Raw genomic sequence first — 54,784 nt, forward strand, 5'->3', positions numbered from 1 at the left:
CTTCTACAACTGGCACAGGCCACACCACAGCATCGACCTCAAGCCGCCGGTCTCACGTCTCTTGGTTCCCCGAAAGAACCTGTTGACACTTCACAGCTAGGCGCGCCAGCACGGCGTCGGCCACGGCTGCCGGCTGCTCCATCGGCACCAGGTGCGTGCCGACGATCCATTCGATCTGGCCGCGTGTGATCGCGCGTGTGGCGGCCAGGCCGACCTGGCGCACCTCGGCGGACTGCGTGCCGCCGATGAAGGCCACCGGGCAGCGCGGCGGGTGCCGGTGCACCAGCTCGCCCAGGTGGTGCGGCAGCGTGTTGTAGAAGCGCGTCTCGACGTCGCGGTGGAAGGCCAGGCGCACGCCGCCTGCCGGGTCGGGCTCGGTGCCGTGGGCGATGTAGTCGGCGAGCACACGCGGGTCCCAGCGCGCGAACACCGCCTTCTTCGCGAAGTGCTCCAGTGCCGCCTCGGCCGAGGGCCAGTGCTGGCGCCTCGCCTTGGACACCTTGCCCGGCGAGATGCGGCCGATCAGCCGCGTCGCCTTGGCCACCTGCACGCTGTGCGCGCGCCAGCCGGCGAGCACCGGCGAGTCGAGCATCACGACCGAGGCCGCGAGTTCGGGCCGCCGGCAGGCGGCCATCAGGCTCAGGTAGCCGCCCAGCGAATGGCCGACGAAGTGCACGCGCCGGCCCGGCGCCGCCTGGTCGACGAAGTCCAGCAGCTGGCGCGCGATGTGCGGCCAGTTGCCGGTGACGGCGTAGCGCGGGTCGTGGCCGACCTTGGGCAGCGCCAGCACCTCGTGCCCGGCGGCGCGCCAGTGCGCGAACAGCACGCCGTAGGTGCCGGCCGGGAAGCCGTTGGCGTGCGAGAAGACGATAGGGGAATGCTCCGTGGCCATCTGCAGTGTTCGTGGACGGCGAATGATCGTCGACAACCGGGACGCGGAGCACGTCTCCGGCGGGACAGGCGGCCGCGGCGCGGCCGTGGATCAGACGATTCTCTCGCCGGGGTGCGTGATTTTCCGCATCGGCTCGTAGCGCGAGTGGCGCGACAGCAGCGGGTGCGCGGTGTCGCCGCCGTCCCAGCGCGGGTCGTCGATCGACTCGAAGACCTCGCGCAGGCGCTGGCCCCAGGTGCTGCGGATCATGCGGAAGTACGGGTTGTGCTCGTCGATGCAGACGTGGTCGCCCGAGGACAGCGCGCCGGCGCGGTAGACCATCAGGTCCAGCGGCAGGCCGACCGAGAGGTTGGACTTCAGCGTCGAGTCCATCGACACCAGCGCGCACTTGGCGGCTTCGTCCAGCGGCGTGGACGGCGTCAGCACGCGGTCGAGGATGGGCTTGCCGTACTTGCTCTCGCCGATCTGGAAGAAGCAGGTCTCGCGCGTGGCCTCGATGAAGTTGCCGGCCGAATAGACCAGAAACATGCGCATCGCCTCGCCGCGGATCTGGCCGCCGAAGATCATGCTGGTGTTGAAGTCCACGCCGTTGGCTTTCAGCGACGGGCCGTCCTGCTGGTAGACGCGGCGCACCGCGCTGCCCAGCACGCGTGTGGCGTCGAACATGCTGCGTGCGTTCCAGATCGTCAGCGGCTCCTCGTCGCCGTTGTCCAGCTTCTCGACCTGCAGGATCTCGCGCACGCTCTGGCTGATGCCGAGGTTGCCGGCCGACAGCATCACCATGAAGCGGTCGCCGGGGCGCTCGTAGATCATCATCTTGCGATAGGTGCTGATCTGGTCGAGGCCCGCGTTGGTGCGCGAGTCGGAGAGGAAGACGAGCCCGGCTTCGAGCCGGATGCCGACGCAGTAGGTCATGCCTGTGAGCGGGCCATGCGCCCGGGCTGCCGAAGAACGAGGCGCGAAGCGTAACAGCCCGTCGTGGGGCGCGCGCTCCCTCGCCAGCGGGCGCTGCGGCGCGGCGTACCCGGCCGTGACATCGGCACGCGCCGCGTCAGCGCCTGATCCCGCGCCTCAAGCCAGCAGCGACTTCAGCTTGTACAGCGCGTCCAGCGCCTCGCGTGGCGCCAGCCGGTCGGGGTCGATCGCGGCCAGCGCCGCTTCCACCGCAGAAGGCTCGGGAGCCGCCGCGGCCGGCGGTGGCGCGAACAGGTCGACCTGGGCATGGCCGGCCTGGGCCTTGGCTTCCAGCGCCTCCAGCGTCGCACGCGCCTGGCGTATCACCGCCGCCGGCATGCCGGCCAGGCGCGCGACCTGCACGCCGTAACTGCGGCTGGCCGGGCCGGGTTCGATCTGGTGCAGGAAGACGATGTCGTGGCCACTCTCGACCGCGCCGACGTGCAGGTTCAGCGCGCGTTCGTGCTCGGCCGGGAACTCGGTGAGCTCGAAGTAGTGCGTCGCGAACAGCGTGAAGCTGCGGTTGCGGTCGTGCAGCTGGCTGGCGATGGCCGCGGCCAGCGCCAGGCCGTCGAAGGTGCTGGTGCCGCGGCCGATCTCGTCCATCAGCACCAGGCTGTGCTCGGTGGCGGTGTGAACGATGGCCGCGGCCTCGGTCATCTCCAGCATGAAGGTCGACTGCGCGTTGGCCAGGTCGTCGGCGGCGCCGATGCGGGTGTGGATCGCGTCGATGGGCCCCAGCCGGCAGGCGCTGGCCGGCACGTAGGAGCCCATCGCCGCCAGCAGCACGATCAGCGCCACCTGGCGCATGAAGGTGCTCTTGCCGCCCATGTTGGGGCCGGTGATGACCAGCAGCCTGGTCTTCGCGTCGAGCCGGCAGTGGTTGGCGATGAAGGGCCCGGCGCCGGTCTCGCGCAGCCGCGCCTCGACGACCGGGTGGCGGCCGGCCTCGATCTCGATGCAGGGGTAGGGCACGAACTCCGGCCGGCACCAGCCCAGCGCCGCCGCGCGTTCGGCCAGCGTCGCCAGCGCGTCCAGCGAAGCCAGCGCGCGCGCCAGCGCGGTCAGCGGCGGCAGCAGCGGCTGCAGCGCGTCGAGCACCTGCTCGTAGAGCCACTTCTCGCGCGCCAGCGCACGCTCCTGCGCCGACAGCGCCTTGTCCTCGAAGGCCTTGAGCTCGGGCGTGATGTAGCGCTCGGCGTTCTTCAGCGTCTGGCGGCGCTGGTAGTCGGCCGGCACCTTGTCGCGGCCGGAACTCGTGACCTCGATGTAGAAGCCGTGCACCTTGTTGAACTGCACGCGCAGGTTGGCGATGCCGGTGCGCGCACGTTCGCGCGCTTCGAGGTCGAGCAGGAAGGCGTCGCAGTTCTGGCTGATCGCGCGCAGCTCGTCGAGCTCGGCGTCGACGCCGGCGGCGATGACACCGCCGTCGCGCAGCATCACCGCCGGTTCCTCGGCGATCGCCGACAGCACGTTGGCGACCTCGTCGTCGGGCGCCAGCGCGGCGTCGAACTCGGCCAGCAGCGGCGCGCCGGCCGGCACCGCGCTGCGCAGCGCCGGCAGGCCCAGCAGCGTCGCGCGCAGCCCCGACAGCTCGCGCGGGCGCACCTGGCGCAGCGCGATGCGCGAGCTGATGCGCTCGACGTCGCTGACGCCGCGCAGCGCGTCGCGCAGCGGCTCGTAGCCCTGGTCCAGCAGGCAGGCGATGGCCTCGTGGCGCGCGCGCGCCTCGCTGCGATCGCGCTGCGGATGCGTCAGCCAGTGGCGCAGCCGGCGGCTGCCCATGCCGGTGCGGCAGGTGTCCAGGAGCGACAGCAGCGTCGGGCTGTCCTCGCCGCGCAGCGTCTGCACCAGCTCCAGGTTGCGGTGCGTGGCCGGCGGCAGCTCGATCAGCTCGCTGGAGCGCGGCACGGCCACCGTGCGCAGATGCGCCAGCGCGCGGCCCTGGGTGTGTTCGGCAAAACTCAGCAGCGCCGCGGCGGCGGCATGCGCGACCTTCAGCTCCTGCGCGCCGAAGCCGGCCAGCGTCGCGACCTGCAGTTGCTCGCGCAGCTTGCGCTCGCCCAGCGCGGCCTCGAACTGCCAGGCCGGGCGCGCCGTGCGCGCGCAGGGTGCCTGGGCCAGCGCCGCCGGCAGCTCGCCGCTGCCGTCGTGCAGCGGCTCGGCGGGCTGCAGCCGCGCCAGCCAGCCGGCGAGTTCACGCTCGCTGCATTCGGTGAGCCCGAGTTCGCCGCTGGCCAGGCCCAGCCAGGCCAGGCCCCAGCTGTTGCGCTGGCGGTGCACGGCCAGCAGCAGCGTGTCGCTGCGTTCGGCCAGCAGCTCGCTGTCGGTCACCGTGCCCGGCGTGACCACGCGCACCACCTTGCGTTCGACCGGCCCCTTGGCGGCGCCGACCTCGCCGACCTGCTCGGCGATCGCTACCGCCTCGCCCAGCTTCAGCAGGCGCGCGAGGTAGGCGTCGAGCGAATGCACCGGCACGCCGGCCATCACCACCGGCTCGCCGGCGCTCTGGCCGCGTGTCGTCAGCGTGATGTCCAGCAGCCGGTTGGCCTTGCGCGCGTCGTCGTAGAAGAGCTCGTAGAAGTCGCCCATCCGGTAGAAGACGAGCGTGTCGGGGAACTCGGCCTTGATGCGCAGGTACTGCGCCATCATCGGCGTGTGCTCGGGGGCGTCGGGTTTGTTCATGCGGATCAAGGACTTATCGTTCTTCTGCAGGGCGCGGCGCGAAACCCCGGCATTGTCGACCATCTCGGTGTGCCGCCGGCGCGGCTAAAGCCGCCACGACATCGGTCGAAGTTATGGGAAGAGTGGGCTCGGCCGCAATGGCTCGGGCACCGCGGCGAACAACAACAAGCAAGCCGTCATTGCCATGTCCAAGCTGTCTTTCCGCACCGTCGCCGGACGCCTGAGCGGCGCTTTCGGTCTCCAGATCCTCCTGTGCTGTGCCTGCGTCGTGATCGCCGTGGTCTCGCTGCAGGGCGTGAGCCGCGAAGTCGGCGAGATCCGCCAGCGACTGTTCAGCGCCATCGACGCCGCCAACACCATCGAGCGCGTGATCAACGTCCAGGCCGTCGCGCTGCGCGACGCGATCGTCGCGCGCGACGACGCCGAGGCCCTGGCCACGATGCTGAAGACGGTGGGCGAGAGCGCCAAGGTCAACGACGCCGCCACCAAGGCCCTGGAGGCCACGGTGCCCGACGAGGCCTCGGCGCGCGCGCTCTTCGAGGCCATGGTCGTGGCCCGCAAGGCCTACGCCGCCGAGGCCTGGGAGGTGGTCGCGCTGCTGAAGAAAGGCGACCACGAGGCCGCCGCGACGCAGCTTCGCAACCGGGTGCAGCCGGTGCAGGCGCGGTACTTCGAGACTGTCGCCAACATCCGCGCCGCTGCGACAGGGTTGATGAACCAGGCGACCGCGCACACCGAGGCGACGGCGGCGCGGGCGACGCTGGCGATGATCGTGGCGGCGGCGCTGGCCGTGGCTCTCGGCGTCGCGATGGCGCTGCTGATCACCCGCGGCCTGGTGCGCCAGCTCGGCGGCGAGCCGGCCGACGTGGTGCGTGTGGCCGGCGAGATCGCGCGCGGCAACCTGGCGGTGCAGGTCCCGAAGGCGGCGGCTGGCAACGCCGACAGCGCGATGGCGGCGATCGGCGTGATGCGCGACCGGCTCGCCGAGATCGTGCAGAACGTGCGCCGCAACGTCGACAGCATGGCCACCGGCGCCGCCGAGATCGCCTCGGGCAACGCCGACCTCAGCCAGCGCACCGAGATGCAGGCCGCCGCGCTGCAGCAGACCGCGGCGACGATGGACGAACTGGGGTCCACGGTGCGCCAGAACGCCGACAACGCCGCGCGTGCCAACGGCCTGGCCCGGGAGGCGAGCAGCGTCGCGCACACCGGCGGCGAGGTCGTTTCGCGTGTCGTCGACACGATGCGCGGCATCAGCGACGGCAGCCGGCGCATCGCCGACATCACCGGCGTGATCGACGGCATCGCCTTCCAGACGAACATCCTGGCGCTCAACGCCGCGGTCGAGGCGGCGCGTGCCGGCGAGCAGGGGCGCGGCTTCGCCGTCGTCGCCGGCGAGGTGCGCAGCCTGGCGCAGCGCGCGGCCGCCGCGGCGCGCGAGATCAAGACGCTGATCTCGCAGAGCACCGAGCAGACCGAGTCCGGTGCCGAACTCGTCGACCAGGCCGGTGTGCGCATGAAGGAGATCGTCGCCGCGATCGCCCGGGTCAGCGAGATGGTCGCCGCGATCAGTGCCGCCAGCGCCGAGCAGAGCGTCGGCGTCGCCCAGGTCGGCGAGGCGGTGCAGCAGCTCGATCAGGCCACGCAGCAGAACGCCGCGCTCGTCGAGCAGAGCGCCGCCGCGGCGGCCAGCCTGCGCCAGCAGTCGGCCCAGCTGGTGGACTCGGTGGCGGTGTTCAGGCTCGAGCGCGCCTGAACGCCCGCCGCGTCAGTGGATCGACGCGAGGAACTGCTTCAGCTCGGCGCTGCGCGGCGCGGCGAACAGCTCGTCGGGCGGCCCCATCTCGTGCACCCGGCCCTGGTGCATGAAGATCACGCGGTCGCTGACCTTGCGCGCGAAGCCCATCTCGTGCGTGACCATCAGCAGCGTCATGCCTTCCCGGGCCAGGCCCTCGACGACGTTGAGCACCTCGCCGACGAGCTCCGGGTCCAGCGCCGAGGTGATCTCGTCGCACAGCAGCACGCCGGGCTCCATCGCCAGCGCGCGCGCGATGGCCACGCGCTGCTGCTGGCCGCCGGAGAGCTGGTCGGGGAAGGCCGCGAACTTGTCGCCCAGCCCGACACGCTCGAGCAGCCGTCGTGCGAGCGCCTCGAGCGCCGGCCCGCTGTCCTTCTTGACCAGGCCCGGCGCCAGCATCACGTTGCGGCCGACGTTCAGGTGCGGGAACAGGTTGAACTGCTGGAAGATCATGCCGACCTGACGGCGCAGCGCGCGCATCGCCTGGGCGTCGTGGTGCAGCAGCGGCCGGCCCTGCACCTGGAGTTCGCCGTGCTGGAAGGTCTCGAGCCCGTTGATGCAGCGCAGCAGCGTGCTCTTGCCCGAGCCGCTCTTGCCGATGATGGCGATGACCTCGCCCGGGCGGACCTCCAGGTCGATGCCCTTGAGCACCTCGTTCGGGCCGTAGGACTTGCGCAGACCCCGGATGCTGACCGCCGGCGCGCCCGCCGTTTCAATGCTTGACATGCAGCTTGGCCTCGATGACGCGGGAGTAGTGGCTGATCGGGAAACAGAGCGCGAAGTACAGCAGCGCGACGCAGCCGTAGACCAGGAAGGGCTGGAAGGTGGCGTTGGTGATCATCGTGCCGGCCTTGGTCAGCTCGACGAAACCGACGACCGAGGCCAGCGCCGTGCCCTTGATGACCTGCACCAGGAAGCCGACCGTCGGCGCGATCGCCAGCCGTCCGGCCTGCGGCAGCACGACGTGGCGCATCTGCTCCAGGTAGTTCAGCGCCAGGCTCTGTGCCGCCTCCCACTGGCCGCGCGGCACGGCGCGCACGCAGCCGTGCCAGATCTCGGTGAGGAAGGCGCTGGTGTAGAGCGTCAACGCCAGCGCCGAGGCGAACCACGGCGAGGTGTCCAGCCCCAGCAGCGCGAGGCCGAAATAGGCCAGGAAGAGCTGCATCAGCAGCGGCGTGCCCTGGAAGAGCTGGACGTAGCCGCGCACCGCCTGCTGCAGCCAGGGGCGATCCAGCGAGCGCAGCAGCAGCAGCGCCAGGCCGACGAGGCCACCGCCGACGAAGGCGATCAGCGACAGCGCCACCGTCCAGCGCGCCGCCAGCAGCAGGTTGCGCACGATGTCCCAGAGGGTGAACTCGACCATGTCCCCCCGGCGCTCAGCGCCGGCCTCCGAACAGCAGATGGCGGCCGAGCCGGTCCAGCAGATGGCGCACGGCCACCGCCATCGCCAGATACATCAGCGTGGCGACGATGAAGGCCTCGAAGGCGCGGAAGTTGCGGCTCTGGATGAGGTTGGCCGTGTAGCTGAGCTCCTCGGTGGCGATCTGGCCGCAGACTGCCGAACCCAGCATCACGATGATGATCTGCGAGACCATCGCCGGCCAGACGCGGCGCAGCGCCGGCGGCAGCACGACGTGCACGAAGGTCTGGGCGCGCGTGAGCGCCAGGCTCAGCGCCGCCTCGACCTGGCCGCGCGGCGTCGCAGCGATGCCGGCGCGCACGATCTCGGCCGCGTAGGCGCCCAGGTTGAGCACCATCGCGATGACGCTGGACCACTCCGGCGTCAGCCGCAGCCCCAGCGCCGGCAGGCCGAAGAAGACGAAGAAAAGCTGGACGATGAACGGCGTGTTGCGGATCAGCTCCACGTAGCCGCCCACCGCCCAGCGCAGCGGCGCCGCGCCCTCGGTGCGCGCCCAGGCGCAGGCGATGCCCAGCGCGACGCCGAGCACCGCCGACACCGCCGTCAGGCCCAGCGTCCACGCCGCGCCCCGGAGCAGCAGCGGCCAGTCGGCCAGCACGGCCAGGAAGTCGAGCTCGACGGACATCGTGCGCTGGCGCTCGCGGGCCTTATTGCGGCAGGTTGCCCGCCGGGCGCTTCAGCCACTTCTGCGCCAGCTTGTCGAGCTCGCCGGCGGCCTTGGCCTGGGCGATGATCTCGTTGACCTTGGCGCGCAGCGCGTCTTCGCCCTTGGCGATGCCGATGTAGTTCGGGCTGTCCTTGAGCAGCAGCTTGTATTCGGCGCCGAGCTGCGGATTGCGCTGCATCAGCGTCTCGGCCACCGACACGCCGGTGGCGATGAGCTGGGTCTGGCGCGAGACGAAGGCCGAGACGGTGGCGTTGTTGTCCTCGAAGCGGCGGATGTCGGTGCCGGCAGGCGCCAGACGCGTCAGCTCCTGGTCCTCGATCGCGCCGCGCGTGACGGCGATGCTCTTGCCGGCCAGGTCCTGCAGCGAGGCGACGGCGATCGAACGCGGCGCGAAGATGCCCTGGAAGAACGGCGAGTAGGCGGCGCTGAAGTCGATCACCTTCTCGCGCTCGGGGTTCTTGCCCAGTGTCGAGATCACGAGGTCGGCCTTGCGGCTTTGCAGGTAGGCGATGCGGTTGGCGCTGGTCACCGGCACCAGCTCCAGCTTCACGCCGAGCCTGGCGGCGATGTAGCCGGCCATGTCGACGTCCAGGCCCTGGGGCTGCATGTCCACGCCGACGAAGCCGTAGGGCGGGAAGTCGGTCGGGATCGCGATCTTGACGTGCCGCGACTTCATCACGTTGTCCAGCGCCGATTGCGCCTGCGCGGTGCCGGCGATCGCGGCCAGCGCGAGGCCCGCGGCCAGGCCGAGCAGACGGCGTTTCGTGGTCTTCATAGAACGGCTCCCAGGTAGGTGGAGGGGGGTGAGGAATCGTCGTCGTCCGGCGGGCGCTGCGCGCCGCGGCGCGGTGCCCGGGCCGGCGCCACCGGCGCCAGCGCGGCGCGCAGTTCGGCCAGCGGGTCTTCGGGCGTGCTGTCCAGGCGCAGCGCCTGCTGCACGTTGCCGATGTGGCGGGCCATCAGCGTCTCGGCGCGCGCGGTGTCGCCGGCTTCCAGCGCCTGCACGATCTCGACGTGCTCGCCGCACGAATGCGCGGCGTCGTGCGTGGACTGGTAGAGCATCGCGATCAGCGTCGTGCGCGCGGTGTAGTCGCGCAGCGTGTCGGCCAGCAGCTGGTTGCCCAGGCACTCGGCCAGGCAGACGTGGAACTCACCGAGCAGGTAGCTGCGCCGGCCGACGTCGTCCGATTCCAGCGAGGCCTGCTCGTCGCGGATGTGGCGCTTGAGCGTGTCGAGCTTGGCCGGCGTCATCGGCGCGGCGCTGCGGATCAGGCCGGTCTCGATGACGCGCCGGGCCTCGAAGGCCTCGCGGGCCTCGCTCTCCGAGGGCTGCACCACGTACCAGCCGCGGCGCGCGCTGACGGTGACGATGCCGCGCGCGGCCAGCTGCATCAGCGCCTCGCGCACCAGCGTGCGGCTGCAGTCGAAGAGCAGCGACAAGGCCTGCTCGCCCAGGCGGCTGCCCGGGGCGAGCTTCTGGGCCAGGATGGCCTGGACGATGCGGTCGGCGATCTCGCTGGAGTTCATGCGGAGGTGGCCGTCGATCGGCCACCCGCCATTCAGCGAGGAACGTGCCAGCTGTCGACCTGGCTTGTATGCAAGCTCTGCGCATCAAGGACGTGCGCAGGCAGCCCGCAGCCTGGCGGGCGCGGGCGTTTTGGTGCGGACGGGCGTCCGCTTCTGGTGCGGGGAGCGGCGGGGTGGCCGCCGCAACACGGGGCGCCGACTGGCGCCCGCGCGATCAGACCGGGGCGTCGCCCGGCTTGGCCAGGTCGGCCTTGCGGATGCGCGTCGGGCGCTTCTTCTCGGCCGGGGCGGCAGGCGCCGGCGTGATGGCGGCGACGAAGGCGTCGGTCGCGTCGGGCGCGGCAGGCTGGGCGGCGGCGGTGGCCGGTGCGGCCTCGGCCTCCTTGATGACGCGGGTGTACGGCGCCAGGATCTGCACCAGCTGGCCGTAGACCTTCGGGTTGCCGGCGACGACTTCGCGCTGATACAGGAAGTCGGCTTCGCCGGTGAAGTTGCCGATCAGGCCGCCGGCCTCGGTGATCATCAGCGAGCCTGCGGCGATGTCCCAGGGGCTGAGTCCGGTCTCGAAGAAGCCGTCGTAGTAGCCGGCGGCGACGTAGCACAGGTCCAGCGCGGCGGCGCCCGGGCGGCGCAGGCCGGCGCAGCTCTGCATCACCTCCTCGAACATCTTCACGTAACGCTTGAAGTTGTCGCCCTTGCGGAACGGGAAGCCGGTGCCGACGAGCGAGTCCGACAGCCGCGTGCGCTTGGAGACCCGCAGACGGCGATCGTTCAGGAAGGCGCCGCGGCCGCGCGAGGCGTAGAAGAGGTCGTTGCGCGTCGGGTCGTAGACCACGGCCTGCTGCACCACGCCGCGGTGGGCCAGCGCGATCGACACCGCGTAGACCGGGAAGCCGTGCAGGAAGTTGGTCGTGCCGTCCAGCGGGTCGATGATCCAGACGAACTCGCTGTCGCGCGAGCCGTGTTCGCGGCCCGACTCCTCGGCCAGGATGCCGTGGCCGGGGTAGGCGTCGAGCAGCGTGTCGATGATGGCCTGCTCGGCCGCGCGGTCGACCTCGGTGACGAAGTCGTTCGGGCCCTTGCTGCCGACCTTCAGCACGTCCAGGTCCAGCGCCGCCCGGTTGATGATGGACCCTGCCGCGCGGGCCGCCTTCACGGCGATGTTGAGCATGGGATGGATCGCGGTCGACATGGGCAGGGCCTGTTCTGGGGGAGTGGGGGCGGGGCGGGATGAAAGAGCGGGCAGCAAGCCGGGGCGGCGACAATGCGCGCCCCGCAGCGTGTGCAACCCGGCATTTTAACGGCGATGACCGACCCGACCCGATTCGTTCTCGTGGAAACCAGCCATGCCGGCAACGTCGGCGCCACCGCGCGTGCGATGAAGGTGATGGGTTTCACGGACCTGGTGCTGGTGCGCCCGCGCTGGGCCGACGTGCTGCAGCGCGAGGAGGCGCTGGCGATGGCCAGCGGCGCCACCGACGTGCTCGCCGGTGCGCGCATCGTCGACACGCTGGCCGAGGCGCTGGACGGCGTGACGCACGCCTGCGCGACGGCGATGACGCCGCGCGACTTCGGCCCGCCGACGGCGCCGCCGCGCGAGCACTTCGCCGAAGTGGCCGCGCGCGGCGACGACCGCGTGGCCTTCGTCTTCGGCCCCGAGCGCACCGGGCTGGCCAACGACGACGTCTACCGCTGCCACGTCTGCCTCTCGATCCCGACGCATCCGGACTACGGCTCGCTGAACCTCGCCCAGGCGGTGCAGATCCTGGCTTATGACTGGCGCCAGGCGCAGGGCGGTTTCCCGGTGGTCGCGCGCACCGCCGATCCGCGCCTGGCCGACGCCGCGGCGGTGCAGGGCGTGCTCGAGCACTGGCAGCGCACGCTGGTCGAGATCGGTTTCCTCGACCCCGAGGCGCCGAAGAAACTGATGCCGCGGCTGAACCAGCTGGCCAACCGTATGCGCCTGACGCATGAAGAAGTGCAGATCCTGCGAGGGATCGCACGTGCCGCTACACTGAAACGCGACTGATTTCCCCGGAGCCCCACCCCATGTTCGCCCGTCTGCGTGAGGACATCGCCTGCATCCGCGAGCGCGATCCGGCAGCCCGTTCGACCTGGGAGGTGCTGACCTGTTATCCGGGCCTGCATGCGCTGGTGCTGCACCGGCGGGCGCACTGGTGCTGGAAGCATGGTTTTCGCTGGCTGGCGCGTTTCATCTCGCACATCTCGCGCTGGGCCACCGGCATCGAGATCCACCCCGGCGCCACCATCGGCCGGCGTGTCTTCATCGACCACGGCATGGGCCTGGTGATCGGCGAGACCGCCGAGGTCGGCGACGAGTGCACGCTCTACCACGGTGTGACGCTGGGCGGCACCTCGCTGGAGCGTGGCGCCAAGCGCCACCCGACGCTGGGCCGGGGAGTCATCGTCGCCGCCGGCGCCAAGGTGCTGGGCGGTTTCACCGTCGGTGACGGCGCGCGGGTCGGCTCCAACGCCGTGCTGCTGCAGCCGGTGCCGCCGGGCGCCACGGCGGTCGGCATCCCGGCGCGCATCGTCGTCAAGAACGCCGACGCCGAGCGCGAGGAACGTGCCGCGCGCCTGGGCTTCTCGGCCTACGGCGTGACCCAGGGCGACGACCCGGTCTCGCTGGCGATGAAGGGCCTGATCGACAGCGCCTCCGGCCACGAGCACCAGATCGCGCTGCTGTGGCAGGCGATCGAGAAGCTGGCCGCACGCTCGCGCGAACTGCCTGCCGCCGATTGCGTGCCGCAGGATGCGCACACGACCGAGTGTTTCGACGCCGACCGGCTGAACCGCCTGGTGAAGTGACCACCCCCGTAGCGCCTTCGGCGCTCCGCCTCAAGGGGCGCTGCCGGTGCCCCGGCGGAGCCGGGCCACGGCGTCTGCTTAGTTGCGCTGTTCCGCCTGACGTTGTGCGGACTTCGGTCTGAACGCGGCGCAGCGCGCCGGGTCCGTCTCGAGGTAGGGCCCGCCGATCAGGTCGATGCAGTAGGGCACGGCGGCGAAGATGCCGCGCACCGGCGGCGTGGCCTGCGGCAGGCCTTCCAGCGTCTCGGCGATGGCCTTGGGCTGGCCCGGCAGGTTGAGGATCAGCGCGCTGCCGCGCACCACTGCCGTCTGGCGCGACAGGATCGCCGTCGGCACGAAGGCCAGGCTGATCTGGCGCATCTGCTCGCCGAAGCCCGGCAGTTCTCGATCGGCGACGTCGCGTGTCGCCTCGGGCGTCACGTCGCGCGGCGCCGGGCCGGTGCCGCCGGTGGTCAGCACGAGGGCGCAGCCGCGCTCGTCGACCAGTTCGCGCAGCGTCGCGGCGATCAGCGGCCGCTCGTCGGGGATCAGCCGCTCCTCCCATTCGACCGGGTTGCGCAGCGCCGCCGACAGCCAGGCGCGCAGCGCCGGCAGGCCCTTGTCCTCGTAGACGCCGGACGAGGCCCGGTCGCTGATCGAGACCAGGCCGATGCGCACGGGATCGAACGTGCTCACTGGGGCACCCTTCGGCCTGCGGCCGGTCCCGCCGGGCGGGAATGAGCCCCGGACAAGTCCTGAGGGCTCACTGGGGCACCCTTCGGCCTGGCGGCCGGTCCCGCCACGCGGGAATGAGCGCCGGACAAGTCCTGAGCGCTCATGCCGGGATCTCGATGAAGGGCTTGAGGAACTGGAACAGCTCGCGGAAGTTCTTGGTCTGGCGCTGCTCGACGCTGGCGGCGGCGTCGCGGCGCGCGGCGCGCACCAGGCTGCGCAGGCGCTGCACGTCGGTCTCGGGGTGCGCCTGCACCCAGCGGTCGAGCGCGGCGTCGTCGGCGATCAGCTCGCTGCGCCAGCGTTCGACCTCGTGCAGCTTCAGCGTCTCGCGCGCCGAGCCCAGCGCCGCGGCGGCGACGGCCTCGCGCAGCACGTCCTCGTCGGCCGAGCGCATCAGCTTGCCGACGTACTGCATCTGGCGCCGCCGGCCCTCGTGCGAACGGGTGCGGCGGAACTCCTCGATCGCGTCGCGCAGCGCCTCGGGCATCTCGATGGCCGCCAGGCGTTCGTCGGACAGGGCGGCGACCTGCTCGCCCAGCGCCTGCAGGTCGTGCGACTTCTGCTTGAGCCGGGTCTTGCTGGGGCGGTCATCGTCGGCGTCGGTGCCGCCGCCGTAGGGAAGTTCAAGGCCGCGGTGCGGTGCTGCGCGTCGGGTCATCGCGGACAAGGTCTTGGAAGCGGGCCGGTATCATAGTCGCGCGCCCCCTTCCCGCTGCTTCCCGAGCCGGTTCCGGCCCGTTTCTCCCCACGATGACGACCTCCAGCGCCCCCGGCTTCGCCTACCGCCGCGAACAGTTCCAGCAGATCGTCGACGACGTTCTCTCCCGGGCAAAGAAGCTCGGCGCCAGTGACGCTGGCGTCGAGGTCTCGGAAGGCGTCGGCCTGTCGGTGTCGGTGCGCAAGGGCGAGCTGGAGAACGTCGAGCGCAACCAGGACAAGTCGCTGGGCGTCAGCGTCTACCTCGGCCACCGCCGCGGCAACGCCAGCACCTCCGACTTCTCGCCCGCGGCGATCGAACGCACGGTGCAGGCGGCTTACGACATCGCGCGTTTCACCGCCGAGGACCCGGTCGCCGGCCTGCCCGACGAGCAGGATCTGGCGACGCCCGAAGAGGCCGCGCGCGACCTCGATCTGTTCCATCCCTGGAACATCGACGCCGCCGGCGCCGCCGAGCTGGCGCGCCGCTGCGAGGCCGCGGCCTTCGCCGTCGACCGCCGCATCACCAACTCCGAAGGCGCCGGCGTCTCGGCGCAGCAGTCGCACTTCTGGGCCGGCAACACGCGCGGGTTCCGCGGCGGCTACGCCAGCTCGCGCCACTACCTGTCGGTGGCGCCGATCGCCTCGCTGCCGGGCCGTCGCCACGACATGCAGCGCGACGCCTGGTACAGCTCGATGCGCAACGCCTCGGAGCTGGCCTCGCCCGAGGCCGTGGGCCGCTACGCCGCCGAACGTGCGCTGTCGCGACTGAAGTCGCGCCGCGTCGCCACCGCCGAGGTGCCGGTGCTGTTCGAGTCGACCGTCGCCGCCGGCCTGCTTGGGGCCTACGTGCAGGCGACCTCGGGCGGCGCGCTGTACCGCAAGGCCAGCTTCCTGCACGGCTGCCTGGGCGAGAAGGTGCTGCCGGCGCACGTCGACATCGTCGAGGACCCGCACGCCGCCAAGGGCAAGGGCAGCGCGCCCTTCGACGACGAAGGCGTGCGCACCACCGGCCGCCGCGTCGTCGACGCCGGCGTCGTGCAGGGCTACTTCCTGTCGAGCTACTCGGCGCGCAAGCTGGGCCTGCGCACCACCGGCAACGCCGGCGGCTCGCACAACCTGGCGATGACCAGTCGGCTGACGCAGCCGGGCGACGACCTCGATGCGATGCTGCGCCGCCTGGGCCGCGGCCTCTTCGTCACCGAGCTGATGGGCCAGGGCCTGAACTACGTCACCGGCGACTACTCGCGTGGGGCCGCCGGCTACTGGGTCGAGGACGGGCGCATCGCCTTCCCGGTGCACGAGGTGACGATCGCCGGCAACCTGCGCGAGATGCTGGCCGGCATCGCCGCCATCGGCTCGGACGTCTACGTGCAGGGCAGCAAGTCGGTCGGCTCGGTCCTGCTGGACCGCATGAAACTGGCCGGCGCCTGACGCTGTTGCGCCGCCGCACGGCGCGCCCCGTCGAACGGGAAAACCCCTCGGAGACCCGAGGGGCGGCTGCCTAGAATCCTGCGCACCCGAACCTCTCACCGCTGTCGGGATCAGGAGACATTTTCATGGAACGTCGTTCCTTCGTCCGAGGCGCCGGCCTGGCCGGCGTGCTCGCCGCCGGCAGCGCGCCGGCGATCGTCCACGCGCAGGGCACGATCCGCTGGCGCCTGGCGTCGAGCTTCCCGAAGTCGCTCGACACCATCTTCGGTGCCGCCGAACTGTTCGCCAAGCGCATCGGCGAGATGTCGGGCGGCAAGTTCCAGATCTCGGTGCATGCCGGCGGCGAGCTGATGCCGCCGTTCGGCGTCGTCGACGGCGTGCAGAACGGCACCGTCGAGATGGCGCACACGGCGCCGTACTACTTCGTCGGCAAGGACATCACCTTCGCGCTCGGCACGGCGATCCCGTTCGGCCTGAACTCGCGCCAGATGACGGCCTGGATGTACGAGGGCAACGGCCTCACGCTGATGCGCGAGTTCTACGCCAACTACAACATCGTCAGCTTCCCCGGCGGCAACACCGGCGCGCAGATGGGCGGCTGGTTCCGCAAGCCCATCACCAAGCTCGCGGACATGAAGGGCCTGCGGTTTCGAACCGTCGGTGTCACCGGCCAGGTGATGGAGCGCCTGGGCGTCGTCGTGCAGGCGCTGCCTGGCGCCGAGATCTACCAGGCGCTGGAGAAGGGCACGATCGACGCCGCCGAGTGGGTCGGCCCCTACGACGACCTGAAGCTCGGGTTCAACAAGGTGGCACCGCACTACGCCTACCCGGCCTGGTGGGAAGGCGGCCCGCAGCTGGACTTCTTCATCAACACCAAGGCCTTCGGCGGCCTGTCGGCCGAGTACAAGGCGATGGTGCAGGCTGCGGCCTCCGAGGCCCACGTCGACATGCAGGCCCGCTACGACGCGCGCAACCCGAACGCGCTGCGCCAGCTGGTGGCCGGCGGCACCAAGCTGTTCCGGTTCCCGAAGGACGCGATGGACGAGGCCTTCAAGCAGGCCATGGGGCTGTACGCCGAACTGTCGAACAAGAACCCGGCGTGGAAGAAGGTCTACACCGACTTCTCCAAGTTCCGCAGCGAGCAGAACCTCTGGTACCGCTTCGCCGAGGCCGGCTTCGACAGCTACATGCAGTCGCAGAAGATCTGAAGCCCGGCGGCCGCCTGCGGGTGGCCGGGGATGAAGGAAAAGGCCCGCCGTGGCGACACGGCGGGCCTTTTGCCGTCGGGCCGGCGGGGCGCTACGGCCCCGGCGCGCTGGCCGGCGGCGTGCCGAACAGCTCGTCGAGGTTCTCGGTGCTCTGGTCGCGGTCCTCGGCCGGCGGCTGGGCCTCGATGACGACGCCGCTGGTGTCCAGGGCGGCCTTCTTGTCCAGCCCGCCGGAGACCAGGTTGGGGAAGGCGATGACCAGCGAGACCATGACGATCTGGATGATCACGAACGGGATCGCGCCGCGGTAGATCTGGCCCGTGGTCACGCGGCCGATGCGCCGGCCGGTCGGCCGGTCGACGTAGTCGTCGGCCGGCGCCACGCTGCGCAGGTAGAACAGCGCGAAGCCGAACGGCGGATGCATGAACGAGGTCTGCATGTTGAGTGCCAGCAGCACGCCCAGCCAGACCAGGTCGATGCCCAGCTTGTCGGCCACCGGCGCCAGCAGCGGCACGACGATGAAGGCGAGCTCGAAGTAGTCGAGGAAGAACGCGAGCACGAAGATCAGCACGTTCACCGCGATCAGGAAGCCGGTCTGGCCGCCGGGCAGCCCGGTGAGCAGCTGCTCCACCCAGTGCGGGCCTTCCACCCCCTGGAAGGTCAGGCTGAAGACGGTCGAGCCGATCAGGATGAACATGACGAAACACGAGAGCTTCATCGTCGTGTCCATCGCCTGGCGCAGCAGCGGCAGCGACAGCCGCCGGCGCACCACGGCCATCGCCAGCGCGCCCACCGCGCCCATCGCGCCGCCTTCGGTCGGCGTGGCGATGCCCAGGAAGATCGTGCCCAGCACCAGGAAGATCAGCGCCAGCGGCGGGATCAGCACGAAGGTCACGCGTTCGGCCATCTGCGACAGCAGCCGCGCGCGCACGACGCGGTTGATCACCGCCAGTGCGAAGGCGACGCCGACGCCGACCGACATCGACAGCACGATCAGCTCGTCGGTCGGCGTGCCCTGCGGGCGGGTCTTCGCGAAGACCAGGGCGCAGGCCAGCGAGACCAGGGCCAGCACGCCCAGCGAGCGCAGCCCCGAGCGGCCGTCGTGCTCGCGGATCGTGCGCGCCTCGGGCGGCAGCGCCGGCACGGCGGCCGGCCGCAGGAAGGCGACGCCGGCGACGTAGAGCAGGTACAGCCCGGTGAGCAGGAAGCCCGGGATGAAGGCGCCCTTGTACATGTCGCCGACGCTGCGGCCGAGCTGGTCGGCCATGATGATCAGCACCAGCGACGGCGGGATGATCTGCGCCAGCGTGCCCGACGCGGCGATTACGCCGCTGGCCATGCGCCGGTCGTAGCCGTAGCGCAGCATGATCGGCAGCGAGATCAGCCCCATCGAGATCACCGACGCGGCGACGACGCCGGTGGTCGCCGCCAGCATCGCGCCGACGAGGATCACCGCGAAGGCCAGGCCGCCGCGGATCGGGCCGAAGAGCTGGCCGATGGTGTCGAGCAGGTCCTCGGCCATGCCCGAACGCTCGAGGATCAGCCCCATGAACGTGAAGAAGGGCACCGCCAGCAGCGTGTCGTTCTGCAGGATGCCGAAGATGCGCAGCGGCAGCGCCTGCATCAGCGACGGCGGCAGCAGGCCGAGCTCGATGCCGATGAAGCCGAAGGCCAGGCCGCAGGCGGCCAGCGAGAACGCGACCGAGTAGCCCGCCAGCAGGAACAGCACCAGCCCGGCGAACATGATCGGGGCCATGTTGGCCGCCACGAACTCGATCACTTCTTCGCTCCTTCGGCCTGCTGGCGCAGGAAGGCGGCGAGCTCCTCCTCGTCGTTCCGGGTCTTGCCGCGCCGGCCGGGATCATCGGCCAGCCCGCGCAGGAAGGCGATGCGCTTGATGAACTCGGACACGCCCTGCAGCAGCAGCAGCGTGAAGCCGGCGGGCACCAGCGCATAGACCGGCCAGCGGATCAGGCCGCCGGCGTTGGACGACATCTCGCCCGTCTCGTAGGCCTTGATCACCAGCGGCAGCACGAGGTCGATGACGAGCAGGCCGAAGGGCATCAGGAACAGCACGATGCACACGGCCTCGATCACGACCTGCGTGCGGCGCTGGAAGCGGCCGAGCACGACGTCGATGCGCACGTGCTCCTGGCGCAGCATCGTGTAGCCCGCCGCGAGCAGGAACACGGCGGCGAACAGGTACCACTGGATCTCGAGGTAGGCGTTCGAGCTGGCGGCGAAGGCCTTGCGTGCGACGGCGTTGGTGGCGCTGATCAGCACCATCACCAGCACCAGCCAGGCGAGGTGGCGGCCGACGAACTCGTTGAGCGCGTCGATGAGCCGTGAGAGGCGGAGTAGGGCGGACACGTCGTCTCCAGTGGCGGCCGCAGGCCGCCGCTTGCGTCCGATCGGTCGGACGTCGTGGTGCCAGGCGCGTCCGGATCGGCCGGCGGCGCCGGCCGGGTCAGGCGGCCGTGGCCTGCTGGTACAGCCGGGCCGAGCGGCTGCCGGAGCGGCAGAACATCAGCAGCGGCCGGGGCAGCTCGTGCAGCAGCGCGGCGCAGGCCGCGATCTCCTCGGGCGACTGATAGCCGCCGTCGACCGGCAGGTGCCGGTACTCCAGCCCCGCCGCGCGGGCCGCGGTCTCGATCTCCGCACTGGTGGGCTGGCCGGGCCCGTGCTCGTGGTCGGGCCGGTTGTTGATGACGCTCCGGAACCCGGCGCGTGCCGCCTCGGCCATCGCTTGCGGGCTCAGTTGGGGAGCGACGTAGACGTCCGGGGCAATCGCGCGCAGGGCAGGGGCGTTCATGCCCCTTACTTTGCCAGAGCCTGCTTGACCGCGGCGGAGACGAGCCCCATTTCCGCCTTCCCCGCGAGCCGGGTCTTGGCGGCGGCCATCACGCGGCCCATGTCGCCCGGGCCGGCAGCTCCGAGTTCGGCCACCAGGGCGGCGATCTCGGCGCCGATCTGCTCGGCCGACAGGCGCTGCGGCACGTAGGCCTGCAGCACCGTGATCTCGGCGCTTTCCTTGGCCACGAGGTCCGGCCGCCCGCCCTGCTCGAAGGCGGCGACCGAGTCCTTGCGCTGCTTGATCAGCTTGTCGACGATGGCGACGACGGCGGCATCGTCGAGCACCACGCGCTCGTCGACCTCGCGCTGCTTGATCGCGGCCTGCAGCATGCGGATCGTCGACAGCCGTTCGCTGTCCTTGGCCCGCATCGCGGTCTTCATGTCTTCGCTGATCCGTTCTTTCAGGCTCATCGTCTTCGTCTTTCGTCTGACAAAAAGGAAAAGCCCGCTGCGGCGTCCCGCGCGGGCTGTTCGGTGTGGCGCGCGGCCGAAGCTCTTAGTAGAGCTTCTTCGGCAGCTGCATGCTGCGCACGCGCTTGAAATGACGCTTCACCGCGGCGGCCTTCTTGCGCTTGCGCTCGGCCGTGGGCTTCTCGTAGAACTCGCGCGCACGCAGTTCGGTCAGCAGACCGATCTTCTCGATGGTGCGCTTGAAGCGGCGCAGGGCAACGTCGAACGGCTCGTTCTCTTTGACGCGGATGGTGGTCATGTAAGCAGGGATCCCGTGTGGAGTGCGCGCTCGGTGTCTCGGCGGCCCCGGCTGGCCCGGGCGGCTCAAGATCGACACGCTAGGTGTTTGCCAGCAAAGCGCGCGATTCTAGCCGGTTCCCCGCCGGTTTGCCAAGCCGCCTGTCCGGCAGACGTTCAGACGGCCGTGCCCAGGCTCTCGCGCAGCAGGCGCGGCGTCTCGATTTCGTCGAGCGCGCCCAGGATGCAGCGAACCTGGCGTTCCAGCGGCACCGGTGCCGGCTTCTCGCCGCTCAGCACGGACTGGATGTAGAGCGCCGTCGTCGCCGCATCGATCTCGCGCGGCAGCACCGGCAGCTCGGTGAGCACGCCTTCGTGCGCCGGGACCGACCATTCGGTGCGCAGCTGCCCGTCGATCCAGGTCTCCATGCGCGGCTGCCGGCGGGGGTCGGCGACCACCTCGCCCTCGGTGCCGCGCAGCAGCATCGCGTCGATTCGCTCGCGCTGCGCCCAGGCGCCCATCAGCGCGCCGAACTCGGGATGCGTGTAGCTCGCCAGGCGCAGCACGCGCCTGCCGCTGCAGGGGGCCAGCATCTTCGCGATCGTGTGGCCGCTGTTGCGCAGCCCGACGGTCCAGCGCACGTCCAGCAGCCGCTGCAGTGCCGGGCTCAGCGTGGCGGTCGCGACGTAGGCCGGTTCGCGCCGTGCCCAGAACGCGTGCACGTCGCCCTCGTCCAGGGCGGCCGGGATGCCCAGGTCGCGGAAGATGGCCGCCGTCGTCACGCGTGTCGGGTCGTGCGCCGGGCCGTGAACGAGCACGCGGGCGCCTTCCTGGGCCAGCGTCATCGCCAGCAGCGGCGTCAGGTTGGGCAGCCGACGTGCGCCGTTGTAGCTCGGGATGACGACGACGGGCCGCTCGCTGTGGAAGGTCGTGAGCCGGGCCTGCGCTGCGGCAAGAAAGCCCACCAGCTCGTCCAGCGTCTCGCCCTTCATGCGCATCGCCAGCGCGAATGCGCCGAGCTCCAGGTCCGACGCTTCGCCGTCCAGTACCGCGCCCATCAACGCCTGTGCCGACGGGACCGACAACGATCGTGCGCCGTTGGCTCCGCGCCCGATCTCCTTGATGTAGCTGGCGATGCCCATGATGTGTGTCTCCCTAGTTCGGTTTCGCAAGTTCCGGACCGATGCTCCGGACCATGCCTGCGGGAGTCGCGTGCCCAATTGGGAGTTGTCCGACGCGCCGCGGCAATCGGGCCCGATACGGGGGCATTGGCACTCGACGCACCGATTGCGATGGCCCGCAGCGGTGTTGGTGGCACGCGCCGTTCACGCGGCCACCGCCCTGTCCAGGGGAAGGCCGCTGAAGCTAGGGGTCCGCATGGGTCAAAATTGGTGTTTTGCTTGATGCCGTCAGCCCAGTCCACGGCGTCCGGCCCTCGCGAGACGAATACCGCCCATGACCGATGTGATCGAAGCCGGCCTTGCCGAAGCCCGCGTACCTGCCGCGCTGGCTTCGCTGCTGGACGCCTGGCTGCAGCGTGACGGCGCGCTGGCCGGCGTCAAGGATGCGACCAGCGGGCGCTATGAGTTCGCCAACCCCGCATTGCTGCGTTTCCTCGGCCGCGAGGCCGATGCGGTGATCGGGCATACCGATGCCGAACTGTTCGATCCGCCGGTCGTCGGCGCGTTGCGCGCGGCCGACCAGTCGGCGCTCCTGCATGGTGCGCCGTTCAGCAGCGAACACCGCATCGAGCGTGACGGCCAGCGTCACGACTTCTCGGTCCTGCGTGTCGTCGACGAGCAGGGCGGGCGTCGGCGCATCGCCAGCCTCTGGATCGATCTTGCGCCTCAGCACCACCAGCAGGCGCAGCTCGCCACCGCGCTGGCGCAGATCGAGCAGTTGCAGAAGGCCAATGAATCCTTGCGGCGTGAGCTCGCCGACCAGGCCTTGCGCGATCCGGCCTCCGGCCTCTACACGCGCGCGCATTTCGAGGACCAGCTGCGCCGCGAGGTCGACCTGTCCACGCGCGAACACCGCGAGTTCTCGATCGTCTTCATCGAAGTCGACCCGCTGTCCGAGCCGGTGCGTGCCTTGGGTCTGGACGCCCACAAGCGCATCCTCGAGGCCTTGGGCCGGTTGCTGCGCAGCGGCACGCGCGCGATGGACGCCTCCTGCCGGCTCGACGACCGCCGCTTCGCCGTGCTGCTGTCGGGTGTCGGGCTGGCCACCGCGCACTCGCGCATGGAGAGCATCCGGCGCCAGTGTGCGGCGCAGATCGTCGTGCTCGATGGGCAGGAGATGTCGTTCACGGTCTCGATGGGCATCGCCAGTTTCCCGCACACGGCGCACAGCCGCGAGGAACTGCTGGCCGCCTGTGAAACCGCGATTGCCGAGGCCTGCCGGCGCGGCGGCAACCACGTGACGCTGGCCGCGATCCCGTTCGAGCCGCGCTGAACGCGTTTGCTCAGACGAAGGCGCGCGTGGCCATGTAGCCCGCGAGCGAGAACAGCAGCAGCGCGAAGATGCGCCGCAGCCGGCGCTGGTCCATGTGCTGCGCCGCGCGCGCGCCCACCGGCGCCAGCGTCACGCTGGCCACCGAGACGATGACCAGCGCCGGCAGGTACAGGTAGCCGAAGGCGCCGGGCAGCGCCGGCGCCAGGTCGCGCCCGGCGATCAGGTAGCCGGCGACGTTGGCCAGCGCGATCGGAAAACCCAGCGCCGCGCTGGTGGCGATCGCCTGGCGCAGCGGCACGTTGCACCAGCTCATGAACGGCACGGAGAGGAAACCGCCGCCGGCGCCCAGCAGCCCGGACACCAGGCCGATGCCCGAGCCGACCGCCGACTGGCCGACGGCGCCGGGCATCGTGCGTGTCGGCCGCGGTTGCGCGCCGCGCAGCATCTGCAGCGCCGAGAAGCCGATGAAGACGGCGAAGAACAGCGCCAGCCCGCGTCCCTTGGCGAGCGCGAAGACGCCGGCGCCCGAGGCCAGCCCGCCGAGCACGATGCCCGGCGCGATGCCGCGCACGTAGTCCCAGCGCACCGCGCCATGGCGGTGGTGCGCGCGCATGCTCGACAGCGAGGTGAAGACGATGGTCGCCATCGAGGTCGCGATCGCCATCTTCACCGCCAGGCCGGCTTCGACACCCCGGTGCGACAGGATGGCGGTCAGGAAAGGCACCATCGTCATGCCGCCGCCAACGCCCAGCAGCCCGGCGACGAAGCCGGTGGCGATGCCGAGCGTGATCAGCTCGGCGACGAGCAGGACGCCGAAGTCCACGCCGGCGTCAGCGCCCGAGCCGGGCCAGCACCGCGGCCCATTCGGCGTCGTCGACCTCGGTGATCGACAGCCGGTTGCCCGGCTGCAGCACGCGCATCGTCGCCAGTTCGGGCGCCTGGCGCATCTCGCGCAGGCTCAGCAGCCGCGTCTTGCGCACCAGTTCGACCTCGACCTGCAGCCAGCGCGGCTTGTCGCGCGTGCTCTTCGGGTCGTGATAGGGGCTCGCCGGGTCGAACTGGGTCTCGTCAGGCACCGCCGTGCCGATGACGCGCGCCAGGCCGGCGATGCCCGGCTCGGCGCAGGACGAGTGATAGAAGAGCACGTCGTCACCCGGGCGCATCGTGTCGCGCATGAAGTTGCGCGCCTGGTAGTTGCGCACGCCGGTCCAGGGCAGCTGACGGCCGGGCGCGGCGGCGAGGTCGTCGATCGAGACCTCGTCGGGCTCGCTCTTCATCAACCAGTGGCGTGCCATGCGATGGGCCGTCGCGGGGAGATCGGGGAAATCGGGGGAGATGGGGTGTCCGCCGCGCGCCCGGGGGTCGCATTCCTGAAGAACCCATGGGGAACGTTCAGGTGGGCGAGGTCAGCCAGGCTTCGGGCTCATCTGACGCGAGACGTTCACACCAGCGAGGCGATGTTCCAAGCCCATGGTCAAAGACCATCGGATCGAGGAAATCTAGACCCGCGCACGCGCGACGGACGAGTCCATTCTAGTCGGCCGCCTCGCCGCCCGGATGCGAAAAGGGCTACAGAAGATGCCCGTCTTCACCGAGTGCGGCGTCGAGGCGGCGCACGAGCGCGGCGATCGCCTCGGCGTCGGCGGCGGACGTCGCCGCGGCGGCCTCGGCTTGCGGCGCGGGGGCGGGTGCCGGGGCAGGCGCCGGCGCGTTGCCGCGTTCGGCGATCTGGTAGGCCAGGTTCAGCGCCGCGAGCACGGCAATGCGCTCGCGCGCCTTCACCTTGCCGGCGTCGCGGATCGCGCTCATCTCGCGGTCGACCGCGGCGACGGCGGCGGCCAGCAGCGCCTCGCCGCCTTCGGGGCAGCCGAGGATGTAGCCCTGGCCGAGGATCGTGACTTCGACCTGTTTCATGCGCCTTCTCCGGGCGCCGGGGGCGCCGGCTGCGCGGCCGGAAGGCGTTCGATCAGCGCGTCGATGCGCGCGCGTGCCGCGGCCAGCCGCGACACCAGGCTGTCGCGCTCGGCCGTCACCGCGGCCAGCCGGGCCTCGAGCAGCGCGTTCGAGCGCTTCAGTTCCTCGTGCCTCAACACGAGGCGGTCGACGCGCTCGCTCAGATCCTGCAGGTTGCCCATCTTCGACGCCTATCCCTCCGCGGGCATTGTAGAAGCAGCGGTGTCGCACCAGCGGCGCACCACGCAGCGTTCGCACTGCGGCCGCCGCGCCTGGCAGACGTAGCGGCCGTGCAGGATCAGCCAGTGGTGCGCGTCGACGGCGTACTTCGGCGGCACGCGCTCCAGCAGCTTCAGCTCGACGGCCAGCGGCGTCCTGCCCGGCGCCAGCCCGGTGCGGTTGGCGACGCGGAAGATGTGCGTGTCCACCGCCATCGTCGCTTCGCCGAAGGCGACGTTGAGCACGACGTTGGCCGTCTTGCGGCCGACGCCGGGCAGTGCCTCCAGCGCCTCGCGCGAGCGCGGCACCTCGCCGCCGTGCTGCTCGACGAGGATGCGGCAGGTCTGGGTCAGGTTCTTCGCCTTGGTGCGGAACAGGCCGATCGTGCGGATCAGCTCGGTGACCTGGTCCAGCCCCAGGGCCAGCATGCGTTGCGGCGTCGGTGCCAGCGCGAACAGCCGCTTCGTCGCCTTGTTGACGCCGACGTCGGTGGCCTGCGCCGACAGCAGCACCGCGCAGAGCAGCTCGAAGACGCTGGTGAACTCGAGCTCGGTCTGCGGCGACGGGTTGGCCGCGGCCAGCGTCGCGAAGAAGGGTTCGATCGCGTCGTCGTGCATCAGGCTTCCTGGCGCCGGGCGCGCGCACGCGCGAGCGCCGCTTCGATGACCGCGCGTTTGCGGTCGACCGCCGCCGGGTCGGTGAGCCGGGTCTGGTTCGGCAGGTCCGCGAGTTTCGCCGCGGCCTTGGCGGCCAGGCGTTCGTCGTTCTCGCGCTTCTCGCGTTCCAGCCGCGCGCGGCGGGCGGTGTAGCGGGTGCGTGCGTCGTCGGCCTGGGCGGCGCTCCACGCGGCCCAGCCGCTGGCGCCCGGCGTCGCGTCGATCATCGTGATGCAGTCGACCGGGCAGGCCGGCAGGCACAGCCCGCAGCCGGTGCACAGCGCGTCGATCACGCTGTGCATGCGCTTGGGCGCGCCGACGATGCAGTCGACCGGGCAGGCCTTGATGCACAGCGTGCAGCCGATGCACCAGCTCTCGTCGACGACGGCCAGGCCGCGCGGGCCTTCGGCGCCGTGCGCCGGGTCCAGCGGGCGCGGCTCGGTGGCCAGCAGCGCCGCCAGACGGGCGACACCCTCGGCGCCGCCGGGCGGGCAGCGGTCGAGGGTCGCGCTGCCGGTGGCCAGTGCCTCGGCATACGCGCGGCAGTCGGCGTAGCCGCAGCGCGTGCACTGCGTCTGCGGCAGGGCGGCGTCGATTCGGTCGGCGAGGGCGGCGGTCACCGCCCGATTATCGGGCGACCGCGCGCGGCGCCGGCTTGTCGAAGCGGGCGATGAAGCCGCGCAGCTCGGGGTAGACCTTCTCGCGCCAGCGCCGGCCGGAGAAGATGCCGTAGTGGCCGGCGCCCTCGACGTCGTAGTGGAACTGGCGCGTGCGCGGGATGCCGGAACACAGGTCGTGTGCGGCGCGCGTCTGGCCCGCACCGGAGATGTCGTCGAGCTGGCCCTCGACGGTCAGCAGCGCGGTCGTCTTGATGTCCTGCGGCCGCACGAGCTGCCCGTGCACCTCCCAGGTGCCGTTGACCAGCGCGAAGTCCTGGAAGACGGTCTTGATCGTGTCCAGGTAGTACTCGGCCGGCATGTCGAGCACGGCGTTGTACTCGTCGTAGAACTTGCGGTGCGCCTCGGCGCTGTCCTCGTCGCCGCGCACCAGGTCCAGGAAGTAGTCGTAGTGGCTGCTGACGTGGCGGTCGGGGTTCATCGCCACGAATCCCGAGTGCTGCATGAAGCCCGGATAGACCGCCCGCCCGGCGCCCGGGTAGTTGCTCGGCACGCGGTAGATGACGTTGGCCTGGAACCAGGCATGGCTCTTGTTCATCGCCAGGTTGTTCACCGCCGTCGGGCTGCGGCGTGCGTCGATCGGGCCGCCCATCATCGTCATCGTGCGCGGCGTCGCTTCGCCGCCGCTGGCCAGCAGCGAGACCGCGGCCAGCACCGGCACCGTCGGTTGGCAGACCGATATGACGTGCACGTTCGGGCCGATGTGACGGATGAAGTCCTGCACGTAGCCGACGTAATCGGCCAGGTGGAACGGGCCTTCTGCCTCGGGCACCATGCGGGCGTCGGTCCAGTCGGTGATGAAGACCTTGTGGTCGTGCAGCAGGCTGGTGACGGTGTCGCGCAGCAGCGTCGAGTGATGGCCCGACAGCGGCGCGACGACCAGCACCGTGGGCTGCGTCTTCATGCGCGCGAGCGCATGGGGTTCGTCGCTGAAGCGCTTGAAGCGCAGCAGCCGGCAGAAGGGCTTGGCCAGCGCCACCTGCTCCTGCACGGCGACGGCGACGCCCTCGACGGTGGCCGAGGTGATGCCGAACTCGGGCTTCTCGTACTCCTTGGCCAGCCGGTGCAGCAGGTCGAAACCGGCGGACACGCGCTGCGCCATCGGCGTGTGCGCGAAGGGCGACAGCGGGTGGTCGTACAGCTTGGCGGTGGCGGCCGCGAACTCCGCGAACGGCGCCATCAGCGCGCGTTGCGTCTCGTACAGGTGATACAGCATGCTCGTCTCCGTCCTCGCCGCCTGCATTGTGCAGTGCAGCAATAGTAGTCGGTCAACGAGCATCCTGCCGGGCTGTGCGGCAGGGGGAAACGCGGAAAACGCTCGGGTTCCCGGCCGATTGTCATCGGCCGGAAGGATTTCAGGCCACCTTGGCGATCGCCGCGGCGACGGCGTCGATGTTCTTGCTGTTCAGCGCGGCGACGCAGATGCGGCCCGAATCGACGCCGTAGACGCCGAATTCGCTGCGCAGGCGCTGCATCTGCTCGGCCGACAGGCCGGAGTAGCTGAACATGCCCTTCTGGCGCGTGATGTAGGACAGGTCGCCCGGCACGCCGGCGGCGGCCAGCTTCTCGACCAGCGCCGCGCGCATCGCGCGGATGCGCAGCCGCATGCCGGCCAGCTCCTCCTCCCACTGCGCGCGCAGCGCCGGCGTCGTCAGCACGGTGGCGACGAGCTGGGCGCCGAAGGTCGGCGGGTTGGAGTAGTTGGTGCGGATGACGATCTTCAGCTGCGACAGCACGCGCGTGGTCTCGTCGCGGTCGGCGCAGACGACGCTGAGCGCGCCGACCCGTTCGCCGTAGAGCGAGAAGCTCTTCGAGAACGAGGTCGAGACCAGGAACTGCAGGCCGCTGGCGACGAACTGGCCGATGACCGCGCCGTCCTCGGCGATGCCTTCGCCGAAACCCTGGTAGGCCATGTCGAGGAAGGGCACGAGGCCGGCGGCCTGGCAGGCGGCGACGACTTCGGTCCACTGCGCCGGCGTCAGGTCGCAGCCGGTCGGGTTGTGGCAGCAGGCGTGCAGCACGACGATGGTGCCGGGCGCGGCGGCCTTCAGCGCCGCGAGCATGTCGGCGAAGCGGATGCCGCGCGTCGCCGCGTCGTAGTACGGGTAGGTCGAGACCTCGAAGCCGGCGTTGCTGAACAGCGCGCGGTGGTTTTCCCAGCTCGGGTCGCTGATCAGCACGCGCGCGGCCGGGTTCAGCTTCTTCAGCAGGTCGGCGCCGACCTTCAGGCCGCCGGTGCCGCCCAGCGCCTGCACGGTGGCCACGCGGCCGGCCTGCAGCACCTCGCTGCCGTCGCCGAACACCAGGCCCTGCACCGCCTTGTCGTAGGCGGCGATGCCGTCGATCGGCAGGTAGCCCTTGGGCTTGGAGGCTTCGAGCAACTGCTTCTCGGCCGCGGCCACGCAGGCCAGCACCGGCAGCTTGCCGTTGTCGTCGAAGTAGACGCCCACGCCCAGGTTCACCTTCGCCGGGTTCGGGTCGGCGGCGAACTGTTCGTTGAGACCGAGGATCGGGTCGCGCGGAGCCATCTGGACGGCGGCGAACACGGAGGCGGACATGGCGGTTTCCTGAGGAGTGGCGGGTCGGACGGGGCGACCGGCAGACAGTTCGCGGCTGCGTTACGCTCTGCGGTTGCGCTCGAATTCTAGATGTCCGCCACCAGGTTGTTCCCGATGACCGAAGCCACCGACGTCGCGACGGAGCCCGCCCGGGGCGAGTTCGTCACGTTTGCCGATTCCCCGTTCCAGCTCTTCCAGCCCTATCCGCCGGCCGGCGACCAGCCTGCCGCGATCAATCAGCTGGTCGAAGGCGTGCACGACGGCCTGTCCTACCAGACGCTGCTGGGCGTCACCGGCTCGGGCAAGACCTTCACGATGGCCAACGTCATCGCCCGTCTCGGCCGCCCGGCGATCGTCTTTGCGCCCAACAAGACGCTGGCCGCGCAGCTGTACAGCGAGTTCCGCGAGTTCTTCCCGAGGAATGCCGTCGAGTACTTCGTCAGCTACTACGACTACTACCAGCCCGAGGCCTACGTGCCGCAGCGCGACCTGTTCATCGAGAAGGACAGCGCGATCAACGAGCACATCGAGCAGATGCGGCTGTCGGCGACGAAGAGCATCCTCGAGCGCCGCGACGTCGTCATCGTCGCCACCGTCAGCGCGATCTACGGCATCGGCAAGCCCGAGGACTACACGCAGATGCGGCTCATCGTGCGTGTCGGCGACAAGATGGGCCAGCGCGACGTCATCGCCCGGCTGGTCTCGATGCAGTACACGCGCAACGAGATCGATTTCGGCCGTGGCAGCTTCCGCGTGCGCGGCGACACGATCGACGTCTTCCCGGCCGAACACAGCGAGCTGGCGCTGCGCATCGAGCTCTTCGACGACGAGATCGAGTCGCTGGCGCTGCTGGACCCGCTGACCGGGCGCGTGCGCCAGAAGGTGCCGCGTTTCGTCATCTACCCGTCCAGCCACTACGTGACGCCGCGCGAGCAGGTGCTGCGCGCCGTCGACGGCATCAAGGCCGAGCTGCGCGAGCGTGTCGACTTCTTCGTCAAGAACGGCAAGCTCGTCGAGGCCCAGCGCGTCGAGCAGCGCACGCGTTTCGACGTCGAGATGCTGCAGGAGGTCGGCCACTGCAAGGGCATCGAGAACTACACCCGCCACCTGTCGGGCGCCGCGCCCGGTGAGCCGCCGTCGACGCTGGTGGACTACCTGCCGCGCGACTCGATCATGTTCCTCGACGAGAGCCACGTGCTGATCGGCCAGCTGGGCGGCATGTACAACGGCGACCGCGCGCGCAAGACGACGCTCGTGGAGTACGGCTTCCGGCTGCCGAGCGCGCTGGACAACCGGCCGCTGCGCTTCGAGGAGTTCGAGCGCCGCATGCGCCAGGCGGTGTTCGTCACCGCGACGCCGGCCGACTACGAGAAGACGCATTCCGGCCAGGTCGTCGAGCAGGTCGTGCGCCCGACCGGCCTTCTCGACCCCGAGGTCGAGGTGCGGCCGGCGTCGACCCAGGTCGACGACGTGCTGCAGGAGATCCGCGAGCGCGTGCTCGTCAACGAGCGCGTGCTGATCACGACGCTGACCAAGCGCATGTCCGAGCAGCTGACCGACTACCTGTCGGACAACGGCGTCAAGGTGCGCTACCTGCACAGCGACATCGACACCGTCGAGCGCGTCGAGATCCTGCGCGACCTGCGGCTGGGCTCGTTCGACGTGCTGGTGGGCATCAACCTGCTGCGCGAGGGCCTGGACTTGCCCGAGGTGAGCCTGGTGGCGATCCTCGACGCCGACAAGGAAGGCTTCCTGCGTGCCGAGCGCAGCCTGATCCAGACCATCGGCCGCGCGGCGCGCAACGCCCGCGGCAAGGCCATCCTCTACGCCGACCGCATCACCGACTCGATGCGCCGCGCGATCGACGAGACCGAGCGCCGGCGCGCCAAGCAGGTCGCGCACAACGAGAAGATGGGCATCACGCCGAAGACGGTCAGCAAGAAGATCCGCGACCTGATCGACGGTGTCGTCAGCGACAAGACCGCGAAGGACGAGTTGCAGTCGGCGCAGGCCGCCGCGGAGGTCGAGGCGATGTCCGAGAAGGACCTCGGCAAACGCATCAAGGCGCTGGAGAAGCAGATGCTCGAACACGCGCGCAACCTCGAGTTCGAGAAGGCGGCGCGGGTGCGCGACCAGCTCGCGCTGCTGCGCGAGCAGGCCTTCGGTGCCGACGGGCACGACCTCAACGTCGTGCCGCTGGACGCGGCGCGTGGGGCCGGCCGATGAACGAGGCGCCGCGCAGCATCCTGCTGGTCTGCATGGGCAACATCTGCCGTTCGCCGAGCGCCGAAGGCGTGCTGCGCGCCCGGCTCGACGCCGCGGGCCTGGGCAAGCAGGTGCAGGTCGACTCGGCCGGGACCCACGGATATCACGCTGGCGAGGCCCCGGATCCACGTGCTGTTCGCCATGCGGCCGCGCGGGGTTACGATCTCGCCCGGCTGCGGGCCCGGAAGGTCGAGCGCGAGGACTTCTCTCGCTTCGACTGGATCCTCGCGATGGACGAGGACAACCTGGCCCGGCTGAGGCAGATCGCGCCCGACGACGCCCACGCCGACCTCGGGTTGCTCATGGATCACGCCCTGCGCCATGCAGGCGTGCGCGAGGTGCCCGACCCTTATTACGGGTCGGCGGCGGGTTTCGAACGTGTGCTCGACCTGGTCGAGGACGCGTGCGACGGGATCGTGGCCCGCCTGCTGCGCGCGCAGTCGCTCTGACGACGGTGCCGCCCTAAGCTTGACCAAATTGGTTGGTCTCAGCTATACTTGAGCAATCTAGTCGGGATCGCTCTACGGGGAAACCCGCGGTCGCCGACGCCTTCCGTAAGGAGACATCCATGAGACTGACCACCAAAGGCCGCTTCGCCGTCACCGCGATGATCGACCTCGCGCTGCGCTCGCACAGCGGCCCGGTGGCGCTGGCGGCCATCAGCCAGCGGCAGCAGATTTCGCTGTCCTACCTCGAACAGCTGTTCGGCAAGCTGCGCCGCCATGAACTGGTCGAAAGCACTCGCGGCCCGGGCGGCGGCTACTCGCTGGGCCGCGGGGCCGACGAGATCACCGTCGCCGACATCATCGTCGCCGTCGACGAGCCGATCGACGCCACCGGCTGCGGCGGCAAGGAAAACTGCCACGGCGATGACGGCGGCCGCTGCATGACGCACGACCTCTGGGCGAGCCTGAACAACAAGATGATCGAGTACCTCGACTCGATCTCGCTGAAGAAGCTCGTCGACGAGCAGATCGCCAAGGGCGTCTCGGTCGAGGAGGCGCCGATCAAGCGCGCGATCTCCTCGCAGCCGGTCGTCAAGCCGATCAAGGTCACCGCGCCGAACTCGGTCTTCGCGTTCGGCAGTTCCTTCACCAAGTAAGCGACATGACCCCGCATTTCCCGATCTACATGGATTACGGCGCGACGACGCCGGTGGACCCGCGCGTCGTCGACGTGATGATCCCGTGGTTGCGCGAACACTTCGGCAACCCGGCGTCCCGCAGTCACGCCTGGGGCTGGGAAGCGGAAGAGGCGGTGGAGAAGGCGCGGGCCCAGGTGGCCTCGCTGATCAAGGCCGACCCGCGCGAGATCGTCTGGACCTCGGGCGCGACCGAGAGCAACAACCTCGCGCTCAAGGGCGCGGCGCACTTCTACGCCTCGCGCGGCAAGCACCTGATCACGGTGAAGACCGAGCACAAGGCGGTGCTCGACACGATGCGCGAGCTGGAGCGCCAGGGCTTCGAGGTCACCTACCTCGACGTCCAGGAGGACGGCCTGCTCGACCTCGAAAGCTTCAAGGCGGCGCTGCGTCCGGACACGATCCTCGTGTCGGTGATGTTCGTGAACAACGAGATCGGCGTGATCCAGGACATCCCGGAGATCGGCCGCCTCTGCCGCGAGCGCGGCATCATCTTCCACGTCGACGCCGCGCAGGCCACCGGCAAGGTCGCGATCGACCTGGGCACGCTGCCGGTCGACCTGATGAGCCTGGCCTCGCACAAGAGCTACGGCCCCAAGGGCATCGGCGCGCTCTACGTGCGCCGCAAGCCGCGCGTGCGCATCGAGGCCCAGATGCACGGCGGCGGCCACGAGCGCGGCATGCGTTCGGGCACGCTGCCGACGCACCAGATCGTCGGCATGGGCGAGGCCTTCGCGATCGCCGAGGCCGAGATGGGCACCGAGAGCGAGCGCATCCGGATGCTGCAGAAGCGGCTGCTGGACGGCATCGCCGACATCGAGCAGGTCTTCATCAACGGCCACCTCGAGCGCCGCGTGCCGCACAACGTCAACGCCAGCTTCAACTTCGTCGAGGGCGAGTCGCTGATCATGGGCATCAAGGGCATCGCCGTGTCCTCGGGCTCGGCCTGCACCTCGGCGAGCCTGGAGCCCAGCTACGTGCTGCGTGCGCTGGGCCGCAGCGACGAGCTGGCGCACTCCAGCCTGCGCATGACGATCGGCCGCTTCACGACCGAGGCGGAGATCGACTACGCGGTCGCGACGCTGAAGGACCGTGTCGCCAAGCTGCGCGAACTGTCGCCGCTGTGGGACATGTACAAGGACGGCGTCGACCTGAGCACGATCCAGTGGTCTGCGCACTGAACGGATAGAACCAGGAGAACTGACATGGCCTACAGCGACAAGGTCGTCGACCACTACGAGAACCCGCGCAACGTGGGCGCGTTCGAGAAGGGCGACGAGACGGTGGGTACCGGCATGGTCGGCGCCCCGGCCTGCGGCGACGTGATGAAGCTGCAGATCAAGGTCGACCCGAGCACCGGGCTGATCGAGGACGCGCGCTTCAAGACCTACGGCTGCGGCTCGGCGATCGCGTCGAGCTCGCTGGTCACCGAGTGGGTCAAGGGCAAGACGCTGGACCAGGCGCTGACGATCAAGAACACCGACATCGCCGAGGAACTGGCGCTGCCGCCGGTGAAGATCCACTGCTCGATCCTTGCCGAGGACGCGATCAAGGCCGCGGTGCAGGACTACAAGGCCAAACACGGCGAGGCCGTGGCGACGCAGCCGTAAGGGGATCATGTCGATCACTCTCACCGAAGCGGCGGCCCGCCACGTCACGCGTTATCTCGGCCGCCGCGGCAAGGGCGTGGGCGTGCGCCTGGGCGTCAAGACGACGGGCTGCTCGGGCCTGGCCTACAAGCTGGAGTACGCCGACGAAGTGGCTGCCGAGGACATCGTCTTCGAGGACCACGGCGTCAAGGTGCTCGTCGACCCGAAGAGCCTGCCCTACCTGGACGGCACTCAGCTGGACTTCGTGCGCGAAGGCCTCAACGAAGGCTTCAAGTTCCACAACCCTCGCGAACGCGACCGTTGCGGCTGCGGCGAGTCCTTCCGCGTCTGACCGACAATACCGGGTTGCCCCGAGTCCGGCGCGGCCCTCGTGGCCGCGCTTTGCCTTGCACGCGATGCTGACCATCCGCCCCGAACGCCCCGACCAGCCCGAGGTCGCCGCGCTGCTTGAGCAGCTCGACGCCTATCTCGCGTCGCTGTACCCGCCGGAGGCCAACCACATCCTCGACGTGCAGGCGCTGCTGGCACCGGACGTGTACTTCCAGGTCGCGCGCCGCGCCGGCCGGCTGGTGGGCATCGGCGCGTTCCGCCGCATGCCCGGCGAGACGGCCACCGGCGGCGAGCCCTATGGCGAGATCAAGCGCATGTTCGTGCCGCCGGCCGAACGTGGCCAGCGCATTGCCGAGAAGCTGTTGCACTCGCTGGAAGACCGGCTGCGCACCGAGAGCTACCGCTGGGCGCTGCTGGAGACCGGCGTCGACCAGCACGAGGCGATCCGCCTGTACGAGCGCTGCGGCTACGTGCGCCGCGGCGCGTTCGCCGGCTACCCCGACAACGGCCTCTCGGCCTTCTACGCCAAGGCACTATGAAGCTCGACGACGACGACTTCACGCTGCTGGGCCTGCCGCGCCGGCACGCGGTCGACCGCGCCGCGCTCGACGCCGCCTGGCGCCGGCTGCAGGGCGAGGTGCACCCCGACCGCTTCGCCGCCCAGGGCGCCGCCGCGCAGCGCGTGGCGATGCAGTGGGCGGTGCGTGTCAACGAGGCCTACCAGCGCCTGAAGGACCCGCTCGCACGCGCCGCCTACCTCTGCGAGCTGCGTGGTGCCGCGGTCGACGCCGAGCGCAACACCGCGATGCCGACCTCGTTCCTGATGCAGCAGATGCAGTGGCGCGAGGCGCTGGAAGACGCCGCCGACCTGGCCGCCGTCGAGGCGCTGGACGCCGAGGTCGCCGCCACCGAACGTGCGCTGCTGGCCGACGTCGAGCGCCGTCTCGACACCGAGGACGACGCCGCCGCGGCTGCCGCCGACGTGCGTGCGCTGATGTTCGTGAACCGTTTCCGCCAGGACATCGAGCGCCGCCTCGACACCCTGGACCCGACCCGCTGAAGAGCCGATGGCGCTGCTGCAGATCTCCGAACCGGGCGAGACGCCCGACCCGCACCAGCGGCGCATCGCCGTGGGCATCGACCTGGGCACGACGCATTCGCTCGTCGCCGCGCTGCGCCACGGCGTCGCCGAGTGCCTGCCCGACGAGCAGGGCCGCGTGCTGCTGCCGTCGGCGGTGCGTTACCTCGAGGGCGGCGGCCGCCGCATCGGCTGGGACGCGCTGGCCGCGGCCGCCGAGGACCCCGAGAACACCGTCGTCTCGGCCAAGCGCCTGATGGGCCGCCGTCTGGCGGACCTGCAGGGCACGTCGGGCAAGCTGCCGTACCGCTTCGTCGACACGCCGGGCATGGTGGCTATCGCCACGCGCGACGGCGAGAAAACGCCGGTCGAGGTCTCGGCCGAGATCCTGGCGGCGCTGCGCCAGCGTGCCGAGGACTCCTTCGACGACGAGATCTTCGGCGCCGTCATCACCGTGCCGGCCTATTTCGACGACGCCCAGCGCCAGGCGACCAAGGCCGCGGCGCAGCTCGCCGGGCTGAACGTGCTGCGCCTGATCAGCGAGCCGACCGCGGCCGCCGTCGCCTACGGCCTGGACCAGGGCAGCGAAGGCCTGTATGCAGTCTACGACCTGGGCGGCGGCACCTTCGACCTGTCGCTGCTGCGCCTGAACCGCGGCGTCTTCGAGGTCGTCGCCACCGGCGGCGACGCCGCGCTGGGCGGCGACGACATCGACCACGCGCTGGCCGACTGGGCGCTGGCGCAGGCCGGCGTCACGGCCGTGTCGCCGCAGGACAAACGCACGGCGCTGGTCGCCGCGCGCGCCGCCAAGGAGGAGCTGAGCGCTGCCGAATCGGCCACCTGGCGCGCCGCGATCGGTGGTGCCGAACACGCCGTCGAGTTGAGCCGCACGCAGCTGGAAACGCTGGCCCGCCCGCTGGTCGAGCGCACGCTGGCATTGGTGCGCAAGGTGCTGCGCGACGCCCGCGTCACGCGCGAGGACGTGCAGGGCGTGGTGATGGTCGGCGGCGCGACGCGCATGCCGCTGGTGCGCACCGCGGTCGGGGAGCTCTTCGGCCGCGAGGTGCTGACCAACCTGAACCCCGACGAGGTCGTCGCGCTGGGCGCGGCGATCCAGGCCAACGCGCTGGCCGGCAATGCCGGCGACGGCGAGCTGCTGCTGCTCGACGTGATCGCGCTGTCGCTGGGCTTGGAGACGATGGGCGGCCTGGTCGAGCGCATCGTCGAGCGCAACACGACGATTCCGGTGGCCAAGGCGCAGGACTTCACGACCTTCAAGGACGGCCAGACGGCGATGGCGATCCACGTCGTCCAGGGCGAGCGCGATCTCGTCTCCGAGTGCCGCTCGCTGGCGCGTTTCGAGCTGCGCGGCATTCCGCCGATGGCGGCCGGCGCGGCGCGCATCCGAGTCACCTTCCAGGTCGACGCCGACGGCCTGCTCAGCGTCTCGGCGCGCGAGCAGGGCTCGGGCGTCGAGGCCAGCGTCGTCGTCAAGCCCAGCTACGGCCTGGACGACGGCCAGATCGCGCGCATGCTGCAGGACGGCTTCACCTATGCCGCCGAGGACATGGCGGCACGTGCGCTGCGCGAGGCGCGGGTCGAGGCCGAGCGCATGGTGCTGGCCACGCGCGCCGCGCTGGCCGCCGACGGCGCGCTGCTGTCGGCCGAGGAGCGCGCCGACATCGACGCGCTGATCACCTCGACGCTGTCGATTGCCTCCAGCGGCGACGCCGCGGCGATCGAAGCCGCCGTCAAGGCGCTGGCCGACGGCACCGAGGCCTTCGCCGCCGCGCGCATGAACCAAGGCATCCGGCAAGCCTTGTCCGGTCGCCGAGTCGAGGACGTCTGAACCATGCCCGTCATCCGCATCCTTCCCCATCCCGATTACTGCCCCGAAGGCAAGACCGTCGAGGCGCCGGCCGGCACCTCGATCTGCGAGGCGCTGCTGGACAACGGCGTCGAGATCGAGCACGCCTGCGAGATGAGCTGCGCCTGCACCACCTGCCACGTCGTCGTGAAGGAGGGCTTCGCGTCACTGGGCGAACTCGACGAGACCGAGGAAGACCTGCTCGACCGCGCCTGGGGGCTGCAGCCGAGCTCGCGGCTGAGCTGCCAGGCCATCCTGTCCAACCAGGACGTGACCATCGAGATCCCGCGCTACTCGATCAACCACGCGCGCGAGAAGCACTGAGCCGGAGCACCACGCCCCGCGTCGGTGCCAGGGTCTTGCCGGCAGGCGAAAAAAAACCTCCCCGGCGGGCGCCGGAGAGGTTGGGATAAAGGGCCTGTTGCCCTGCTGAGGAGATAGACAGACACCCGACGGAGGTGTCGAGTTCTCTCTCGCAAGCACCGTGCCAGCTCCCGCGATCCGCGCCGAGCGCCTCTACACTGCCCGCCATGATCGTTCTCGGATTCGAGTCTTCCTGCGACGAGACCGGCGTCGCGCTGGTCCAGACCCGGCCCGGCGCCGCGCCGCGCCTGCTCGGCGAGGCGCTGCACAGCCAGGCCGAGATGCACGCCGAGTACGGCGGCGTCGTGCCCGAGCTGGCCTCGCGCGACCACATCCGCCGCGTGCTGCCGCTGGTGCGCCAGGTGCTCGCGCAGTCGGAGTGCACGCTGGCCGAGGTCGACCTCGTCGCCTACACCCGCGGGCCGGGGCTGGCTGGTGCGCTGCTGGTCGGTGCCGGCGTCGCCGTCGCGCTGGGCGCCGCGCTGGGGCGGCCGACCTTCGGTGTGCACCACCTCGAAGGCCATCTGCTGTCGCCGTTCCTGGCCGACCCGGCGCCCGAGTTCCCGTTCGTCGCGCTGCTCGTGTCCGGCGGCCACACGCAGCTGATGCGTGTCGACGCCGTCGGCTCCTACGAGCTGCTGGGCGAAACGATCGACGACGCCGCCGGCGAAGCCTTCGACAAGAGCGCCAAGCTGCTGGGCCTGGGCTACCCCGGCGGGCCGGCGTTGTCGCGGCTGGCCGAGTTCGGCGACGCCACGGCTTTCGCCCTGCCGCGCCCGCTGCTGCACAGCGGCGACCTCGACTTCTCGTTCGCCGGGCTCAAGACCGCCGTGATGACGCAGCATCGCAAGCTGGGCCCCAACGTCTGCGAGCAGGCGCTTGCCGATCTGGCGGCCTCGACGCAGGCGGCGATCGTCGACGTGCTGTCGGCCAAGGCGCTGCGTGCGCTGAAGGCCAGTGGCACGAAGCGCCTGGTCGTCGCCGGCGGCGTCGGCGCCAACCGGCGTCTGCGCGAGACGCTGGATGCCGGCGCGGAGAAACTCGGTGCACGTGTCTTCTACCCGCCGCTGGCGCTGTGCACCGACAACGGCGCGATGATCGCGATGGCCGCGGCGATGCGGCTCGAGCGTGGCCTGGCACAGGGCAGCACCGCCGGCGCCTTCGACGTGCGCCCGCGCTGGCCGCTGGACGAGCTGTCGGCAGCCGCCTCCTAGAATCCCGCCTCCACCCCGGCGCGCCACCGTGCGCCGGTTCCCCGGGCGGGCCACCGCGCCCGTCGCCAGCCGAACGTCTTCGATGACTCCCTCCTCCCTGACGCGCCGTGCCTGGCTCGCGTTCGCCGCCGCCGGCCTGTCCGCTCCGCTGCACGCCCAGCCGCAAGCCGCACCGATCAAGATCGCGCTGATCGAAGGCCTCTCGGGCGCCTTTGCCAATGCCGGCGACGCCGTCGCACGCAACATCCAGTGGGCGGTCGAACGAGTCAACGCCCGTGGCGGCGTGCGCCTGCCCGGCGGCGCGCGGCCGCTGGAGCTGGTGCGCCTGGACAGCAAGGGCTCGACAGAAGAGGCGCTGTCGATGCTGCGCGCGGCGCTGGACCAGCGCATCGGCTTCGTGCTGCAGGGCAACAGCTCGGCCACCGCAGCGGCGCTGATCGACGCGCTGGACAAACACAACGCACGCGAGCCCGACCGGCGCGCGATCTTCCTGAACTATTCGGCCGTCGATCCGGCGCTGACCAACGAGCGCTGCAGCTTCTGGCACTTCCGCTTCGACGCCCACGCCGACATGCGGCTGGCGGCGCTGACCGATGTGCTGCAGGGCGACCGCGGCGTGCGCAAGGTCTACCTGATCGGCCAGGACTACAGCTTCGGTCAGCACGTGAACCGCAAGGCGCGCGAGATGATCGCCGCCAGGCGCCCCGACATCGAGATCGTCGGCGACGAGCTGCACCCGATGGGCCGGGTGAAGGACTTCATCCCCTACGCCGCGAAGATCAAGGCCAGCGGTGCGCAGGCGGTGCTGACCGGCAACTGGGGCAACGACCTGACGCTGCTGGTGCGTGCGCTGCGCGAGGTCGGCAGCGACGCCAAGCTCTACACCTTCTACGGCAACGCGCTGGGGGTGCCGGCGGCGGTGGGTGACGCCGGCATCGGTTCGGTGCTGGCGGTGGCCGAGTGGCACCCGAACGTCGGCGGCGCGCCGGCCGAGGCCTTCTACGCCGCGTTCCGCAAACGTTTCCCCGATCCGCGCGAGGACTACGTGCACGCGCGCATGCAGGTGCTGGTCGAGATGCTGGCCGCGGCGATCGAACGTGCGCGCGGCACCGAAGCCGTCGCGGTGGCGCGGGCCCTCGAAGGCCTGAGCTACGACGGTGCGACGCTCGGCGGCCTGCACCGCGCGACGATGCGCGCCGAGGACCACCAGCTGCAGCAGCCGCTGGTCGTCAGCGTGATGGAACGTGCCGGCACGCGCGAGCTGCCGCACGACGTCGAAGGCTCGGGCTATGGCTTCAAGACGCTGCGCCGCCTGGACGCCGCCGCCGTCGCCCAGCCCAGCACCTGCCGCATGAACCGCCCGCTCTGAACCCGAGAACCCGATGCGCGACACCATCCAGACCCTGCCGGCTTCCAAGATCCGCGAAGTCGCCAACGCCGGCCTGGGCCGCGACGACGTGCTCGCCTTCTGGTTCGGCGAGAGCGACGAGGTCACGCCCGAGCCGGTGCGGCTGGCCGCGGCGCGCTCGCTCGAAGCCGGCGAGACCTTCTACTCGCACAACCTCGGCCTGCCCGAGCTGCGCGAGGCGATCGCCGCCTACGCCAGCGCGCTGCACGGCCCGGTCGACGCCGGCCGCATCGCCGTCACGTCCTCGGGCGTCAACGCGCTGATGCTGGCGATGCAGCTGCTCGTCGGTGCCGGCGACGAGGTCATCGCCGTCGTGCCGGTCTGGCCCAACCTGACGGCGCAGCCGGAGATCCTGGGTGCCACCGTCACCCGCGTGCCGCTGCGGCCGCAGGGCGGGCGTTGGGCGCTGGACCTGGACGAGCTGCTGGCGCGCGTCACCGAGCGCAGCCGCGTGCTGCTGGTCAACGCGCCGAACAACCCGACCGGCTGGACGCTGACACGCGCCGAACAGCAGGCCATCCTCGCGCATTGCCGCAAGACCGGCACCTGGATCGTCGCCGACGAGGTCTATGAGCGCCTGGTCTTCGACGGCAGCGCCAACGCCGCGCCGAGCTTCCTCGACATCGCCGGTGCCGACGACCGGCTGGTCGTCGTGCACAGCTTCAGCAAGAGCTTCCTGATGACCGGCTGGCGCCTGGGCTGGCTGGTGCTGCCGGCCGGCCACCACGACGGCATCGGCAAGCTGCTGGAGTTCAACAGCTCCTGCGCGCCGGTCTTCGTGCAGCGCGGCGGCCTGGCGGCGCTGGGCATCGCCGACGAGTTCGTGCCCGGCCTCGTCGCGCGCTTGCGCGGCTGCCGCGACCGGCTCGTCGCCGGGCTGCAGGCGCTGCCCGGCGTCACGGTGGCCTCGCCGCCGGGCGGCATGTACGCCTTCTTCCGCGTCGAGGGCCGCGACGACTCGCTGGCCTTCGCCAAGGCGCTGGTGCGCGAGCACGGCCTGGGCCTGGCGCCCGGCGCCGCCTTCGGCCCGGAAGGCGAGGGCTGGCTGCGCTGGTGCTTCGCGTCCAAGGACCCGGCGCGCCTGGACGCCGGGTTGCAACGGCTGGCCGCCGCTATCCGTCTATAATCGCGTGTTCCGCTGGTTTTGGCTGGCGGGATCCAAGCACGGCACCGGTCGGTTTCACTGGTGATCCGCAAGTCCGCAACACGGAAACCGCAGCCAGCGCCAAAGGCCTGGGCGGTCTCCACTCGTCAAGAGGAAACGCCCATGTCCCTCGATATCGCGAAGAAGGCCGAGATCGTCGCGGCCAACGCCCGTGGCGCCAACGACACCGGCTCCCCCGAAGTCCAGGTCGCGCTGCTGACCGCTCGCATCAACGAGCTGACCCCCCACTTCAAGCAGCACCTGAAGGACCACCACGGTCGCCGCGGCCTGCTGAAGATGGTCAACCAGCGCAAGCGCCTGCTGTCCTACCTGAAGGACCGTGCGCCCGAGCGCTACACCGCGCTGATCGCCAAGCTGGGTCTGCGCAAGTAAGAATCGGATCCGGGGCTGCCGCAGCGTGGCGGCCCCGTCTTCACCGCTTTCTCCAACCGGGCACGGACGCAGCCGTGTCATTCCAACGACGCCTCGAGCAGGGCTTCACTGGAATGGCATCGCGCCGGCCCAACACCGAAAGGCAATGCCCATGAGCATGTTCAACAAGGTCTCGAAGAGCTTCCAATGGGGCTCGCATCAGGTCACGATGGAAACCGGCGAGATCGCTCGCCAGTCCACCGGCGCCGTCGTCGTCAGCGTCGACGACACCGTCGTGCTGGCCACCGTGGTCGCCAAGTCCGACGCCAAGGCCGGCCAGGACTTCTTCCCGCTGACCGTCGACTACATCGAGAAGACCTACGCCGCCGGCAAGATCCCGGGCAGCTTCTTCAAGCGTGAAGGCCGCCCGAGCGAGCTCGAGACGCTGACCTCGCGCCTGATCGACCGCCCGATCCGCCCGCTGTTCCCCGAAGGCTTCTTCAACGAGGTCCAGGTCGTCATCCACGTGCTGAGCCTGAACCCCGAGGTCCAGGCCGACATCCCGGCGATGATCGCGACCAGCGCCGCGCTGTCGATCAGCGGCATCCCGTTCAACGGCCCGATCGGCGCCGCACGCGTCGGCTACGTCAACGGCGAGTACGTGCTCAACCCGAGCGCCGCGCAACTGGCCGACAGCCAGATGGAACTCGTCGTCGCCGGCACCGAGGCCGCCGTGCTGATGGTCGAGTCCGAAGCGCAGCAGCTGTCCGAGGAAGTGATGCTCGGCGCCGTCGTCTTCGGCCACGAGCAGGGCAGGATCGCGATCGCCGCGATCAACGAGCTGGTGCGCGAAGCCGGCAAGCCGGCCTGGGACTGGCAGCCGCCGGCCAAGGACGAGCCCTTCATCGCCAAGGTCACCGCGCTGGCCGAGGAGCCGCTGCGCGCCGCCTACCAGATCCGCAGCAAGCAGGCCCGCACCCAGGCCACCCGCGCCGTCACCGCCAGCGTCTTCGCCGCGCTGAAGGAAGAAGGCGTCGCCTTCGATGCGGTGGCCGTCGAAGGCCTGCTGTTCGAGATCGAAGCGCGCATCGTGCGCGGCCAGATCCTGGCCGGTGAGCCGCGCATCGACGGTCGCGACACGCGCACCGTGCGTCCGATCGAGATCCGCTCGGGCGTGCTGCCGCGAACCCACGGCTCGGCGCTGTTCACGCGCGGCGAGACGCAGGCGCTGGTCGCCGCGACGCTGGGCACCGAACGCGACGCGCAGCGCATCGACGCGCTGGCTGGCGAGTTCGAGGACCGCTTCATGCTGCACTACAACATGCCCCCGTTCGCCACCGGCGAGACGGGCCGCGTGGGCAGCCCCAAGCGCCGCGAGATCGGCCACGGCCGCCTGGCCAAGCGTGCGCTGGTCGCCGTGCTGCCGCCCAAGGACGAGTTCCCGTACACGATGCGCGTGGTCTCGGAGATCACCGAGTCCAACGGTTCGTCGTCGATGGCCTCGGTCTGCGGCGGCTGCCTGTCGCTGCTGGACGCCGGCGTGCCGCTGAAGGCGCACGTCGCCGGCATCGCGATGGGCCTGATCAAGGAAGGCAACCGTTTTGCCGTGCTGACCGACATCCTCGGTGACGAGGATCACCTCGGCGACATGGACTTCAAGGTGGCGGGCACCGCCAGCGGCATCACGGCGCTGCAGATGGACATCAAGATCCAGGGCATCACCAAGGAGATCATGCAGGTCGCCCTGGCGCAGGCCAAGGAAGCGCGCCTGCACATCCTGGGCAAGATGGTCGAGGCCGTCGGCGGCGCCAAGGCCGAGGTGAGCCAGTTCGCCCCGCGCCTGTACACGATGAAGATCAACCCGGAGAAGATCCGCGACGTCATCGGCAAGGGCGGCGCGACGATCCGTGCGCTGACCGAAGAGACCGGCTGCACGATCGACATCGGCGAAGACGGCACGATCACGATCGCCAGCACCGACGCCGACAAGGCCGCGCATGCGCAAAAGCGCATCGAGGAGATCACGGCCGAGGCCGAGATCGGCAGGGTCTACGAAGGCCCGGTCACCAAGATCCTGGACTTCGGTGCGCTGGTCAACATCCTGCCGGGCAAGGACGGCCTGCTGCACATCAGCCAGATCGCGCACCAGCGCGTCGAGAAGGTCACCGACTTCCTCGAAGAAGGCCAGGTCATCAAGGTCAAGGTGCTCGAGACCGACGAGAAGGGCCGCATCAAGCTCAGCCTGAAGGCGCTGCTCGACAAGCCCGAAGGCTACGTCGAGGAAGAGCGTCCGCGCCGCGAGCGCAGCGACCGTGGGGACCGCGGCGACCGCGGCGACCGTGGCCCGCGCCGCGAGCGTGAACCCCGTGAGCCGCGCGAGCCGCGTGCCGAGGCCGCCCCGGCGGCTGACGCTCCGACGGCCGATGCCCCGGCCGCGGACCAAGGCGCCGAGCGCGCGCCCGGCCAGGAGTAAGCCGCAGCGATGCGTGCTGTCGAGATCAGCCGTTTCGGCCCGCCCGAGGTGCTGCAGATGGTGCAGCGCCCGGTGCCGGTGCCGGCGGCCGGCGAGCTGCTGATTGCGGTGCAGGCTTCGGGTGTCAACCGCCCGGACGTGCTGCAGCGCAAGGGGCTCTACCCGCCGCCGCCGGGCGCCTCCGACCTTCCGGGGCTGGAGGTCGCCGGCACGGTGCTCGGCGGTGCGCCCGAGGATCTGGCGGCCGCGGGGCTGGCGATCGGCGACGCGGTCTGCGCGCTGGTGGCCGGCGGCGGTTATGCCGAGTTCTGCGTCGCCCCGGCGGTGCAGTGCCTGCCGCTGCCGCGCGGGCTGACGATGGTCGAGGCCGCGAGCCTGCCCGAGACCTTCTTCACCGTCTGGCAGAACGTGTTCTCGATCGCGCGCCTGGCACGCGGCGAAACGCTGCTGGTGCAAGGCGGCACGAGCGGTATCGGCGTCACGGCGATCCAGCTTGCCAAGGCTTTCGGCGCGCGCGTGATCGTCACCGCCGGCAGCGACGACAAGTGCGCTGCCGCGCTGGCGGTGGGCGCCGACCACGCGATCAACTACCGCACGCAGGACTTCGCCGCCGAGGCCCGTCGCCTGACCGACGGGCGTGGTGTCGACGTCGTGCTCGACATGGTCGCGGGCGACTATGTCGCGCGTGAGGTCGAGTGCCTGGCCGTCGATGGCCGCCTGGCGATCATCGCGGTACAGGGTGGTACGAGTGCCGGCTTTGATGCCGGCGCCGTGCTGCGCAAGCGCATCGCGATCACCGGTTCCACGCTGCGTGCGCGCAGCGTGGACTACAAGGCCGGCCTGGCGCGCGCGCTGCGCGGGCAGGTCTGGCCCTTGCTGGAGGCCGGCGCCGTCAAGCCGGTCGTGCACCGCGTGTTCCCGGCTGCCGAGGCGGCCGCGGCCCACGCACTGATGGAATCCGGTTCGCACGTCGGCAAGATCGTGCTGACCTGGTGAACCCCTTGTCGAGGACTCACAACATGCGACGCAAGCTCGTGGTGGGCAACTGGAAGATGCATGGCAGCCGCCCGGCCAACGCCGAGCTGCTGGCTGCGCTGATCGCCGGCCGTCCTTACGCTGCCGACGTGGCGGTCTGCGTGCCCAACGTGTTCCTGTCGGAGACCGCGGCGACGCTGGCCGGCAGCGAGCTGCGCTGGGGTGCCCAGGACGTCTCCGAGCACGAGCAGGGCGCCTACACCGGCGAGGTGTCGGCGGCGATGCTGGCCGAATGCGGCTGCCGCTACGCCATCGTCGGCCATTCGGAGCGCCGCGCCTACCACGCCGAGAACGACGCCGTCGTCGCGCGCAAGGCGCAGGCGGCGCTGGCGCGCGGCGTGACGCCGATCGTCTGCGTCGGCGAGACGCTGGAGCAGCGCGACGCCGGCGAGACCGAGGTGGTCGTCAAGCGCCAGCTCTCGGCGGTGATCCACCAGCTGACGCACTGCGCCAGCGAGATCGTCGTCGCCTACGAACCCGTCTGGGCCATCGGCACCGGCCGCACCGCGACGCCCGAGCAGGCGCAGGCAGTGCACGCGGTGCTGCGCGCGCAGCTGCAGGCGGCCACCGGCCGCGGGCACACGATGCGCATCCTCTACGGCGGCAGCGTCAAGGCGGACAACGCCGCGACCTTGTTCGCGCAACCCGACATCGACGGCGGGCTGATCGGCGGTGCCTCGCTGAAGGCCGCCGACTTCATCGCGATCTGCCGCGCCGCGGCCTGAGTATTTCCCGGAGTTTTCCCATGCACATCTGGATGAACCTCATCCTCGTCCTGCAGATCCTGTCGGCGCTGGCGATGATCGGCCTCGTGCTGATCCAGCACGGCAAGGGCGCCGACATGGGCGCGTCGTTCGGCGGCGGCTCTTCCGGCAGCCTGTTCGGCGCCACCGGCAGCGCGAACTTCCTGTCGCGCTCCACCGCCGCCTGCGCGACGCTCTTCTTCTGCTGCACGCTGGCGCTGGCCTTCATGTCCAACAGCGTGCGCGCCCCGGCTCAGGAGCGCGGCAGCGTGCTCGACCGCGCGGCGCCCGTCGCGCCGGCCGAACCCAGCGCACCGGCCACCGGCGTGATCCCGGGCTCGCTGACCCCGGCGACGCCGGCCTCCGGCGCGACCGGCGCGAATTGAGCGCGACTGAATCGTCTGTAAGGGTTTCCAGGAAAGAAACTTCAAATCGATATAGAATGCGTCTTTGTCCGGTGAGCGACCCTCATGCCAACCGGAACTGAAGCGCCAGAGTTTGACGTCTTGCCGACGTGGTGAAATTGGTAGACACGCTATCTTGAGGGGGTAGTGGCGAAAGCTGTGCGAGTTCGAGTCTCGCCGTCGGCACCAAAGACCGAGAGACGTGTTGCCCGGAGGTGGTCCAAGCATCCGGCAACGCCGTCCCGAGGAGCGATCCGAGTGGATGGCAAAGCGCGCCCCCCGGGCAGTCGGTAGACTGACCGAGGCGCGTTTTTTTTCGACCTGACAGAACCTGACGGGACTCTGACAAGGATCAAGAAAACATGGACATCCAGGCCTATCTCCCCGTCATCCTGTTCGTGCTCGTCGGCCTCGCCGTCGGCGTCGCGCCGCAGGTTCTCGGCTTCATCTTCGGCCCCAACCGGCCGGACGTCGAGAAGAACAGCCCGTACGAATGCGGCTTCGAGGCTTTCGAGGACGCGCGCATGAAGTTCGACGTGCGCTACTACCTCGTCGCGATCCTGTTCATCCTCTTCGATCTCGAGATCGCCTTCCTCTTCCCGTGGGCCGTCGCGCTGCGCGACATCGGCGCGACCGGGTTCTGGGCGATGATGCTGTTCCTGGGCATCCTCGTCGTCGGCTTCGTCTACGAGTGGAAGAAAGGCGCGCTGGACTGGGATTGAACCCGGCCGGCTGGGAGACACGCTATGGGAATCGAAGGCGTCATCAAGGAAGGCTTCGTCACCACCTCGGTGGACAAGCTGATCAACTGGTCCAAGACCGGCTCGCTGTGGCCGATGACCTTCGGCCTGGCCTGCTGTGCGATCGAGATGATGCACGCGGGCGCGGCGCGCTACGACATCGACCGCTTCGGGATGTTGTTCCGCCCAAGCCCGCGGCAGAGCGACCTGATGATCGTCGCCGGCACGCTGTGCAACAAGATGGCGCCGGCGCTGCGCAAGGTCTACGACCAGATGGCCGAACCGCGCTGGGTGCTGAGCATGGGCTCGTGCGCCAACGGCGGCGGCTACTATCACTACAGCTACTCCGTCGTGCGCGGCTGCGATCGCATCGTGCCGGTGGACGTCTACGTGCCGGGCTGCCCGCCGACGGCCGAGGCGCTGCTGTACGGGATCCTGCAGCTGCAGAGCAAGATCCGACGCGAAAACACCATCGCGCGCTGACCGCGCGATCAGCACGATGAGCACCCGACTCGACCTCCTGCAGAGCGCCCTCGAAAGCGCACTGGCCGGCAAGATCCGCACGTCCGTGCGCGCGCTCGGCGAGATCACCATCACCGTCGGCGCCGCCGACTACCTCGAGGTCGCGCGCACGCTGCGCGACACGCCGGAGCTGCGCTTCGAGCAGCTCGTCGACCTCTGCGGCGTCGACTACTCGGACTACCGCAACCAGCCCTGGGACGGCCCGCGCTTCTGCGTCGTGTCGCACCTGCTGTCGCTGACCCACAACTGGCGGCTGCGGCTGAAGGTCTTCTGCCCCGACGACGACCTGCCGGTGCTGCCCTCGGTCAACGACATCTGGCCGGCGGCCAACTGGTTCGAGCGCGAAGCCTTCGACCTCTTCGGCATGGTCTTCGAAGGCCACCTCGACCTGCGCCGCATCCTCACCGACTACGGCTTCATCGGTCACCCGATGCGCAAGGACTTCCCGACCACCGGCCACGTCGAGATGCGCTACGACCCCGAGCAGCGCCGCGTGATCTACCAGCCGGTGACGATCGAGCAACGCGAGATCATTCCGCGCGTCGTGCGCGAGGACAACTACGGCGGGCTGCACTGATGGCCGAGATCAAGAACTACACGCTGAACTTCGGGCCGCAGCACCCGGCGGCGCACGGCGTGCTGCGCCTCGTGCTCGAGCTCGACGGCGAGGTCATCGAGCGTGCCGACCCGCACATCGGCCTGCTGCACCGTGCCACCGAGAAGCTCGCCGAGAGCAAGACCTTCCTGCAGACGCTGCCGTACATGGACCGCCTCGACTACGTGTCGATGATGGTCAACGAGCAGGCCTACTGCCTGGCGGTCGAGAAGCTGCTGGGCATCGAGGTGCCGCTGCGCGCCAAGTACATCCGCACGATGTTCGCCGAACTGACGCGGCTGCTCAACCACCTGCTGTGGCTGGGCACGCACTCGCTGGACTGCGGCGCGATGAACGTCTTCCTGTACGCGTTCCGCGAGCGCGAGGACATCTTCGACATGTACGAGGCGGTGTCGGGCGCGCGCATGCACGCCGCCTACTTCCGTCCGGGCGGCGTCTATCGCGACTTGCCGGACTCGATGCCGCAGTACACCTTCAGCAAGATCCGCAACGAGCGCGGGATGAAGGAGCTGAACGCCAAGCGCCAGGGTTCGCTGCTCGACTTCATCGAGACCTTCGTCAAGCGTTTCCCCAGCCGCGTCGACGACTACGAGACCCTGCTCACCGACAACCGCATCTGGAAGCAGCGCACGGTCGGCATCGGCGTCGTCGAGCCCGATCGCGCCAAGGCGCTGGGCTTCACCGGCCCGATGCTGCGCGGCTCGGGCATCGCCTGGGATCTGCGCAAGCAGCAGCCTTACGACGCCTACGACCGCGTGGACTTCGATATCCCGGTTGGCGTGCACGGCGACACCTACGACCGCTACCTCGTCCGCATGGAGGAGATGCGCCAGTCCAACCACATCGTCCAGCAGTGCATCGACTGGCTGCGCGCGAACCCCGGGCCGGTCATCACCGACAACCACAAGGTCGCGCCGCCGGCCCGCGTGGACATGAAGGCCAACATGGAAGAGCTGATCCACCACTTCAAGCTCTTCAGCGAAGGCATGCACGTGCCCGAGGGCGAGGCCTACGCGGCGGTCGAACACCCGAAGGGCGAGTTCGGCATCTATCTGATCAGCGACGGCGCGAACAAGCCTTACCGCATGAAGATCCGCCCGCCGGGTTTCGTGCATCTGGCCGCGTTCGACGAACTGGCGCGCGGCCACATGCTGGCCGACGCGGTCGCGATCATCGGCACCATGGACATCGTGTTCGGCGAGGTCGATCGATGAATTTCTCCGAAGCCACGCTGGCGCGTTTCGCGCGCGAAGTGGCCAAGTTCCCCGCCGACCAGAAGCAGTCGGCCGTGATGGCCTGTCTGGCGATCGTCCAGCACGAGCAGGGCCACGTGACCCAGGACGCCGAGGAGGCGATCGCTGCCTACCTGGGCATGCCGGCGATCGCGGTCCACGAGGTCACGACCTTCTACAACATGTACAACCAGCGGCGCGTGGGCAAGTACAAGCTCAACGTCTGCACCAACCTGCCGTGCCAGCTGCGCCACGGCGAGCACGCGCTGGATCACGTCTGCAAGAAGCTCGGCGTCGAGCCCTACGGCACGACCGAGGATGGCCTGTTCACCGTCCAGCCCAGCGAGTGCCTGGGCGCCTGCGCCGACGCGCCGGTGATGCTCGTCAACGACCGCGAGATGCTGAGCTTCATGAGCGACGAGCGGCTCGACGAGCTGATCGAGACGCTGCGCAAGGAAGGATGAGCATGGTCGACCTGTCCAAGTTCAAGACCCGCGGCGTCGAGACCTGCTTCCACGGCCGCCACCTGCAGCCGCAGATCTACGCCGGCCTGGACGGCCGCAACTGGCGGCTGGCCGACTACGTCGCGCGCGGCGGCTACTCGGCGCTGAAGAAGATCCTCGGCGCCGACGGCGGCCCGGGGATGACGCCCGACCAGGTGATCGCCGAGGTCAAGCTCTCGGCGCTGCGCGGCCGCGGCGGCGCGGGCTTCCCGACGGGGCTGAAGTGGAGCTTCATGCCGCGCCAGTTCCCGGGGCCCAAGTACCTGGTGTGCAACTCCGACGAGGGCGAGCCCGGCACCTGCAAGGACCGTGACATCCTCTCGTTCAACCCGCACATCGTCATCGAAGGCATGTGCATCGCGGCCTACGCGATGGGCATCCGCACGGGCTACAACTACATCCACGGCGAGATCTTCGAGGTCTACCAGCGCTTCGAGGAAGCGCTCGACGAGGCCCGTGCCGCCGGCTTCCTCGGCGACAACATCCTCGGCTCGCAGCACAGCTTCCAGCTGCACGCCTTCCACGGCTTCGGCGCCTACATCTGCGGCGAGGAGACCGCGCTGCTCGAGTCGCTCGAGGGCAAGAAGGGCCAGCCGCGCTTCAAGCCGCCGTTCCCGGCGAGCTTCGGCCTGTACGGCAAGCCGACGACGATCAACAACACCGAGACCTTCGCCGCTGTGCCGTGGATCATCAACCACGGCGGCCAGGCCTACCTCGAGGTCGGCAAGCCGAACAACGGCGGCACGAAGATCTTCTCGGTCGTCGGCGACGTCGAGCGCCCGGGCAACTTCGAGATCCCGATGGGCACGCCGTTCTCGACGCTGCTGGAGATGGCCGGCGGCGTGAAGGGCGGGGCGCTGAAGGCGGTGATCCCGGGCGGCTCGTCGGCCCCGGTGCTGCCGGCCCCGGTGATGATGGACCTGACGATGGACTACGACGCCATCGCCAAGGCCGGCTCGATGCTGGGCTCGGGCGCGGTCATCGTCATGAACGACAAGCGCTGCATGGTCAGGAGCCTGATGCGCCTGTCCTACTTCTACCAGCACGAGAGCTGCGGCCAGTGCACGCCGTGCCGCGAAGGCACCGGCTGGCTGTGGCGTCTGGTGGAACGCATCGAGACCGGGAAGGGCCGCGCCGAGGACCTGGCGCTGCTCGATTCCGTCGCGGACAACATCAAGGGCCGCACGATCTGCGCCCTCGGTGATGCGGCTGCCATGCCCGTGCAGGGCATGCTCAAGCACTTCCGCGACGAATTCGCCTGGCACGTCGACCACAAGACCTGCATGGTCCCCCAGCACGCCTAGGGCACGCATGATCGAAATCGAACTCGACGGGAAAAAGGTCCAGGTCGCCGAAGGCAGCATGGTCATGCATGCCGCCGACGCGGCAGGCACCTACGTTCCCCACTTCTGCTATCACAAGAAGCTCTCGATCGCGGCCAACTGCCGCATGTGCCTGGTCGAGATCGAGAAGGCCCCGAAGCCGATGCCCGCCTGCGCGACCCCGGTCACGCAGGGCATGGTGGTGCGCACCAACAGCGAGAAGGCCCAGCGCGCCCAGAAGGGCGTGATGGAGTTCCTGCTGATCAACCATCCGCTGGACTGCCCGATCTGCGACCAGGGCGGCGAGTGCCAGCTGCAGGACCTGTCGATGGGCTACGGCGGCTTCGCCTCGCGCTACAGCGAGGAGAAGCGCGTCGTCTTCCACAAGGACGTGGGCCCGCTGCTGTCGATGGAGGAGATGTCGCGCTGCATCCACTGCACGCGCTGCGTTCGCTTCGGCCAGGAGATCGGCGGCGTCATGGAGCTCGGCATGGTGCACCGTGGCGAGCACAGCGAGATCACGACGATGCTGGGCAACAGCGTCGACAGCGAGATCTCGGGCAACATGATCGACCTCTGCCCGGTCGGCGCGATCACCAGCAAGCCCTTCCGCTACCAGGCCCGGACCTGGGAGCTGTCGCGCCGCAGGAGCGTCAGCCCGCACGACAGCACCGGCGCCAACCTGATCGTCCAGGTCAAGGCCAACAAGGTGCTGCGTGTCGTCCCGTTCGAGAACGAGGACGTCAACGAATGCTGGCTCGCCGACCGTGACCGCTTCAGCTACGAAGCGCTGAACAGCCCGTCGCGCCTGACCCGGCCGATGATCAAGCAGGGCGGCCAGTGGCAGGCGGTGGACTGGAACACCGCGCTGGGCTACGTCGCCGACGGCCTCAAGCGCGTCATCGCCGAGTTCGGCCCGCAAGGCGTCGGCGCGCTCGGCAGCGCGCACTCGACCGTCGAGGAACTGCATCTGCTGGCCAAGCTCGTGCGCGGCCTGGGCAGCCAGAGCGTCGACTTCCGCACCCGCCACGCGGACTTTGCCAACACCGCGCCGGCCGGCCGTGCGCGCTGGCTGGGCCTGCCGATCGCGGCGCTGTCGACGCTGGATGCGGCGCTCGTCGTCGGTTCCTTCCTGCGCAAGGACCACCCGCTGTTCGCACAGCGCATCCGCCAGGCCGCGCGCCACGGCGCCCGCGTCTATTCGCTGTCGGCCTCGCGCGAGGACTGGGCGATGCCGCTGGCCGGCCACCTGGCGGCGCTGCCGTCGGCCTGGCACGGCGCGCTGGCCGAAGTCGCCGCCGCGGTGGCTGCCGCCAAGGGCGTCGCCGCGCCGCTCGACGCGCAGCCGGGTGAAGCCGCGAAGGCCGTCGCCGCAGCGCTCGTCGCCGGCGAACGCAAGGCCGTGCTGCTGGGCAACGCCGCCGCACAGCACCCGCAGGCTTCGTCGCTGCTGGCGCTGGCGCAGTGGATTGCCGAACACACCGGCGCCGCCGTCGGCTACCTCGGCGAGGCGGCCAACACGGTCGGCGCGCAGCTCGTCGGCGCGCTGCCTGGCGAAGGCGGGCTGAACGCCGGCCAGATGCTGTCGCAGCCGATGAAGGCGCTGATCGCGCTGAACCTCGAGCCGGTGCTCGACGCCGCCGATGCCGCCGCCGCGCGTGCCGCGCTGGGCGGCTCGGGGCTGGTCGTCGCGCTGTCGCCGTTCGAGGACGCGATGGCCGACGTCGCCGACGTCATGCTGCCGATCGCGCCCTTCACCGAGACTGCCGGCAGCTTCGTCAACGCCGAAGGCCGGATGCAGAGCTTCCAGGGTGTCGTGCGCCCGCTGGGCGACACGCGTCCGGCCTGGAAGGTGCTGCGCGTGCTGGGCAACCTGCTGGGTCTGCCGGGCTTCGACCACGACAGTGCCGAAGCGGTGCGCGCCGAGGCGATCGGCGACGCGGCCTCGATCACTTCGCGCCTGGACAACACGCCGGCCGCCGCCTCGGGCACGCCGGTCGCGCGTCTGGGTGCGCTCGAGCGTGTCGCCGACGTGCCGATCTACGCCACCGACTCGCTGGTGCGCCGCTCGGCGCCGCTGCAGCGCACCGCCGACGCGCGCGTGCCGCGCGTGGGGCTGCCGTCGTCGCTGTGGCGCCAGCTCGGTCTGGCCCCGGGTGACAAGGTGCTGGTCGCGCAGGGGCAGGGCGCCGCCATGCTCGCGGCGCGCGAGGAGCCCTGGCTGGCCGACGGCGCCGTGCGCGTCGCCGCCGGCCATCCGGACACCGTCGCGCTGGGCGCGATGTTCGGCCCGATCACGGTGGAGAAGGCCTGACCATGCTGGACACGCTGAACCAATACGGCAGCGCCGCGCTCGGCACGGGCGGCTGGCTCGTGGTCTGGACGCTGCTGAAGATCGTCGTCGTCGTGCTGCCGCTGATGGGCTGCGTCGCCTACCTCACGCTGTGGGAGCGCAAGGGCATCGGCTTCACGCAGATCCGCCTCGGGCCCAACCGCGTCGGCCCGGGCGGCCTGCTGCAGCCGATCGCCGACGCGGTCAAGCTGATCTTCAAGGAGATCATCCGTCCGACCGCGGCGACCAAGGGCCTGTTCTTCCTCGGCCCGGTGATGACGATCACGCCGGCGCTGGCGGCCTGGGCGGTGATCCCGTTCGGCCCGGAGGCGGTGCTCGCCAACGTCAACGCCGGCCTGCTGCTGCTGCTGGCGATCACCTCGATCGAGGTCTACGGCGTCATCATCGCCGGCTGGGCCTCGAACTCGAAGTACGCCTTCCTCGGCGCGCTGCGCGCGTCGGCGCAGATGGTCAGCTACGAGATCGCGATGGGCTTCGCGCTGGTCGTCGTCGTGATGGTCTCGGGCACGCTGAACCTGGGCGAGATCGTCGCCGCGCAGGGCCGTGGCCTGGGCGTGGACAACGGCGCCGACCTGCTGTCGTGGAACTGGCTGCCGCTGCTGCCGATCTTCTTCGTCTTCTTCATCGCCGGCCTGGCCGAGACCAACCGCGCGCCGTTCGACGTCGTCGAGGGCGAGTCCGAGATCGTCGCCGGCCACATGATCGAGTACTCGGGGATGTCGTTCGCGATGTTCTTCCTGGCCGAGTACGCGAACATGATCCTCGTCAGCACGATGACCGTCGTGCTGTTCCTCGGCGGCTGGCTGCCCCCGTTCGCCTTCCTCGACTTCCTCCCCGGCTGGTTCTGGCTGGTCGCCAAGGTCTTCGTCGTCGTGACGATGTTCCTGTGGGTGCGCGCGACGCTGCCGCGCTTCCGCTACGACCAGATCATGCGTCTGGGCTGGAAGATCTTCATCCCGGTGACGCTGGTCTGGCTGGTCGTCGTCGGCTTGTGGATCCAGTCGCCGTTCAACATCTGGAAGTGAGGTCGACGATGCCCAACACCTCCGCCATCAAGGACGTGTTCTCGAGCTTCATGCTCACCGAGATCTTCAAGGGCATGGCGCTGACCGGCAGGCATTTCCTGTCCAAGGCGATCACGATCGAGTACCCCGAGGAGAAGACCCC

The 54,784-nt window shown here is 70.1% G+C and carries 58 protein-coding genes and 1 tRNA gene (1 of these 59 cut by a window edge); 34 read left to right on the forward strand and 25 right to left on the reverse strand.

The window, feature by feature from the left end; translation table 11 throughout:
* Positions 1-52: 52 nt before the first annotated feature.
* From EV684_RS14300 to mutS, 3 genes are all read right to left on the reverse strand, one after another.
* A complete protein-coding gene (locus EV684_RS14300; protein WP_132647969.1) occupies positions 53-892 on the reverse strand; it encodes an alpha/beta fold hydrolase in 840 nt (279 codons plus the stop codon).
* Between the two features lie 90 nt (positions 893-982).
* Positions 983-1,807, reverse strand: a complete 825-nt coding sequence (locus EV684_RS14305) for a proteasome-type protease (RefSeq protein WP_132647970.1) — start codon at positions 1,805-1,807, stop codon at positions 983-985.
* A gap of 156 nt (positions 1,808-1,963) precedes the next feature.
* Positions 1,964-4,531: a DNA mismatch repair protein MutS gene (mutS, locus tag EV684_RS14310; RefSeq protein ID WP_132647971.1), complete on the reverse strand. Its 2,568-nt coding sequence runs from the start codon at positions 4,529-4,531 to the stop codon at positions 1,964-1,966.
* Positions 4,532-4,715: 184 nt separating this feature from the next.
* Between mutS and EV684_RS14315 the strand changes: the two genes are divergently transcribed.
* A complete protein-coding gene (locus EV684_RS14315) occupies positions 4,716-6,287 on the forward strand; it encodes a methyl-accepting chemotaxis protein (RefSeq protein ID WP_132647972.1) in 1,572 nt (523 codons plus the stop codon).
* Positions 6,288-6,299: 12 nt separating this feature from the next.
* On the opposite strand, the gene EV684_RS14320 is transcribed toward EV684_RS14315, so the two are convergent.
* From EV684_RS14320 to EV684_RS14345, 6 genes are all read right to left on the reverse strand, one after another.
* Positions 6,300-7,055 carry an amino acid ABC transporter ATP-binding protein gene (locus tag EV684_RS14320; protein ID WP_132647973.1) on the reverse strand — a complete coding sequence of 252 codons (756 nt, stop codon included), beginning with the start codon at positions 7,053-7,055 and terminating at the stop codon, positions 6,300-6,302.
* A complete protein-coding gene (locus EV684_RS14325; RefSeq protein ID WP_132647974.1) occupies positions 7,042-7,692 on the reverse strand; it encodes an amino acid ABC transporter permease in 651 nt (216 codons plus the stop codon). The genes EV684_RS14320 and EV684_RS14325 overlap by 14 nt, the downstream gene beginning before the upstream one ends.
* 13 nt (positions 7,693-7,705) lie before the next feature.
* The gene (locus tag EV684_RS14330; protein WP_132647975.1) at positions 7,706-8,374 is read right to left on the reverse strand and encodes an amino acid ABC transporter permease; all 669 of its coding nucleotides are present in this window, start codon (positions 8,372-8,374) and stop codon (positions 7,706-7,708) included.
* Positions 8,375-8,396: 22 nt separating this feature from the next.
* Positions 8,397-9,191, reverse strand: coding sequence for a transporter substrate-binding domain-containing protein (locus EV684_RS14335; RefSeq protein WP_132647976.1), 795 nt, complete (start codon positions 9,189-9,191; stop codon positions 8,397-8,399).
* On the reverse strand, positions 9,188-9,943 hold the full coding sequence (locus EV684_RS14340) for a GntR family transcriptional regulator (protein ID WP_132647977.1): 756 nt from the start codon (positions 9,941-9,943) through the stop codon (positions 9,188-9,190). The genes EV684_RS14335 and EV684_RS14340 overlap by 4 nt, the downstream gene beginning before the upstream one ends.
* Before the next feature lie 214 nt (positions 9,944-10,157).
* A complete protein-coding gene (locus EV684_RS14345) occupies positions 10,158-11,135 on the reverse strand; it encodes an inositol monophosphatase family protein (RefSeq protein ID WP_132647978.1) in 978 nt (325 codons plus the stop codon).
* Positions 11,136-11,249: 114 nt separating this feature from the next.
* Between EV684_RS14345 and EV684_RS14350 the strand changes: the two genes are divergently transcribed.
* Together EV684_RS14350 and cysE are read left to right on the forward strand one after the other, a co-directional pair.
* A complete protein-coding gene (locus tag EV684_RS14350; protein ID WP_132647979.1) occupies positions 11,250-11,972 on the forward strand; it encodes an RNA methyltransferase in 723 nt (240 codons plus the stop codon).
* 20 nt (positions 11,973-11,992) lie between these two features.
* A complete protein-coding gene (gene cysE, locus EV684_RS14355) occupies positions 11,993-12,772 on the forward strand; it encodes a serine O-acetyltransferase (protein ID WP_132647980.1) in 780 nt (259 codons plus the stop codon).
* Positions 12,773-12,850: 78 nt separating this feature from the next.
* On the opposite strand, the gene mog is transcribed toward cysE, so the two are convergent.
* Positions 12,851-13,447, reverse strand: a complete 597-nt coding sequence (mog, locus tag EV684_RS14360) for a molybdopterin adenylyltransferase (protein WP_132647981.1) — start codon at positions 13,445-13,447, stop codon at positions 12,851-12,853.
* 139 nt (positions 13,448-13,586) lie between these two features.
* Positions 13,587-14,144: a ribosome biogenesis factor YjgA gene (gene yjgA, locus EV684_RS14365; RefSeq protein WP_132647982.1), complete on the reverse strand. Its 558-nt coding sequence runs from the start codon at positions 14,142-14,144 to the stop codon at positions 13,587-13,589.
* A 92-nt stretch (positions 14,145-14,236) separates the two neighbouring features.
* Here yjgA and pmbA point away from each other — a divergent pair, with 92 nt between their 5' ends.
* Positions 14,237-15,616 (forward strand): metalloprotease PmbA, encoded by a 1,380-nt coding sequence (pmbA, locus tag EV684_RS14370; RefSeq protein WP_132647983.1) that lies wholly within the window; start codon positions 14,237-14,239, stop codon positions 15,614-15,616.
* A gap of 125 nt (positions 15,617-15,741) precedes the next feature.
* Positions 15,742-16,824 (forward strand): TRAP transporter substrate-binding protein, encoded by a 1,083-nt coding sequence (locus EV684_RS14375; protein ID WP_132647984.1) that lies wholly within the window; start codon positions 15,742-15,744, stop codon positions 16,822-16,824.
* A 91-nt stretch (positions 16,825-16,915) separates the two neighbouring features.
* Here EV684_RS14375 and EV684_RS14380 read toward each other — a convergent pair whose 3' ends face one another.
* From EV684_RS14380 to ybiB, 6 genes are all read right to left on the reverse strand, one after another.
* Positions 16,916-18,601, reverse strand: a complete 1,686-nt coding sequence (locus EV684_RS14380) for a TRAP transporter large permease (RefSeq protein ID WP_243651179.1) — start codon at positions 18,599-18,601, stop codon at positions 16,916-16,918.
* Positions 18,601-19,194: a TRAP transporter small permease subunit gene (locus EV684_RS14385; protein WP_132647986.1), complete on the reverse strand. Its 594-nt coding sequence runs from the start codon at positions 19,192-19,194 to the stop codon at positions 18,601-18,603. Before EV684_RS14385 ends, EV684_RS14380 begins: the two co-directional genes overlap by 1 nt.
* A 97-nt stretch (positions 19,195-19,291) precedes the next feature.
* On the reverse strand, positions 19,292-19,636 hold the full coding sequence (locus EV684_RS14390; protein ID WP_132647987.1) for a TIGR01244 family sulfur transferase: 345 nt from the start codon (positions 19,634-19,636) through the stop codon (positions 19,292-19,294).
* A gap of 5 nt (positions 19,637-19,641) precedes the next feature.
* Entirely contained in the window at positions 19,642-20,088 is a 447-nt protein-coding gene (locus tag EV684_RS14395) for a GatB/YqeY domain-containing protein (protein ID WP_132647988.1), read from the reverse strand.
* An 85-nt stretch (positions 20,089-20,173) separates the two neighbouring features.
* Complete coding sequence (gene rpsU / locus EV684_RS14400) at positions 20,174-20,386, reverse strand: 30S ribosomal protein S21 (RefSeq protein ID WP_009857718.1); 213 nt, start codon at positions 20,384-20,386, stop codon at positions 20,174-20,176.
* Positions 20,387-20,541: 155 nt separating this feature from the next.
* Positions 20,542-21,507: a DNA-binding protein YbiB gene (gene ybiB, locus EV684_RS14405; protein WP_132647989.1), complete on the reverse strand. Its 966-nt coding sequence runs from the start codon at positions 21,505-21,507 to the stop codon at positions 20,542-20,544.
* Between the two features lie 313 nt (positions 21,508-21,820).
* On the opposite strand from ybiB, the gene EV684_RS14410 reads away from it, so the two are divergent.
* Positions 21,821-22,819, forward strand: coding sequence for a GGDEF domain-containing protein (locus tag EV684_RS14410; protein WP_132647990.1), 999 nt, complete (start codon positions 21,821-21,823; stop codon positions 22,817-22,819).
* A 10-nt stretch (positions 22,820-22,829) separates the two neighbouring features.
* On the opposite strand, the gene EV684_RS14415 is transcribed toward EV684_RS14410, so the two are convergent.
* From EV684_RS14415 to EV684_RS14450, 8 genes are all read right to left on the reverse strand, one after another.
* Positions 22,830-23,642, reverse strand: a complete 813-nt coding sequence (locus EV684_RS14415; protein ID WP_132647991.1) for a sulfite exporter TauE/SafE family protein — start codon at positions 23,640-23,642, stop codon at positions 22,830-22,832.
* Between the two features lie 7 nt (positions 23,643-23,649).
* Complete coding sequence (locus tag EV684_RS14420; RefSeq protein ID WP_132647992.1) at positions 23,650-24,114, reverse strand: EVE domain-containing protein; 465 nt, start codon at positions 24,112-24,114, stop codon at positions 23,650-23,652.
* 274 nt (positions 24,115-24,388) lie between these two features.
* Positions 24,389-24,733 carry a cell division protein ZapA gene (locus EV684_RS14425; RefSeq protein ID WP_132647993.1) on the reverse strand — a complete coding sequence of 115 codons (345 nt, stop codon included), beginning with the start codon at positions 24,731-24,733 and terminating at the stop codon, positions 24,389-24,391.
* On the reverse strand, positions 24,730-24,954 hold the full coding sequence (locus EV684_RS14430; protein WP_132647994.1) for a DUF904 domain-containing protein: 225 nt from the start codon (positions 24,952-24,954) through the stop codon (positions 24,730-24,732). Before EV684_RS14430 ends, EV684_RS14425 begins: the two co-directional genes overlap by 4 nt.
* 9 nt (positions 24,955-24,963) lie before the next feature.
* Positions 24,964-25,608, reverse strand: a complete 645-nt coding sequence (gene nth, locus EV684_RS14435) for an endonuclease III (RefSeq protein WP_132647995.1) — start codon at positions 25,606-25,608, stop codon at positions 24,964-24,966.
* Complete coding sequence (rsxB, locus tag EV684_RS14440) at positions 25,608-26,267, reverse strand: electron transport complex subunit RsxB (protein WP_132647996.1); 660 nt, start codon at positions 26,265-26,267, stop codon at positions 25,608-25,610. Before rsxB ends, nth begins: the two co-directional genes overlap by 1 nt.
* 7 nt (positions 26,268-26,274) lie before the next feature.
* Positions 26,275-27,540 (reverse strand): polyhydroxyalkanoate depolymerase, encoded by a 1,266-nt coding sequence (locus EV684_RS14445; protein ID WP_132647997.1) that lies wholly within the window; start codon positions 27,538-27,540, stop codon positions 26,275-26,277.
* 139 nt (positions 27,541-27,679) lie between these two features.
* Positions 27,680-28,882, reverse strand: coding sequence for an amino acid aminotransferase (locus EV684_RS14450; protein WP_132647998.1), 1,203 nt, complete (start codon positions 28,880-28,882; stop codon positions 27,680-27,682).
* A gap of 114 nt (positions 28,883-28,996) precedes the next feature.
* Between EV684_RS14450 and uvrB the strand changes: the two genes are divergently transcribed.
* The 28 genes from uvrB to nuoI all read left to right on the forward strand — a co-directional run.
* The gene (gene uvrB, locus EV684_RS14455; RefSeq protein ID WP_132647999.1) at positions 28,997-31,108 is read left to right on the forward strand and encodes an excinuclease ABC subunit UvrB; all 2,112 of its coding nucleotides are present in this window, start codon (positions 28,997-28,999) and stop codon (positions 31,106-31,108) included.
* On the forward strand, positions 31,105-31,596 hold the full coding sequence (locus EV684_RS14460) for a low molecular weight protein-tyrosine-phosphatase (RefSeq protein WP_132648000.1): 492 nt from the start codon (positions 31,105-31,107) through the stop codon (positions 31,594-31,596). The genes uvrB and EV684_RS14460 overlap by 4 nt, the downstream gene beginning before the upstream one ends.
* A gap of 119 nt (positions 31,597-31,715) precedes the next feature.
* Positions 31,716-32,249: a Fe-S cluster assembly transcriptional regulator IscR gene (iscR, locus tag EV684_RS14465; protein WP_009857731.1), complete on the forward strand. Its 534-nt coding sequence runs from the start codon at positions 31,716-31,718 to the stop codon at positions 32,247-32,249.
* Between the two features lie 5 nt (positions 32,250-32,254).
* Positions 32,255-33,469 (forward strand): IscS subfamily cysteine desulfurase, encoded by a 1,215-nt coding sequence (locus EV684_RS14470; protein ID WP_132648001.1) that lies wholly within the window; start codon positions 32,255-32,257, stop codon positions 33,467-33,469.
* A gap of 24 nt (positions 33,470-33,493) precedes the next feature.
* Complete coding sequence (gene iscU / locus EV684_RS14475; protein ID WP_132648002.1) at positions 33,494-33,898, forward strand: Fe-S cluster assembly scaffold IscU; 405 nt, start codon at positions 33,494-33,496, stop codon at positions 33,896-33,898.
* A 7-nt stretch (positions 33,899-33,905) separates the two neighbouring features.
* A complete protein-coding gene (iscA, locus tag EV684_RS14480; protein ID WP_132648003.1) occupies positions 33,906-34,229 on the forward strand; it encodes an iron-sulfur cluster assembly protein IscA in 324 nt (107 codons plus the stop codon).
* 64 nt (positions 34,230-34,293) lie between these two features.
* The gene (locus EV684_RS14485; RefSeq protein ID WP_132648004.1) at positions 34,294-34,767 is read left to right on the forward strand and encodes a GNAT family N-acetyltransferase; all 474 of its coding nucleotides are present in this window, start codon (positions 34,294-34,296) and stop codon (positions 34,765-34,767) included.
* Entirely contained in the window at positions 34,764-35,288 is a 525-nt protein-coding gene (gene hscB / locus EV684_RS14490) for a Fe-S protein assembly co-chaperone HscB (RefSeq protein ID WP_132648005.1), read from the forward strand. Before EV684_RS14485 ends, hscB begins: the two co-directional genes overlap by 4 nt.
* A gap of 7 nt (positions 35,289-35,295) precedes the next feature.
* The gene (hscA, locus tag EV684_RS14495; RefSeq protein WP_132648006.1) at positions 35,296-37,155 is read left to right on the forward strand and encodes a Fe-S protein assembly chaperone HscA; all 1,860 of its coding nucleotides are present in this window, start codon (positions 35,296-35,298) and stop codon (positions 37,153-37,155) included.
* A 3-nt stretch (positions 37,156-37,158) separates the two neighbouring features.
* Complete coding sequence (gene fdx, locus EV684_RS14500; protein WP_132648007.1) at positions 37,159-37,497, forward strand: ISC system 2Fe-2S type ferredoxin; 339 nt, start codon at positions 37,159-37,161, stop codon at positions 37,495-37,497.
* Positions 37,498-37,703: 206 nt separating this feature from the next.
* On the forward strand, positions 37,704-38,750 hold the full coding sequence (tsaD, locus tag EV684_RS14505; protein ID WP_132648008.1) for a tRNA (adenosine(37)-N6)-threonylcarbamoyltransferase complex transferase subunit TsaD: 1,047 nt from the start codon (positions 37,704-37,706) through the stop codon (positions 38,748-38,750).
* 82 nt (positions 38,751-38,832) lie between these two features.
* On the forward strand, positions 38,833-40,119 hold the full coding sequence (locus EV684_RS14510; protein ID WP_132648009.1) for a branched-chain amino acid ABC transporter substrate-binding protein: 1,287 nt from the start codon (positions 38,833-38,835) through the stop codon (positions 40,117-40,119).
* 13 nt (positions 40,120-40,132) lie between these two features.
* Positions 40,133-41,284, forward strand: a complete 1,152-nt coding sequence (locus EV684_RS14515; protein ID WP_132648010.1) for a pyridoxal phosphate-dependent aminotransferase — start codon at positions 40,133-40,135, stop codon at positions 41,282-41,284.
* A gap of 141 nt (positions 41,285-41,425) precedes the next feature.
* On the forward strand, positions 41,426-41,695 hold the full coding sequence (gene rpsO / locus EV684_RS14520) for a 30S ribosomal protein S15 (protein WP_014427761.1): 270 nt from the start codon (positions 41,426-41,428) through the stop codon (positions 41,693-41,695).
* Positions 41,696-41,846: 151 nt separating this feature from the next.
* On the forward strand, positions 41,847-44,147 hold the full coding sequence (gene pnp / locus EV684_RS14525; RefSeq protein ID WP_132648011.1) for a polyribonucleotide nucleotidyltransferase: 2,301 nt from the start codon (positions 41,847-41,849) through the stop codon (positions 44,145-44,147).
* A gap of 9 nt (positions 44,148-44,156) precedes the next feature.
* Positions 44,157-45,143, forward strand: a complete 987-nt coding sequence (locus EV684_RS14530) for an NAD(P)H-quinone oxidoreductase (protein WP_132648012.1) — start codon at positions 44,157-44,159, stop codon at positions 45,141-45,143.
* A 23-nt stretch (positions 45,144-45,166) separates the two neighbouring features.
* Positions 45,167-45,907, forward strand: coding sequence for a triose-phosphate isomerase (tpiA, locus tag EV684_RS14535; RefSeq protein WP_132648013.1), 741 nt, complete (start codon positions 45,167-45,169; stop codon positions 45,905-45,907).
* A gap of 20 nt (positions 45,908-45,927) precedes the next feature.
* Positions 45,928-46,311: a preprotein translocase subunit SecG gene (gene secG / locus EV684_RS14540; protein WP_132648014.1), complete on the forward strand. Its 384-nt coding sequence runs from the start codon at positions 45,928-45,930 to the stop codon at positions 46,309-46,311.
* Between the two features lie 122 nt (positions 46,312-46,433).
* A tRNA-Leu gene (locus EV684_RS14545) sits at positions 46,434-46,518 on the forward strand.
* 173 nt (positions 46,519-46,691) lie between these two features.
* Entirely contained in the window at positions 46,692-47,051 is a 360-nt protein-coding gene (locus EV684_RS14550; RefSeq protein ID WP_014427766.1) for an NADH-quinone oxidoreductase subunit A, read from the forward strand.
* 24 nt (positions 47,052-47,075) lie between these two features.
* A complete protein-coding gene (locus EV684_RS14555; RefSeq protein WP_014427767.1) occupies positions 47,076-47,552 on the forward strand; it encodes a NuoB/complex I 20 kDa subunit family protein in 477 nt (158 codons plus the stop codon).
* A 16-nt stretch (positions 47,553-47,568) separates the two neighbouring features.
* Positions 47,569-48,168, forward strand: coding sequence for an NADH-quinone oxidoreductase subunit C (locus tag EV684_RS14560; RefSeq protein ID WP_132648015.1), 600 nt, complete (start codon positions 47,569-47,571; stop codon positions 48,166-48,168).
* Positions 48,168-49,421, forward strand: coding sequence for an NADH-quinone oxidoreductase subunit D (locus EV684_RS14565; RefSeq protein WP_132648016.1), 1,254 nt, complete (start codon positions 48,168-48,170; stop codon positions 49,419-49,421). Before EV684_RS14560 ends, EV684_RS14565 begins: the two co-directional genes overlap by 1 nt.
* On the forward strand, positions 49,418-49,903 hold the full coding sequence (locus tag EV684_RS14570) for an NADH-quinone oxidoreductase subunit NuoE family protein (protein WP_132648017.1): 486 nt from the start codon (positions 49,418-49,420) through the stop codon (positions 49,901-49,903). Before EV684_RS14565 ends, EV684_RS14570 begins: the two co-directional genes overlap by 4 nt.
* A complete protein-coding gene (nuoF, locus tag EV684_RS14575) occupies positions 49,900-51,246 on the forward strand; it encodes an NADH-quinone oxidoreductase subunit NuoF (RefSeq protein ID WP_132648018.1) in 1,347 nt (448 codons plus the stop codon). Before EV684_RS14570 ends, nuoF begins: the two co-directional genes overlap by 4 nt.
* Before the next feature lie 7 nt (positions 51,247-51,253).
* The gene (nuoG, locus tag EV684_RS14580) at positions 51,254-53,578 is read left to right on the forward strand and encodes an NADH-quinone oxidoreductase subunit NuoG (RefSeq protein WP_132648019.1); all 2,325 of its coding nucleotides are present in this window, start codon (positions 51,254-51,256) and stop codon (positions 53,576-53,578) included.
* 2 nt (positions 53,579-53,580) lie between these two features.
* Positions 53,581-54,642 (forward strand): NADH-quinone oxidoreductase subunit NuoH, encoded by a 1,062-nt coding sequence (nuoH, locus tag EV684_RS14585; RefSeq protein WP_132648020.1) that lies wholly within the window; start codon positions 53,581-53,583, stop codon positions 54,640-54,642.
* Positions 54,643-54,650: 8 nt separating this feature from the next.
* On the forward strand, positions 54,651-54,784 hold the beginning of the coding sequence (gene nuoI, locus EV684_RS14590) for an NADH-quinone oxidoreductase subunit NuoI (protein ID WP_132648021.1). The gene runs 364 nt beyond the window's last position; 134 of the gene's 498 nt are visible here — the first part of the coding sequence; the start codon lies at positions 54,651-54,653; its stop codon lies beyond the right edge, outside the window.

The organism is Rubrivivax gelatinosus (genome assembly GCF_004340905.1).
GTDB lineage: Bacteria > Pseudomonadota > Gammaproteobacteria > Burkholderiales > Burkholderiaceae_C > Rubrivivax > Rubrivivax gelatinosus.

What these genes read in the sequence shown, in the direction of transcription:
- EV684_RS14300 (WP_132647969.1), bottom strand. Translation starts at nt 892, where the DNA reads ATGGCCACGGAGCATTCCCCTATCGTCTTCTCGCACGCCAACGGCTTC.
- EV684_RS14305 (WP_132647970.1), bottom strand. Translation starts at nt 1,807, where the DNA reads ATGACCTACTGCGTCGGCATCCGGCTCGAAGCCGGGCTCGTCTTCCTC.
- mutS (WP_132647971.1), bottom strand. Translation starts at nt 4,531, where the DNA reads ATGAACAAACCCGACGCCCCCGAGCACACGCCGATGATGGCGCAGTAC.
- EV684_RS14315 (WP_132647972.1), top strand. Translation starts at nt 4,716, where the DNA reads ATGTCCAAGCTGTCTTTCCGCACCGTCGCCGGACGCCTGAGCGGCGCT.
- EV684_RS14320 (WP_132647973.1), bottom strand. Translation starts at nt 7,055, where the DNA reads ATGTCAAGCATTGAAACGGCGGGCGCGCCGGCGGTCAGCATCCGGGGT.
- EV684_RS14325 (WP_132647974.1), bottom strand. Translation starts at nt 7,692, where the DNA reads ATGGTCGAGTTCACCCTCTGGGACATCGTGCGCAACCTGCTGCTGGCG.
- EV684_RS14330 (WP_132647975.1), bottom strand. Translation starts at nt 8,374, where the DNA reads ATGTCCGTCGAGCTCGACTTCCTGGCCGTGCTGGCCGACTGGCCGCTG.
- EV684_RS14335 (WP_132647976.1), bottom strand. Translation starts at nt 9,191, where the DNA reads ATGAAGACCACGAAACGCCGTCTGCTCGGCCTGGCCGCGGGCCTCGCG.
- EV684_RS14340 (WP_132647977.1), bottom strand. Translation starts at nt 9,943, where the DNA reads ATGAACTCCAGCGAGATCGCCGACCGCATCGTCCAGGCCATCCTGGCC.
- EV684_RS14345 (WP_132647978.1), bottom strand. Translation starts at nt 11,135, where the DNA reads ATGTCGACCGCGATCCATCCCATGCTCAACATCGCCGTGAAGGCGGCC.
- EV684_RS14350 (WP_132647979.1), top strand. Translation starts at nt 11,250, where the DNA reads ATGACCGACCCGACCCGATTCGTTCTCGTGGAAACCAGCCATGCCGGC.
- cysE (WP_132647980.1), top strand. Translation starts at nt 11,993, where the DNA reads ATGTTCGCCCGTCTGCGTGAGGACATCGCCTGCATCCGCGAGCGCGAT.
- yjgA (WP_132647982.1), bottom strand. Translation starts at nt 14,144, where the DNA reads ATGACCCGACGCGCAGCACCGCACCGCGGCCTTGAACTTCCCTACGGC.
- pmbA (WP_132647983.1), top strand. Translation starts at nt 14,237, where the DNA reads ATGACGACCTCCAGCGCCCCCGGCTTCGCCTACCGCCGCGAACAGTTC.
- EV684_RS14375 (WP_132647984.1), top strand. Translation starts at nt 15,742, where the DNA reads ATGGAACGTCGTTCCTTCGTCCGAGGCGCCGGCCTGGCCGGCGTGCTC.
- EV684_RS14390 (WP_132647987.1), bottom strand. Translation starts at nt 19,636, where the DNA reads ATGAACGCCCCTGCCCTGCGCGCGATTGCCCCGGACGTCTACGTCGCT.
- EV684_RS14395 (WP_132647988.1), bottom strand. Translation starts at nt 20,088, where the DNA reads ATGAGCCTGAAAGAACGGATCAGCGAAGACATGAAGACCGCGATGCGG.
- rpsU (WP_009857718.1), bottom strand. Translation starts at nt 20,386, where the DNA reads ATGACCACCATCCGCGTCAAAGAGAACGAGCCGTTCGACGTTGCCCTG.
- ybiB (WP_132647989.1), bottom strand. Translation starts at nt 21,507, where the DNA reads ATGGGCATCGCCAGCTACATCAAGGAGATCGGGCGCGGAGCCAACGGC.
- EV684_RS14410 (WP_132647990.1), top strand. Translation starts at nt 21,821, where the DNA reads ATGACCGATGTGATCGAAGCCGGCCTTGCCGAAGCCCGCGTACCTGCC.
- EV684_RS14420 (WP_132647992.1), bottom strand. Translation starts at nt 24,114, where the DNA reads ATGGCACGCCACTGGTTGATGAAGAGCGAGCCCGACGAGGTCTCGATC.
- EV684_RS14425 (WP_132647993.1), bottom strand. Translation starts at nt 24,733, where the DNA reads ATGAAACAGGTCGAAGTCACGATCCTCGGCCAGGGCTACATCCTCGGC.
- EV684_RS14430 (WP_132647994.1), bottom strand. Translation starts at nt 24,954, where the DNA reads ATGGGCAACCTGCAGGATCTGAGCGAGCGCGTCGACCGCCTCGTGTTG.
- nth (WP_132647995.1), bottom strand. Translation starts at nt 25,608, where the DNA reads ATGCACGACGACGCGATCGAACCCTTCTTCGCGACGCTGGCCGCGGCC.
- EV684_RS14445 (WP_132647997.1), bottom strand. Translation starts at nt 27,540, where the DNA reads ATGCTGTATCACCTGTACGAGACGCAACGCGCGCTGATGGCGCCGTTC.
- EV684_RS14450 (WP_132647998.1), bottom strand. Translation starts at nt 28,882, where the DNA reads ATGTCCGCCTCCGTGTTCGCCGCCGTCCAGATGGCTCCGCGCGACCCG.
- uvrB (WP_132647999.1), top strand. Translation starts at nt 28,997, where the DNA reads ATGACCGAAGCCACCGACGTCGCGACGGAGCCCGCCCGGGGCGAGTTC.
- EV684_RS14460 (WP_132648000.1), top strand. Translation starts at nt 31,105, where the DNA reads ATGAACGAGGCGCCGCGCAGCATCCTGCTGGTCTGCATGGGCAACATC.
- iscR (WP_009857731.1), top strand. Translation starts at nt 31,716, where the DNA reads ATGAGACTGACCACCAAAGGCCGCTTCGCCGTCACCGCGATGATCGAC.
- EV684_RS14470 (WP_132648001.1), top strand. Translation starts at nt 32,255, where the DNA reads ATGACCCCGCATTTCCCGATCTACATGGATTACGGCGCGACGACGCCG.
- iscU (WP_132648002.1), top strand. Translation starts at nt 33,494, where the DNA reads ATGGCCTACAGCGACAAGGTCGTCGACCACTACGAGAACCCGCGCAAC.
- iscA (WP_132648003.1), top strand. Translation starts at nt 33,906, where the DNA reads ATGTCGATCACTCTCACCGAAGCGGCGGCCCGCCACGTCACGCGTTAT.
- EV684_RS14485 (WP_132648004.1), top strand. Translation starts at nt 34,294, where the DNA reads ATGCTGACCATCCGCCCCGAACGCCCCGACCAGCCCGAGGTCGCCGCG.
- hscB (WP_132648005.1), top strand. Translation starts at nt 34,764, where the DNA reads ATGAAGCTCGACGACGACGACTTCACGCTGCTGGGCCTGCCGCGCCGG.
- hscA (WP_132648006.1), top strand. Translation starts at nt 35,296, where the DNA reads ATGGCGCTGCTGCAGATCTCCGAACCGGGCGAGACGCCCGACCCGCAC.
- fdx (WP_132648007.1), top strand. Translation starts at nt 37,159, where the DNA reads ATGCCCGTCATCCGCATCCTTCCCCATCCCGATTACTGCCCCGAAGGC.
- tsaD (WP_132648008.1), top strand. Translation starts at nt 37,704, where the DNA reads ATGATCGTTCTCGGATTCGAGTCTTCCTGCGACGAGACCGGCGTCGCG.
- EV684_RS14510 (WP_132648009.1), top strand. Translation starts at nt 38,833, where the DNA reads ATGACTCCCTCCTCCCTGACGCGCCGTGCCTGGCTCGCGTTCGCCGCC.
- EV684_RS14515 (WP_132648010.1), top strand. Translation starts at nt 40,133, where the DNA reads ATGCGCGACACCATCCAGACCCTGCCGGCTTCCAAGATCCGCGAAGTC.
- rpsO (WP_014427761.1), top strand. Translation starts at nt 41,426, where the DNA reads ATGTCCCTCGATATCGCGAAGAAGGCCGAGATCGTCGCGGCCAACGCC.
- pnp (WP_132648011.1), top strand. Translation starts at nt 41,847, where the DNA reads ATGAGCATGTTCAACAAGGTCTCGAAGAGCTTCCAATGGGGCTCGCAT.
- EV684_RS14530 (WP_132648012.1), top strand. Translation starts at nt 44,157, where the DNA reads ATGCGTGCTGTCGAGATCAGCCGTTTCGGCCCGCCCGAGGTGCTGCAG.
- tpiA (WP_132648013.1), top strand. Translation starts at nt 45,167, where the DNA reads ATGCGACGCAAGCTCGTGGTGGGCAACTGGAAGATGCATGGCAGCCGC.
- secG (WP_132648014.1), top strand. Translation starts at nt 45,928, where the DNA reads ATGCACATCTGGATGAACCTCATCCTCGTCCTGCAGATCCTGTCGGCG.
- EV684_RS14550 (WP_014427766.1), top strand. Translation starts at nt 46,692, where the DNA reads ATGGACATCCAGGCCTATCTCCCCGTCATCCTGTTCGTGCTCGTCGGC.
- EV684_RS14555 (WP_014427767.1), top strand. Translation starts at nt 47,076, where the DNA reads ATGGGAATCGAAGGCGTCATCAAGGAAGGCTTCGTCACCACCTCGGTG.
- EV684_RS14560 (WP_132648015.1), top strand. Translation starts at nt 47,569, where the DNA reads ATGAGCACCCGACTCGACCTCCTGCAGAGCGCCCTCGAAAGCGCACTG.
- EV684_RS14565 (WP_132648016.1), top strand. Translation starts at nt 48,168, where the DNA reads ATGGCCGAGATCAAGAACTACACGCTGAACTTCGGGCCGCAGCACCCG.
- EV684_RS14570 (WP_132648017.1), top strand. Translation starts at nt 49,418, where the DNA reads ATGAATTTCTCCGAAGCCACGCTGGCGCGTTTCGCGCGCGAAGTGGCC.
- nuoF (WP_132648018.1), top strand. Translation starts at nt 49,900, where the DNA reads ATGAGCATGGTCGACCTGTCCAAGTTCAAGACCCGCGGCGTCGAGACC.
- nuoG (WP_132648019.1), top strand. Translation starts at nt 51,254, where the DNA reads ATGATCGAAATCGAACTCGACGGGAAAAAGGTCCAGGTCGCCGAAGGC.
- nuoH (WP_132648020.1), top strand. Translation starts at nt 53,581, where the DNA reads ATGCTGGACACGCTGAACCAATACGGCAGCGCCGCGCTCGGCACGGGC.